Annotated in this window: 42 protein-coding genes; 30 read left to right on the top strand and 12 right to left on the bottom strand. The window is 38.2% G+C overall.

Translation table 11 applies throughout. The features are described from left to right. Positions 1 to 145 precede the first annotated feature (145 nt). Positions 146 to 499, bottom strand: a complete 354-nt coding sequence (locus HQN83_RS24805) for a DUF6249 domain-containing protein (protein WP_173094390.1) — start codon at positions 497 to 499, stop codon at positions 146 to 148. A 212-nt stretch (positions 500 to 711) separates the two neighbouring features. Between HQN83_RS24805 and HQN83_RS24800 the strand changes: the two genes are divergently transcribed. The 3 genes from HQN83_RS24800 (at position 712) to HQN83_RS24790 (ending at position 2,133) form a co-directional block, all read left to right on the top strand. After that, positions 712 to 1,035: a DMT family transporter gene (locus HQN83_RS24800; protein WP_173094388.1), complete on the top strand. Its 324-nt coding sequence runs from the start codon at positions 712 to 714 to the stop codon at positions 1,033 to 1,035. A 145-nt stretch (positions 1,036 to 1,180) separates the two neighbouring features. Next, positions 1,181 to 1,765, top strand: a complete 585-nt coding sequence (locus HQN83_RS24795) for an RNA polymerase sigma factor (protein ID WP_173094386.1) — start codon at positions 1,181 to 1,183, stop codon at positions 1,763 to 1,765. After that, entirely contained in the window at positions 1,756 to 2,133 is a 378-nt protein-coding gene (locus tag HQN83_RS24790; RefSeq protein WP_173094384.1) for a hypothetical protein, read from the top strand. Before HQN83_RS24795 ends, HQN83_RS24790 begins: the two co-directional genes overlap by 10 nt. A gap of 4 nt (positions 2,134 to 2,137) precedes the next feature. On the opposite strand, the gene HQN83_RS24785 is transcribed toward HQN83_RS24790, so the two are convergent. The 5 genes from HQN83_RS24785 to HQN83_RS24765 all read right to left on the bottom strand — a co-directional run bounded on the left by HQN83_RS24785 (position 2,138) and on the right by HQN83_RS24765 (position 5,100). Next, positions 2,138 to 2,689, bottom strand: a complete 552-nt coding sequence (locus HQN83_RS24785) for a DUF2911 domain-containing protein (RefSeq protein ID WP_173094382.1) — start codon at positions 2,687 to 2,689, stop codon at positions 2,138 to 2,140. A 31-nt stretch (positions 2,690 to 2,720) separates the two neighbouring features. Next, a complete protein-coding gene (locus HQN83_RS24780) occupies positions 2,721 to 2,903 on the bottom strand; it encodes a hypothetical protein (RefSeq protein ID WP_173094381.1) in 183 nt (60 codons plus the stop codon). Positions 2,904 to 2,979: 76 nt separating this feature from the next. Continuing rightward, the gene (locus tag HQN83_RS24775) at positions 2,980 to 3,402 is read right to left on the bottom strand and encodes a hotdog fold thioesterase (protein ID WP_173094380.1); all 423 of its coding nucleotides are present in this window, start codon (positions 3,400 to 3,402) and stop codon (positions 2,980 to 2,982) included. Then, positions 3,399 to 3,902 carry a DinB family protein gene (locus HQN83_RS24770; RefSeq protein WP_173094379.1) on the bottom strand — a complete coding sequence of 168 codons (504 nt, stop codon included), beginning with the start codon at positions 3,900 to 3,902 and terminating at the stop codon, positions 3,399 to 3,401. The genes HQN83_RS24775 and HQN83_RS24770 overlap by 4 nt, the downstream gene beginning before the upstream one ends. Then, complete coding sequence (locus HQN83_RS24765) at positions 3,880 to 5,100, bottom strand: sensor histidine kinase (RefSeq protein WP_173094378.1); 1,221 nt, start codon at positions 5,098 to 5,100, stop codon at positions 3,880 to 3,882. Before HQN83_RS24765 ends, HQN83_RS24770 begins: the two co-directional genes overlap by 23 nt. A 48-nt stretch (positions 5,101 to 5,148) precedes the next feature. Here HQN83_RS24765 and gltX point away from each other — a divergent pair, with 48 nt between their 5' ends. From gltX to HQN83_RS24725, 8 genes are all read left to right on the top strand, one after another. Further along, complete coding sequence (gene gltX, locus HQN83_RS24760) at positions 5,149 to 6,657, top strand: glutamate--tRNA ligase (RefSeq protein ID WP_173094377.1); 1,509 nt, start codon at positions 5,149 to 5,151, stop codon at positions 6,655 to 6,657. A gap of 64 nt (positions 6,658 to 6,721) precedes the next feature. Continuing rightward, on the top strand, positions 6,722 to 7,558 hold the full coding sequence (ypfJ, locus tag HQN83_RS24755) for a KPN_02809 family neutral zinc metallopeptidase (protein WP_173094392.1): 837 nt from the start codon (positions 6,722 to 6,724) through the stop codon (positions 7,556 to 7,558). A gap of 140 nt (positions 7,559 to 7,698) precedes the next feature. Further along, a complete protein-coding gene (locus HQN83_RS24750; RefSeq protein WP_173094376.1) occupies positions 7,699 to 8,823 on the top strand; it encodes a hybrid sensor histidine kinase/response regulator in 1,125 nt (374 codons plus the stop codon). A gap of 28 nt (positions 8,824 to 8,851) precedes the next feature. Continuing rightward, positions 8,852 to 12,439: a response regulator gene (locus HQN83_RS24745; RefSeq protein ID WP_173094374.1), complete on the top strand. Its 3,588-nt coding sequence runs from the start codon at positions 8,852 to 8,854 to the stop codon at positions 12,437 to 12,439. A gap of 4 nt (positions 12,440 to 12,443) precedes the next feature. After that, entirely contained in the window at positions 12,444 to 12,809 is a 366-nt protein-coding gene (locus HQN83_RS24740) for a response regulator (protein ID WP_173094372.1), read from the top strand. A 5-nt stretch (positions 12,810 to 12,814) separates the two neighbouring features. Continuing rightward, a complete protein-coding gene (locus tag HQN83_RS24735; protein ID WP_173094370.1) occupies positions 12,815 to 13,639 on the top strand; it encodes a CheR family methyltransferase in 825 nt (274 codons plus the stop codon). After that, positions 13,636 to 14,199 carry a chemotaxis protein CheB gene (locus tag HQN83_RS24730; protein WP_173094368.1) on the top strand — a complete coding sequence of 188 codons (564 nt, stop codon included), beginning with the start codon at positions 13,636 to 13,638 and terminating at the stop codon, positions 14,197 to 14,199. Before HQN83_RS24735 ends, HQN83_RS24730 begins: the two co-directional genes overlap by 4 nt. Positions 14,200 to 14,225: 26 nt before the next feature. Beyond that, positions 14,226 to 14,594, top strand: coding sequence for a response regulator (locus HQN83_RS24725; RefSeq protein WP_173094367.1), 369 nt, complete (start codon positions 14,226 to 14,228; stop codon positions 14,592 to 14,594). Between the two features lie 68 nt (positions 14,595 to 14,662). Here HQN83_RS24725 and HQN83_RS24720 read toward each other — a convergent pair whose 3' ends face one another. Next, complete coding sequence (locus tag HQN83_RS24720; protein WP_173094366.1) at positions 14,663 to 16,345, bottom strand: dipeptidyl-peptidase 3 family protein; 1,683 nt, start codon at positions 16,343 to 16,345, stop codon at positions 14,663 to 14,665. A gap of 205 nt (positions 16,346 to 16,550) precedes the next feature. Between HQN83_RS24720 and HQN83_RS24715 the strand changes: the two genes are divergently transcribed. Then, positions 16,551 to 17,384 carry an N-acetylmuramoyl-L-alanine amidase gene (locus HQN83_RS24715; protein ID WP_173094365.1) on the top strand — a complete coding sequence of 278 codons (834 nt, stop codon included), beginning with the start codon at positions 16,551 to 16,553 and terminating at the stop codon, positions 17,382 to 17,384. A gap of 64 nt (positions 17,385 to 17,448) precedes the next feature. On the opposite strand, the gene HQN83_RS24710 is transcribed toward HQN83_RS24715, so the two are convergent. Continuing rightward, complete coding sequence (locus HQN83_RS24710; protein WP_173094364.1) at positions 17,449 to 19,110, bottom strand: glutamine--tRNA ligase/YqeY domain fusion protein; 1,662 nt, start codon at positions 19,108 to 19,110, stop codon at positions 17,449 to 17,451. 79 nt (positions 19,111 to 19,189) lie between these two features. Here HQN83_RS24710 and HQN83_RS24705 point away from each other — a divergent pair, with 79 nt between their 5' ends. The 8 genes from HQN83_RS24705 to HQN83_RS24670 all read left to right on the top strand — a co-directional run bounded on the left by HQN83_RS24705 (position 19,190) and on the right by HQN83_RS24670 (position 26,447). Further along, a complete protein-coding gene (locus tag HQN83_RS24705; RefSeq protein WP_173094363.1) occupies positions 19,190 to 19,609 on the top strand; it encodes a cobalamin B12-binding domain-containing protein in 420 nt (139 codons plus the stop codon). Positions 19,610 to 19,612: 3 nt separating this feature from the next. Next, the gene (locus HQN83_RS24700) at positions 19,613 to 20,395 is read left to right on the top strand and encodes an enoyl-CoA hydratase/isomerase family protein (protein ID WP_173094362.1); all 783 of its coding nucleotides are present in this window, start codon (positions 19,613 to 19,615) and stop codon (positions 20,393 to 20,395) included. Between the two features lie 171 nt (positions 20,396 to 20,566). Then, positions 20,567 to 21,967 (top strand): sigma-54-dependent transcriptional regulator, encoded by a 1,401-nt coding sequence (locus tag HQN83_RS24695; RefSeq protein WP_173094360.1) that lies wholly within the window; start codon positions 20,567 to 20,569, stop codon positions 21,965 to 21,967. A gap of 7 nt (positions 21,968 to 21,974) precedes the next feature. Beyond that, a complete protein-coding gene (locus tag HQN83_RS24690) occupies positions 21,975 to 23,606 on the top strand; it encodes a sensor histidine kinase (protein WP_173094358.1) in 1,632 nt (543 codons plus the stop codon). Between the two features lie 13 nt (positions 23,607 to 23,619). After that, the gene (locus tag HQN83_RS24685; protein ID WP_173094356.1) at positions 23,620 to 25,077 is read left to right on the top strand and encodes an ATP-binding response regulator; all 1,458 of its coding nucleotides are present in this window, start codon (positions 23,620 to 23,622) and stop codon (positions 25,075 to 25,077) included. A 263-nt stretch (positions 25,078 to 25,340) separates the two neighbouring features. After that, on the top strand, positions 25,341 to 25,607 hold the full coding sequence (locus HQN83_RS24680; protein WP_173094354.1) for a YtxH domain-containing protein: 267 nt from the start codon (positions 25,341 to 25,343) through the stop codon (positions 25,605 to 25,607). A gap of 23 nt (positions 25,608 to 25,630) precedes the next feature. Beyond that, positions 25,631 to 26,020, top strand: a complete 390-nt coding sequence (locus tag HQN83_RS24675; RefSeq protein WP_173094352.1) for a phage holin family protein — start codon at positions 25,631 to 25,633, stop codon at positions 26,018 to 26,020. Then, entirely contained in the window at positions 25,998 to 26,447 is a 450-nt protein-coding gene (locus tag HQN83_RS24670; RefSeq protein WP_173094350.1) for a hypothetical protein, read from the top strand. Before HQN83_RS24675 ends, HQN83_RS24670 begins: the two co-directional genes overlap by 23 nt. 177 nt (positions 26,448 to 26,624) lie before the next feature. On the opposite strand, the gene aspS is transcribed toward HQN83_RS24670, so the two are convergent. Next, a complete protein-coding gene (gene aspS / locus HQN83_RS24665) occupies positions 26,625 to 28,370 on the bottom strand; it encodes an aspartate--tRNA ligase (protein ID WP_173094348.1) in 1,746 nt (581 codons plus the stop codon). Positions 28,371 to 28,559: 189 nt separating this feature from the next. Here aspS and HQN83_RS24660 point away from each other — a divergent pair, with 189 nt between their 5' ends. The 7 genes from HQN83_RS24660 (at position 28,560) to HQN83_RS24630 (ending at position 34,759) form a co-directional block, all read left to right on the top strand. Next, positions 28,560 to 29,105 carry an RNA polymerase sigma factor gene (locus HQN83_RS24660; RefSeq protein ID WP_173094347.1) on the top strand — a complete coding sequence of 182 codons (546 nt, stop codon included), beginning with the start codon at positions 28,560 to 28,562 and terminating at the stop codon, positions 29,103 to 29,105. Between the two features lies 1 nt (position 29,106). Further along, positions 29,107 to 29,634: a hypothetical protein gene (locus HQN83_RS24655; protein ID WP_173094346.1), complete on the top strand. Its 528-nt coding sequence runs from the start codon at positions 29,107 to 29,109 to the stop codon at positions 29,632 to 29,634. Beyond that, positions 29,631 to 30,932 (top strand): hypothetical protein, encoded by a 1,302-nt coding sequence (locus HQN83_RS24650; RefSeq protein ID WP_173094345.1) that lies wholly within the window; start codon positions 29,631 to 29,633, stop codon positions 30,930 to 30,932. Before HQN83_RS24655 ends, HQN83_RS24650 begins: the two co-directional genes overlap by 4 nt. An 86-nt stretch (positions 30,933 to 31,018) precedes the next feature. Next, complete coding sequence (locus tag HQN83_RS24645) at positions 31,019 to 31,810, top strand: TerC family protein (protein ID WP_173094344.1); 792 nt, start codon at positions 31,019 to 31,021, stop codon at positions 31,808 to 31,810. Between the two features lie 8 nt (positions 31,811 to 31,818). Then, positions 31,819 to 32,874, top strand: a complete 1,056-nt coding sequence (locus HQN83_RS24640; RefSeq protein ID WP_108204592.1) for a nucleoid-associated protein — start codon at positions 31,819 to 31,821, stop codon at positions 32,872 to 32,874. A gap of 86 nt (positions 32,875 to 32,960) precedes the next feature. After that, the gene (locus HQN83_RS24635; RefSeq protein WP_173094343.1) at positions 32,961 to 34,496 is read left to right on the top strand and encodes an MFS transporter; all 1,536 of its coding nucleotides are present in this window, start codon (positions 32,961 to 32,963) and stop codon (positions 34,494 to 34,496) included. Between the two features lie 23 nt (positions 34,497 to 34,519). Continuing rightward, complete coding sequence (locus HQN83_RS24630; RefSeq protein WP_108204590.1) at positions 34,520 to 34,759, top strand: DUF6814 family protein; 240 nt, start codon at positions 34,520 to 34,522, stop codon at positions 34,757 to 34,759. Between the two features lie 308 nt (positions 34,760 to 35,067). Here the strand turns inward: HQN83_RS24630 and HQN83_RS24625 are convergent, their stop codons facing one another. Beyond that, entirely contained in the window at positions 35,068 to 36,252 is a 1,185-nt protein-coding gene (locus HQN83_RS24625; RefSeq protein WP_173094342.1) for a class I SAM-dependent rRNA methyltransferase, read from the bottom strand. A gap of 274 nt (positions 36,253 to 36,526) precedes the next feature. Between HQN83_RS24625 and HQN83_RS24620 the strand changes: the two genes are divergently transcribed. From HQN83_RS24620 to HQN83_RS24610, 3 genes are all read left to right on the top strand, one after another. After that, complete coding sequence (locus HQN83_RS24620; protein ID WP_173094341.1) at positions 36,527 to 36,862, top strand: tRNA-binding protein; 336 nt, start codon at positions 36,527 to 36,529, stop codon at positions 36,860 to 36,862. Continuing rightward, positions 36,863 to 37,336 carry a nucleoside deaminase gene (locus HQN83_RS24615; RefSeq protein ID WP_173094340.1) on the top strand — a complete coding sequence of 158 codons (474 nt, stop codon included), beginning with the start codon at positions 36,863 to 36,865 and terminating at the stop codon, positions 37,334 to 37,336. 156 nt (positions 37,337 to 37,492) lie between these two features. Further along, a complete protein-coding gene (locus HQN83_RS24610) occupies positions 37,493 to 38,098 on the top strand; it encodes a superoxide dismutase (RefSeq protein WP_173094338.1) in 606 nt (201 codons plus the stop codon). Positions 38,099 to 38,192: 94 nt separating this feature from the next. On the opposite strand, the gene HQN83_RS24605 is transcribed toward HQN83_RS24610, so the two are convergent. Together HQN83_RS24605 and fcl are read right to left on the bottom strand one after the other, a co-directional pair. Next, entirely contained in the window at positions 38,193 to 39,125 is a 933-nt protein-coding gene (locus HQN83_RS24605; protein WP_173094336.1) for a hydrogen peroxide-inducible genes activator, read from the bottom strand. Positions 39,126 to 39,163: 38 nt separating this feature from the next. Further along, positions 39,164 to 40,093, bottom strand: coding sequence for a GDP-L-fucose synthase (gene fcl / locus HQN83_RS24600; protein ID WP_317172536.1), 930 nt, complete (start codon positions 40,091 to 40,093; stop codon positions 39,164 to 39,166). Between the last annotated feature and the right edge of the window lie 583 nt (positions 40,094 to 40,676).

Raw genomic sequence — 40,676 nt, 5'->3', positions numbered from 1 at the left:
AAAATCAATAAGTTAAATCAAATTTAAAACGAAAAAAAACAACTTAAATTGTTAATAATCAAGACTATAGGAATACAGGTAGACGCAAAAGAGCCCGTATCACGATTTATGATACAGGCTCTTTTCAAACGAATGCCTTGCAAACCTATCCATTCTGCTGATCAAGCCATTTCTTCTCTACAACATAAGAGATGATCAATCCCAAACCTCCAAAAATGAAGATCAATCCGAAAAATAGTGCTGCTGCTTGTTCATCTTCTATACTTGTTTGCATCACAATGAATAATGCAGTAAGTAAGCCTAACCCTAGGCCAACCATCAATAATCCAAATTTTAAGCTTAAAAAAGGAGTCGGGGCACTTTGTCTGGCTTTTGCTATTCCCGGATCTATTCCTCGTTCTATCATTGCCATTTTTTCTTTGTTCGACATGTATCTTATGCCAAATACCATCGCTGTTGCGCAAACAAAAAGGCTTATAAATACTAATTCTGGTCCCATATTATTCTATTTTAGTGTTCTATTATGTTTTGTTATTCCGAATTCGAATTCGTGTTCTGTGTACTATGACTACATCAAAATTTATCAGGTTACACAGATTTCAAAAAAATGTTTCTCGCAGATATTTTATCTTTATTTAAGCAGCAGCTCATTTTTTATCCTATGTAAAGTGATCGGCAGCTCAATCACCCTAATTTTGCAGAAAAAAAATTATGAACTGGATCATTTTAATTATAGCCGGATTGTTTGAAGTTGGATTTACCACCTGTTTAAAGCTGTCCAATAACTTTACTAACCTTAAATGGAGTGTTGCCTTTGCAGCATGTATTATGTTAAGCTTTTACTTCTTAAATAAGGCAACTCAAACCTTACCAATGGGAACTGCATACGCTGTGTGGACGGGTATAGGTGCTGTAGGTACCGTAATAGTCGGGATTGTATACTTTCAGGAGCCAGCTAATTTCTGGCGTATATTCTTTATTGTAACGCTAATTGGATCGATATTAGGGTTGAAGTTCTTTGCAGGAAGCCATTAGTTTTACGCGTTCGTCATCCTGAATTTATTTCAGGACCTCTCAAGCGCTATTCCGCCTTGCAAGTGCGAGGTCCTCCTGAAATAAATTCAGGGTGACGACATAATTCCTGTAACCTACAGGCATGCACTAGCGTCATAGCTTGTATATGCAACAGCAAACAGACCAAGACTTAATTACTGAAGTCCTGATGGGTAATACCGCTTCCTACTCGGAGTTGGTAAAGCGCCATCAGCGCTTTGTATTTACCCTTGCCGTTCGCTTTGCTAAAAACAGAGAAGATGCAGAAGAAATAGCCCAGGACTGCTTTGTGAAAGCATACCGGGCACTTGGTACATTTAAGCAAACTTCTAAGTTCTCTACATGGCTATATACCATAACTTACACAACAGCGATGTCTTTTTTGCGCAAAAAACGGATTGAAACGCAATCCATACATGGCGAAGAAAACGAACTGCAATTAGAAGGGCATAAATCTGATTTAAGTGGTAATTTAGCAGAAAGCAGGTCGACCAACAAGTACCTGGATGAGGCAATCGCTACGCTTCAGCCCGATGATGTAATGATTGTTACCCTATTTTATAAAGGAGAACAAAGCTTAGAAGAGATTGCTCAGGCATTGAATATGCCGGCAAATACAGTCAAAATCAGGCTGCACAGAGCAAGAGCGAAGCTTAAAGAGCGATTAGAATTTTTATTAAAAGATGAGGTAAAGGAATTGTTATGGAACTAAACGACGAAGAATTAACCAGATTATTGAAAGACATGGAGCTAGAACAGCCGTCTATGTCGTTCACTCGTAATGTAATGGAGCAGGCTAAGCTAGAAAGGGCTCCGATATCATTAAAAACACGCGTCGATAACCGAATTATCTATGGTATCGCTGCTATTTTTGTGGCCTTTATTGTTGGTGTTTTTGTATATGCAATAGCCAATACCAGCGTTACCTATAAATTGCCGGAGGTAAAAATAGACCTTGGCGGAGCAGTTGATAAGACTTTAACCCCAGGGTTTTTAGCTGTCTTCCTGTTTATAGATGTTATTATCGCATTGATATACTTTGATAGCATCCTAAGAAGAAAAAGGGCTAAAACCCTTTAAAAAACTATTTTATCTCTATAGGAAGCTCAACGAAAGTCTTATCCCAGGCAATAATTAAATTTGCCCCTTTGTCCTGCGCTGTAAAGGTAATGCATAACGATTCAACAGTACTGGTTAAAGCTTTTACCGGAACATCAACTCTTACCAGATCTTTGTCCTGATTGTAGAATAAACCCCATTTATCAGTCTGTTTATTGATGATCAGCGTCCAGATGTCTTTATTTGGAATAGCAAATAAGCTATAAGAACCGGTTTTTATCTTTTTGCCACCAATAACTACCGGTTTAAAGAATTTAATCTCTGTTGATTCATTTGCACCAACACGCCATACTTTGCCAAATTGCTCAAGCACACCAAAAATTTCGCGTCCTTTTTTAGCGGGACGAGAGTAGACTACCTTGATTAGAGGAGCCGAATCGTCTTTTGCTTTCGCAACATTAGTAGGGAAATAAGCAATATCAGCAGGGCTAGAGTCAACCGCAGGGAATTTTACATCCTGAGCCATTGTTTTGCCGGCAAACATTGCAAATAACGCAAAAACCAATAATTTCTTCATAGGGAGAAGGTGTGGTTAAGAAAACCGAGGTTTAGTATTCGCGTCCTTTTACGATTCCATTTAAGAAAATGGCGCCAAAAATAAAGCCGACGATGCCTCCTAAAATAGCAGCTCCGAAACTTCCGGTTGTAATAACAGCTGTTAAAATTCCAAAGAACATACCTAAAATGTAATAAACCCAGTCAAAACTGTTGTTGTTTTCTTGTTCAGTCATTATAATAAATACTTAGGCCGCAAAGATATTGATTTATTTTATCTGTGTATAATTTAATCTCTAATTGCTATAAAAATTAAGGCTTATTAATAACCGCTACAGTAAGTCTACTCACACAATTCATTTTGCCTTTATCGCTATAAATCTTGATTTCCCAGACATGAGTTTTCGCGCCAATATGCAGCGCCTTGCAAATACCCGTTACAAGCCCGCTCTTTACAGGGCGTAAATGATTTGCGTTTACTTCCAAACCAACAGCTACATACTTTTCAGGGTCGATACACATATAAGAAGCAACACTACCAAGGGTTTCGGCCAATACAACCGAAGCACCGCCATGTAATATTCCGGCCGGTTGATGGGTGCGTTCATCAACCGGCATGGTTGCAGTTAAAAAGTCTTCGCCCACCTCAGTGAATTGTATGTCTAAAAAGCCGCCCATGTGGTTTTTAGGACGGTTATTTAATTTTGCCGGAGAAAATTCAGTAAACCAGATCATAGATATCGTTCTTTAATGATTCCTAAATGATGCATAATATGGCCCGCCATAACGAACAGGATTGCCCTAACAGTAATCTGTCTTTCGGAAGCAGTTCCGCTTCGGTTAAGCTCCTTTTCTGTTAGAGACTTGAATAAATACAGATTCGACTTTCGTAAAAGGGCAAACTCTTCTGATAGACTTAACAAACTTCTGTCCGAAAAGTGTGCATTGGCTACATAATCATCCTCTTCAAAACCGGGTAGCGCATGTTGTTCACCACGGGCAAAGCACATTAGGCGGTACACGAATACACGCTCGGAATCGATAATATGACCAATCAATTCTTTGATGGTCCATTTTCCGGGAGCATAGGCGTAATCTGCCTTTTCTATTAGGGAATTAATAAAATCTGGAAATTCTGTGGACTGTTTTTCAAGTTGTTCCATTACATCGTCGCCAACTAGCTTAATGTATGTTTCAGCCCATACGGGGTACTCATGCGTTTGAGGTCGGTTCATAAGTTATGCTGCTTTTTAAAACTATACGAAATGTTGTGCCTTTACCAAGTTCTGATTCTTTGACGAATATTTGTCCGCTGTGGTAGTTCTCGATAATACGTTTGGTAAGGGATAAACCTAAGCCCCATCCGCGTTTTCGGGTGGTATAACCGGGTTGGAAAACGGCATCAAATTTAGATCTGGCAATACCTTTTCCGGTGTCGGTTACATCAATAAGAACTTCCTCTTTGGCTAAGTTTTCAATGATGTTTATGGTAATGGTACCCTCGTTTTCGATGGCATTGGCCGCGTTTTTAAGGAGATTCTCGATTACCCAGTCGAAAAGAGGGACGTTTAATAATGCACGCACCTGTTCATCGCCACTGATGGTGAAAATGATCTTGTCGGAGGTGCGTAATTTAAAGTACTCCACAAAATTGTAGATCACTGTGTAAACCACATGATCTTCTACGATTGGTTTGGAGCCTATTTTTGAAAAGCGATCGGTAATTACTTCTAAACGCTTAATGTCGTTCTCCATTTCGGCTATTAGCGGATCATCTTCGGCATCAAATCGTGACTTCATCAGTTCAACCCAAGCCATGAGGGATGAAATTGGTGTGCCCAACTGATGTGCGGTTTCTTTGGCCATACCCACCCATACCTGATCTTGCTCTGCCTTACGCGCGGAACTGAATGCCACATATGCTGTAAGTAGAAACAGGGCTATTACCGCTAATTGTATGTAAGGGAAGTAACGGAGCTGCGTTAAAGTGGTAGAGTCTTTATAGAAAATCCACCACCGTGTGCCATCCAAGCCGGTAATTGGGGTTGGAGAGTGCTGCTCTTTCATCTTTCTTAATTCGCGGGCGAAATAGGCAGGATCGTAGGTTACATTTACCTTTTTTTCAAGATCGTAATTGGTTTTGGTTGAATCTAAGCCCAGAAAACTAAGGATTTCCATCTTGGAGGAGTCCGTTATGATAATAGGCAGCTTAGTATTGGCTCTAATGAGCTCTATTAAGCTGGTATAGCGGTCGTCATCGTACATAATAAGCGACTGTTCTGTTACTTTTACATAAAGCTGAAGCTTTAATTGCTCTTCGCGCTCCACCTTTTTAACAAAGAAGTCACTATAAAAAACAGATGCTGTTCCAATAATAATGGCAAAGAACAGCAAAAAGAACTTCCATCGTCGTTTTTTCTCGTAAGGATTCATAGATTATGAAAAAGGCAAATTACAAAAATATATCTTTGCAGTGTTATTATGGAAAAGAAAGTAAGAGTAAGATTTGCCCCTAGTCCGACAGGAGGGCTGCATTTAGGTGGTGTACGTACCGCTTTGTTTAATTATCTGTTTGCTAAAAAGCACAACGGAACATTCGTTTTACGTGTTGAAGATACTGATCAGACGCGTTTTGTAGAAGGAGCAGAAGAATACATTGTTTCTTGTTTAGAATGGTGTGGAATGGCTCCGGATGAGAGTCCTCAGAAAGGTGGAGAATTTGGCCCTTATCGTCAAAGTGAGCGTAAAGCGACCTATAAACAATATGCAGATCAGTTAATTGCTGATGGTTACGCTTACTATGCTTTTGATACCCCGGAAGAGTTGGATGCTAAACGTAAGGAGATTCCTAATTTCACTTACGGATTGGCGACTCGCGAAGGAATGCGCAATTCACTTACTTTGAGCGAAGGTGAAGTAGCTGAACTTTTGGCCAATAACACGCCGCATGTTGTGCGTATTAAAATGCCTAAAGACGAATTGGTTTCCTTTACAGATCTGATTAGAGGACATGTAAGTTTTGATACCAACCTTGTTGACGATAAAGTTTTATTAAAGGCTGACGGCATGCCAACCTATCACTTAGCTGTTGTGGCTGATGATAAGGCAATGGAAATCAGTCATATTTTTAGAGGTGAAGAGTGGCTTCCATCTGCACCAATACATATTTTATTGTGGCGTTACCTTGGATGGGAAGACATCATGCCCCAGTGGGTTCATTTGCCTCTGATATTAAAACCAGATGGAAATGGAAAGCTAAGCAAGCGTGATGGCGACAGATTAGGTTTCCCGGTTTATGCACAAAACTGGACTGATCCTAAAACTGGAGATGTAACCAAAGGATTTAAAGAGCTTGGCTTTATGCCGGAGGCTTTTGTGAATTTATTAGCCATGCTTGGTTGGAACGATGGTACAGATCAGGAATTGTTCTCTTTAGCAGAGCTAATTGAGAAATTCTCTGTTGAGCGTATCAGTAAAGCGGGTGCTAAGTTTGATTTCGAAAAGGCCAAATGGTATAACCACGAGTGGATTAAAAATGCGGATGCTGAAAAATTATTACCAACTGTAAAAGCTGCATTTGCTGAGCAAAGCATCGAAATTAAAGATGACGCTGCTTTATTGAATGTAATCAATTTGGTTAAGGATAGATGTAACCTGTTGGGCGATTTTGTTGCACAGGGCGCTTACTTTTTTGTGGCTCCAGTTGAGTATGACTTGGCTGCGGTAAAACCAAAATGGACAGCCGAGAAAGCTGCATTTTTTGATGCTTATACCTCCATGATAACTGATAACGCTACTGCTGCGGAGTTAGAGGAGAAATTTAAGGAACTGGCGGGAACACATCAATTTAAACCAGGTGAGTTAATGTTGCCACTTAGAATAATGCTTGTTGGTGGTAAATTTGGTCCTGGAATATTTGATATTGCAGTTGCTTTAGGCGCTGCGGAAACTGTACAAAGAATAAAAAACGCGGTAACTGCTTTTAACTAATTATTCGTAAATTGGTATGACAATTGCCTCAGGTTCTTGTCATACCAAATTAAAGAATAATTATATGCAATGGTTCGGAAAAGGAAGCGGTAATATCGACGATAGAAGGGGAATGAGTGGTGGCACCATAGGTGGCGGTGTTGGTATTATCATTGTAGTTTTAGGTCTTCTTTTTGGGAAAGATCTAACAGGGTTGGTTAGTCAACTTCCCGTAAATAATGTTACACAAGCTGAAGGTAAAAAAGGAGACCCGACTGATGCAGAGGGTAAATTTGTTGATGGAGTTCTGGAATCAACAAACCAGGTTTGGGAGCAGCAGTTCCAAAGCTTAGGTAAGGAATACGAGAAACCGAGGATGGTATTGTTTACCAATATGGTGCAATCAGCCTGCGGAAACGCAAGTTCTGCTGTAGGGCCATTCTACTGCCCGGGAGATCATCAGGTATATATCGATTTGTCCTTTTATCAGGACTTAAAAAATAGATTCGGTGCAGCCGGCGACTTTGCTCAGGCTTATGTAATTGCTCATGAGGTTGGTCACCATGTACAGAATTTATTAGGCATTTCTGATAAAATGCAGAGAGCCAGAGGGCAGTTAAGTGAGGTTGAGTACAATCGCTTATCTGTTAAATTAGAATTACAGGCAGATTTCTTTGCCGGTCTTTGGGCGCATCATGCTCAAAACCTAAAAGACTTTAGATTAGATGAAGGGGATATAGAGGAAGCTTTAAATGCGGCCAATGCTATTGGTGATGATAAATTGCAAAAGCAGGCGCAGGGAGAGGTTGTTCCTGATGCTTTTACCCATGGAACATCTGCACAAAGAATGTATTGGTTTAAAAAGGGTTTTGAGACCGGAGACATTAATCAAGGGGATACTTTTAGTTCAAATCAATTATAAATAAGCCTATTAGTTTGTTATTCCTTTAAGATATATATAGGTTTAAACGTTCAATATTCTCTGGAGTTGTTTAACTTTAGATCAAAACTACTATACAAATTATTTGCTAATGCTAATTAGAAGCTTATTCCTCTTTACTAATGATATTAATTGTAGATGATACTCCAGAGAACCTGATTTCTTTAAAAAGGGTTCTTGAAAGGCATAATTTTGAAGTTGATACCGCATCCTCAGGTGAAGAAGCTTTAAAAAAAGTTCTTAAGAATGAATACGTCCTGATTATTCTGGATGTACAGATGCCGGGAATGGACGGTTTTGAAGTTGCAGAGGCCATCTCGGGGTATAGCAAAGCTAAAGAAACAGCCATCATCTTTTTATCAGCAGTAAATAAAGAGCTTAAGTTTATTACGAAAGGGTATTCATCGGGAGGCTTGGATTATATTACCAAGCCGGTTGATATGGATATTTTGCTTTTGAAAGTAAAAACGTTTTACCGGATTTATGAGCAGAGCAGAAAGCTAATTGAAATTCAGAAGGCATTGCTGGATGAAATTGAATACAGAAAGCAGGCAGAACGTAAAAAGGATGAATTTATCAGTATTGCCAGTCATGAATTAAAGACTCCGCTAACCAGCGTTAAGGGCTATATGCAATTGTTGGGAAGAAGCGTTGAAAAAGGCGACATCCCAACCGTAAAGAAACATCTGGAGAAAGCACAGATCCAGTTAGAGAAGCTAAATGAGCTGATTGCAGATTTACTGGATATCTCAAAAATTGAGAGCGGGAAGCTTAAGTTTAATAAGAAGTGTTTCTCGATTGATGAACTGTTGGATAGCGTAATTGACATTATTCGCCAGACTAATCCTGAATTCAATATCCTTAGAAAAGAAAAAATAGGCCTGGAAGTTTATGCCGATGAAATGCGGATTGAACAGGTAATTATTAACTTTTTGACGAATGCCATTAAGTATTCGCCGGGCACCAGCGAAATACAGATCAATGTGAATGTGATTGGTGAAAAGGTTTATGTGGGGGTTCGCGATTTTGGAATTGGGATTGCACCAGATCAGCAAAAATCAGTATTCGATAAGTTTTATAGGGTAGAAGAAACAGCGATACATTTTCAGGGCCTAGGCATTGGATTGTTTATTTCTGCCGAAATCATAAAAAGGCACGGGGGAGAGGTTGGCGTGAAAAGTACGCCCGGTGAGGGATCTGAGTTTTATTTCATTTTACCTATAAATTCTGGTGCTGAGACAGACTAGCTGAAACAGATTAAAAGACATTAATTTTATGAAAGAAGAATCTTTAAGAAATAATCTCCGATTTGGCTTAGGGCTATCGTTATTGATACTTTTTATCTCCTCGATGGCATCTTTTGTAAGCATAAAGAACCTTATTCAGAATGCAGAAATGGTTTCGCATAGCAATGTGGTTATGACTGATCTGGATGGCGTAATATCGACACTAAAAGATGCGGAAACAGGTCAGAGGGGCTATTTGCTAACTGGTGACAAGGTTTTTCTGGAACCATATAGAGGCGCAAGGGAAACTGCGATTAACCTATTAAACAAAATTAGCGCTGATACAAGAGACAATCCGTTTCAGCAGAAAGGCGCTAAAGAGTTGCAGGATATTATTGAAGGCAGGCTAGATATTATTGACAATACCATTGATTTAAAGGGCAAAGGAGGGAGCGTTAGCACAAGCCAGTTGTTGGATGGAAAGGTGTATATGGATAAAGCCAGAGCCACCATAAAGAAAATGCAGGCCGAGGAAAAGCGATTGCTTGACAACAGGACTGCTAGTATGAATAAATTGGCAGGATATACTCCGATTTTGATTCTTATTGCCGCGTTTTTTGCCATTTTAATTACTGTATTTTTTTATAGAAGGGTTTCATCAGACTTTAATACCCGAAGGAGATTGCAGAAAGAATTGCAGCAAAAGAAGGATGAGATGGACAATAGGATTGAGGTTATTCAGGAGATTGCAGCTCAGGTTTCTAGTGGAAACTACCAGATCAGGATGAATGATGAGCAGAAGGATGGCTTGGGTAGTTTATCCGGCTCATTGAATTCAATGGCTGAATCGCTTCAGTATTCTTTTGCGCTTTTAGCAGATAAGGAATGGCTCCAATCGAGTATTGCTTCTCTTAATGATAAAATGGTGGGTGAAAAGAGTGTTGAGGAGCTAACAAACGACATCATTGAGGACATTATAGCACACACAAATAGTACGGTAGGTGCTTGCTATTTATTAGAGGATGATGAACGATTGCATCTTGCAGGAAGTTATTCGTTGGCAACAAATGGGGCAAAAGAAAGATTAGAAGTTGGAGATGGCCTTGTTGGGCAGGTGTTTAAATCGGGAAAGCAGATACTAATCAATGACATCCCCGAAGGGGAGATGACGATTAGCTTTACTGCCGGGACTACCAAACCCCGTAATATTGTTGCATTCCCTATAATAAGGCATAATGAGGTAATTGGAGTAATGGAATTGGGCTCTTTGGGTGCATATAGTCCATTGCAATTGGAATTCTTTAATAGTACTTCTAGCAATATTGGCGTTGCAATACATGTAGCGCAGAACCGTAAAAAGCTGCAGGAGCTTTTAGAAGAAACTCAGGCACAGGCAGAAGAATTGCAGGCTCAGCATAGTGAATTAGAGGGGTTAAATGCCGAACTGGAAGCTCAAACACAAAAAATACAGACTTCAGAAGAAGAGTTAAGGGTACAGCAGGAGGAATTGTTGCAGAGTAACCAGGAGCTTGAAGAAAGGACCAGTTTGCTTGAAGAAAAGAACCAACTGATACAGGAGAGAAACTTAGATATACAGCAGAAAGCAGAGCAATTGGAGCAGAGCACTAAGTATAAATCGGAGTTTCTGGCCAATATGTCGCACGAGCTGCGTACCCCTTTAAACTCGATACTCTTGTTGTCTAAATTGATGTCGGAGAATAAAGAACTTGACAAAGAATACGTAGAGTATGCGGATGTAATTCAGAGCTCTGGACAGGGATTACTGGGGCTGATTGATGAGATACTCGACTTGTCTAAAATAGAGGCAGGTAAAATGAAACTTGAGTTCGATGACATCAGTATTAGTGAGGTTGTAACGGATATGCGCTCATTATTTGATCCATTGGCTAAGAGTAAGGGGTTAAATCTGGTTATTGATGTAGACCAAAATATAAATACCATTAATACCGATAAAATGCGGTTAGAACAGATCTTAAAGAACCTGCTTTCTAACGCAATTAAATTTACAAGTCATGGTAAGGTTTCGTTAACAGTTTCCCGAGATGAAGCGAATAAGTACACCCTGTTTAAAGTTACTGATACAGGCATCGGTATTCCTGGTGATAAACTTGGGCTGATATTCGAAGCCTTTCAGCAGGCTGACGGTTCGACCAGAAGGAAGTTTGGGGGTACAGGACTTGGTCTTTCTATAAGTAGAGAGTTGGCTAAGCTTTTAGGCGGCGAAATTGAGTTGACCAGTAAGGAAAATGTAGGTAGTGAGTTTACTTTTTCTTTGCCCGTGGATCGATTAGCTGTAGTTAAGCAGGAAGAATTACATGCGGAAGAGACTTTAGCTCAGGTAGAAAAACAAAAAGAGGTTGTTCTGGAACGATTTACTGTTGATCGCATTCCGCAAGAAGTGGAGGACGACAGAGACAATATTAATGAAGATGATAAGGTAATCTTAATTGTAGAAGATGATACTGCATTTGCTAAGACCCTTTTGAATTTTACGCGTAAAAGGAATTATAAAGGCATTGTAGCGGTAAGAGGAGATGTAGGGATAGAATTGGCCAATCATTATAAACCGCTGGCTATCTTATTGGATATTCAACTTCCGGTTAAAGATGGTTGGCAGGTAATGGAAGAGTTAAAGTCTAATCCTAAAACCAAGCATATTCCTGTTCACATCATGTCGTCGCTTGAGGTTAAAAAGGAAAGCTTATTGAAAGGAGCGGTAGATTTTATTAATAAACCGGTTGCTCTTGAGCATATGGCTCAGATTTTCCAAAAGCTTGAGCATGCATTAACCAAAGGGCCTAAAAAAGTACTTATTGTAGAGGAAAATAAGCAGCACGCACAGGCTTTAAGTTATTTCTTAAGTAACTATAATATCAATACTCAGGTAGCTAATAATGTTACCGAAGGGATTGGTGCTTTACAGGAAAAAGAAGTGGATTGCGTGATTCTGGACATGGGAATCCCTGATAAAAATGCCTACGAGACGCTAGAAACCATAAAGAAAAGTGAGGGATTGGAAAACTTGCCGATCATCATCTTTACCGGGAAAAACTTATCTAAAGGAGAAGAAAGCAGAATTAGGCAATACGCAGACTCAATTGTGGTTAAAACAGCTCATTCTTATCAGCGGATATTAGATGAGGCCGGTCTGTTTTTGCATCTTATAGAAGAAAAAGAACAGGATGGCAAGCATAAAAAGCAGGCTTCTGAAAAGCTTGGAGGTTTGTATGAAGTGCTGAATAACAAAACAGTTCTGATTGCTGATGACGATGTAAGAAATATATTCTCATTAACAAAAGCACTGGAACAGCATAAAATGAAAGTTTTAGCAGCTACCGACGGAAAAGAAGCGCTACAAATGCTTAAAGAGAATCCATTGATAGATATTGTGCTAATGGATATGATGATGCCTGAGATGGACGGATATGAAAGCACAAAGGAAATCAGAAAGATTCCTGCATATAAATATTTACCAGTTTTGGCTGTTACTGCCAAGGCAATGATGGGCGACAGGGAGAAATGCATTGCAGCAGGTGCATCAGATTACATCTCGAAACCTGTTGACATTGATCAGCTGATCTCATTATTGCGTGTTTGGCTTTACAATAAAGTGTAACTATATGGCGAAGAAAGTTTTAATAATTGATGATGATAATAGGAACATTTTTGCCTTGTCAGCTGTTTTAAAAGCAAAGGGCTATCAATGTTTAACGGCAACTGGCGGCGAAGAGGGGATAGACCTGCTTAAAGAGAATAAAGAGATTGCTGTGGTGTTGATGGATATGATGATGCCTGGGATGGACGGATACGAAGCTATTGCCAAAATAGATGAAAGTCCGGAGATTAAGCATATCCCTGTAATAGCGGTTACTGCACAGGCTATGGTCGGTGATAGGGAACGTTGTATTAATGCTGGTGCGGTTGGTTATGTTTCTAAGCCCATTAATGTTGAAGAGTTAACAAGTTTGCTCATAAAGTATATTTAACTGAATTGGAACTCTCTGTAATTAACGACGATCATGTTGAGGTTTTACTCTCAGACCTACTGGAGCAGTATGGATATGATTTTACAGGGTATTCAAAAGCGTCTTTAAAGAGAAGAATTGCACGGTTGTACAGCCTGGATAGGGCGGTAAGTTTTGCAGAGTTCAGATATAAGATAAATAATGATAGTTTATACTTTAAGCGGTTTGTAGAGCAGATTACAGTTAATGTAACAGAAATGTTTAGAGACCCCTCTTTTTTTAAAACATTAAGAGATGTAGTATTGCCAAAGCTCGGAACATACCCATTTATCCGGATTTGGCTTGCAGGCTGTTCAACAGGAGAGGAAGCATATTCGATCTCTATTATTTTGAAAGAGCTAAACCTGCTTCATAAGTCTTTAATCTACGCTACAGATTTAAATCCGATCGTATTGGAGAAGGCTGCGCAAGGTATGTTTGGGATGAATAGCATGAAGCAGTATTCTGAGAATTACATCTTATCTGGTGGTTTAAAAGACTTTTCGAGCTATTATACTGCTAATTATTCGTTGGCAAAGTTTGATGACGAACTGAAAAGCAAGATTATATTTTCTACGCATAATCTGGTTTCTGATTACTCATTTAATGAGTTTCAACTCATTTTATGTAGAAATGTGCTGATCTATTTTGATAGGGAGCTGCAGCAGAAAGTATTAAATCTGTTTGATGAGAGTCTCGAAGAATTAGGTTATTTGGCTCTCGGAAGTAAGGAAACAATTAACTTCTCAGGAATTACTGACAAGTATAAACGATTGGATTCAGAGAAAATCTGGAGGAAAATGGAACGATGAAAAAGTGTGAAGCATTTATTATTGGAGGATCTGCGGGGAGTTTGGATGTGCTTTTAAAAGTACTGCCAATAATTAATGCTGCAATAAAGTTCCCAATTGTTATTGTTATCCACCGTAAGCACGGAACAGATTCTTTATTGCCTGATTTATTGTCGAGCCGTACTAAACTTAAAGTTAAAGAGGTAGATGAAAAGGAGCCTCTGATTGCAGGTACTATTTATATCGCTCCTTCAGATTATCACTTACTAATAGAACAGGATAGAACATTTTCATTAGATTATTCAGAGAAAATCAACTACTCGAGGCCTGCAATTGACGTTACGTTTCAAACTGCGGCAGAGGTTTATAAAGAAAAATTGGCCTGTCTTCTGTTATCGGGATCGAACTCTGATGGGGTAAATGGATTGAAAACCGTTAAACTTTGGGGTGGTACAGCTTTAATTCAGGATCCAAAGACTGCTCAGGTAGCTTACATGCCGGCACAAGCGCAAGCTAATGTGAAAATAGATAGCGTTTTAAGTATAGAAGATATTGCAGAATTTATAAATTTGTTATCTTAAACTTTATAGTTAACCATAGCCTCAAAATGGAGAAGAATAAAAGAGTGTTCTTGTTTGATGATAATGCAGAAATTTTAGAATTGTGCACAATTATTCTGGAAGACGCAGGTTATGACATTAAGACGTCGTCGACGTCTAATAATATTATAGACCAGGTGTTATCCTATGTGCCGGACATTATTTTTATGGACAATTGGCTTCCTGATGTAGGTGGTATAGATGCCACCAAAGAGCTTAAGGGGCATGAGACACTGAAAAGCATTCCGGTAATCTATTTCTCTGCTAATAACGACGTAAAAGCCTTAGCTGCGGAAGCAGGAGCTGATGGTTATCTGTCTAAGCCATTTGATATTCAGGAACTGGAAGATATTATTAGCAAGCACCTAGCTGTTTAAAAAAGAAATAATAAAAATGCCCTGCATCATAATTGATGCAGGGCATTTTAGTACATATTCCGCTTAGGTTATTTCACACCTAATACATCAACACCTTGTTCAAAGATGATGTCAACAGGGATTCCCTTTTTAGTTAATTTATCTAAATCTGTTTGAAGTTCTGGAGAAATAACCGCGTTTTCTTTTTGCGTTTTCTCTACAGCAGCTTTGTCTCCATTTCCTTGAAGGGTTATAATTAAGTTACTTAGCTTATTCATTGCAGTTTCAAACTTAGCAAAATCGACTTTGTAGGTGCCGTTTTCGTTTCTAATGAAAGCGCCATTCTCTTTAAAGAAATTGAAACATTGCATATTGGCTTTACCATGTGCACTTGCTGCTCCAAACCTTACTGAACGAAGGATACCAGCCATATAAGTAGTATAAAACTGTTTTATATCGCCTTCCAGTTCTCCTTTTTTAAGCAATCCGGTAACCATGTAAAGACCTAAAACATCGGCTTTGCCTTCTTCAAGCCATGAATATTGTTCCTGTAAAGCTTCCTTAACAAATCCTTTGCCTGTAATGGTTTTTTTAATACCTAAACCATGAGCAACTTCATGGAACATTACATTCGCAAAGAAAGCATCAAAATTGATGTATTGCTGCTGATCTTTATCAATAAGCTCTTTTGCAATCGGGATAAGAATTTTGTCAAATTTGGCTTTCATTGCGTTTTTCAACTGCGAGCGCCTTGTGCCTTTCTTTTGCTGAATGATCTCGTCATTTGGAAGGTTTACAGCTATTGTTTTTGACCCTGCATTGCAATCACCGGCATAATAAACTACATCATACGCATTCAATTCAGAGTCTGTGCCTGGTTTTTCTTTCTTGTATTTAGCATCAACAGGCAACCCTTGTTGTAGTTGCGGAAGCATACTTACATATTTGGCTAATCGTTTACTCCATACTTTATCTTTTATCAATACATAAGCTTCGTAAGACGCACGTGCATTGAATAATTTGTCTTCATAATTCTCGATAGGGCCAATTATAATATCAAGATTATTGGTTTTCATATCTAACCATGCGTAATCACTGGCAGTATAGTTGTCGGTTACCAGGGCATCTGCACGTAGTGTTAAGTATTTCTTAAGTCCTGCGTCTTCAGCAAGTAATGCAGCTTGTTTTAAGAGGTTCGAGGCTTTTTGAAGCTCGGTGGCAAAAAGTACATGGTAAGGAATTGAAGTTAATTTGCCTGTGCTATCCTTTTTTACAACAGAGTATTGTCCGTATTTATCCTTCACATCAGAGTTTTTAAGCTCTTCTTTGGTCATGCCCGCAGGATAGAAGCTGGCTGCGTCTGGCTTAGGGCCAATGCCTGCTACAAACGGTTTATCGCCATTAAGTCTATCCCAGGGACCATAGTTAATCCAGATAAAAGACTTTGTTTTTTCATCCTTTATCGTGTTTAATAAACTATCTCTTTGAGGGTAGGCTTGCCTCCAAAACAACTCATCCATTATTTGAGCAGATTGTATTAATAGAGGGAGTATTTTGCGCTCATTAATGGTTAGGTCATTTAGATTGCTGGTTAGCTTTACCTTTTCATAGATATCAAGACGGTCATTTACATAATTCTGTAAGCTATCGTTTGATGAAGTTATTTTTTCTTTACCGTTTGTGTTTTTGTCTTGGGGACCGCCACATGAAGCGATTCCTGCAATTATTGAGCATCCAGCAATAAAAAGACTTGCTTTGCTAATGTTTTTCATATATGATTTTTTTTGCACCTGTGAAGCTATCATAAGCAATTATACGTTAGTTATATAAGCAAATAAGGCTTATAATAGTTTCATGTTTTAGTTAGTGTTTTTATGACTACATGGCCTGCATTAGGCAAAGCAGGTTTGGTAGCACAGATTTAATTGCGACTAAAGTAGTAAAAAATAGTAATTTCACACCCTCTATCTTTTCATTATGATACATCAGATCAAATTTAAAAAAAACTACCTCTATATTTTTGCTATTCTTATACTTTCGTCCTGTTCTACAGGTAAATATGCTGCTACAAACAAGGTGTATAAGAAAAAGGCGGGGGAGTTTGCAGAGACTATAAAATCAATGCCTCCCACAGATCAGGGGGCTTCGCTTCCTGATCCGGCGCTTCAGTCGTGGGTTGGGTCAGTTAATTTTGGAATACGCAGGCCTAATTTTGTAATTCTTCATCATACTGCTCAGAAATCTTCTGACCAGACTATAAAAACTTTTACAATTGCCAAAACAGAGGTGAGCGCACATTATGTGGTTGGAAGAGATGGTAAGGTAATTCAGATGGTAAATGATTATTTAAGAGCTAATCATGCCGGTGTTGGCAAGTGGGGTAACGATACGGATTTAAACTCTTCTTCTATTGGGATTGAGATTGATAATTCAGGTACTGAGCCTTATTCTGAGGTTCAGCTACAAAGCTTAATGACTTTGCTTTCTACATTAAAAACCAGATATAAAATCCCAACGGCAAACTTTATCGGCCATTCAGATGTGGCGCCGAGGAGAAAGGTTGATCCGGCTAATTTTCCATGGAAAAGATTCGCAGAAAAGGGGTATGGGTTGTGGTATGATAGCGTTCTTGTAATGCCGCCAGATAATTTTGATACTACGTTGGCGTTGAAGATTATTGGATATGACGTTAGTAATGTTCCAGCTGCAATTGTAGCATTCAAGATTCACTTTGTGCAAACAGATGTAACACCGGAATTGACGCCGGCGGTTAAGCTGATTCTGTTTAATTTGTATAAAAAGTATATGTAAAAAAAACGGTCTGATCATTCGAATGATCAGACCGTTTTTTTAGTCGTTAGGATAATAATCCTGCCTATTTATTGGCTTTCGCCCAGGCATCTTTAAGGGAAACGGTACGGTTAAATACCAGGTTTTCCGGAGTAGAATCTTTATCTAAGCAGTAGTATCCTTTTCTGATAAACTGATAACGAGCATCCTTATCTGCATTTGCTAAGTAAGGCTCTATATACGCTTGTTTTATGATTTCAATGCTGTCTGGGTTCAAATAGTCTTTGAAATCGCCTTCTTCAGCATCTGGAGATTCCGAAGTAAATAGACGATCGTACATTCTTATCTCAGCGCTTTTAGCGTGTTTGCTGCTAACCCAATGAATAGTGCCTTTAACGTTGATGCCACTTGTATCTTCTCCACTCTTAGATTCAGGAATATAAGTACAGTATATTTCAGTTACATTACCATCAGCATCTTTCTTAAAGTCTTCGCATTTCACAATGTAAGCATGTTTAAGTCTTACCATTGCTCCCGGAGCTAGTCTGAACCATTTTTTTGCAGGCTCTTCCATGAAGTCTTCGCGCTCAATCCATAGTTCATTGCTGAAAGGGATTTCTCTTGTTCCGCCTTTATCTTCTGCTTCAGGATTGTTTTCACCAATAAGGATGTCGTTTTGTCCTTCAGGATAATTGGTAATGATCATTTTGATAGGATCTAATACCGCCATAACCCTGTTTGCAGTTTTATTTAAGTGCTCACGAACACAGAACTCCAAAAGACTAAGTTCAATAAGGTTCTCTCTTTTAGCAATTCCGATTCTTTCGCAAAACTCTCTGATACTTTCCGGAGTGTAACCACGACGTCTTAATCCGCTTATTGTAGGCATACGAGGGTCATCCCATCCGCTTACCACACCTTCGTTTACCAATTGAAGTAGCTTACGCTTACTCATAACCGTATAAGAAAGGTTTAAACGGGCAAATTCGTATTGTTTAGAAGGGAATATTTCAAGTTTCTCAATTAACCAATCGTACAATTCGCGATGCGCCACGTACTCAAGAGTACAGATAGAATGTGTAATGCTTTCAATGCTATCACTTTGTCCATGTGCAAAATCGTACATTGGGTAAATGCACCATTTGTTGCCTGTTCTGTGATGTTCTGCATGTTTAATACGATAGATAACTGGATCCCTCATGATCATGTTAGGGCTAGCCATATCTATTTTCGCACGCAGGGTGCAAGTTCCGTCAGGAAGCTCTCCACTTTTCATTCTGCTGAAAAGATCAAGATTTTCCTCAACGCTGCGGTTTCTGTATGGACTGTCTTTACCTGCTTCAGTAGGTGTTCCTTTTAATTCGGCAATTTCTTCAGCAGTGCTATCGTCTACGTATGCCAAACCTTTTTTAATAAGGGTTACGGCAAATTCATATAGTGAATCGAAATAATCAGAAGTATATAATTCGTTTTTCCATTCAAAGCCAAGCCACTTAATATCTGCCTGTTGACTGTCTACGTATTCGGTTTTTTCAGTAACCGGATTGGTGTCGTCAAACCTAAGGTTTGTGTAGCCGCCGTATTTTTTTGTTAGTCCAAAGTTTAGGCATATGGCTTTTGCGTGGCCTATATGCAAATATCCATTCGGTTCTGGTGGGAAACGGGTGATTAGTGTTTCGTATCTTCCGCTATTTAAATCGTTCTCAATGATTTCTTCAATGAAGTTCAATGATCTTTCTTCACTCATAAAAACTGTAAATTTAGTGCCAAAGTTAACATAAAAGCGCTAATTTACTTACATTTACCACCTACTATTAGTATAAATTATGAGCAAAACGTTAAACAGGCCGATACGGGTTTTAGTGGCAAAGGTTGGGTTGGATGGTCATGACAGAGGCGCAAAAGTTATTGCAACATCCTTACGGGATGCCGGTATGGAAGTAATTTATACAGGATTGAGACAAACTCCTGAGATGGTTGTAAATACCGCCTTGCAGGAAGATGTTGATGCCATTGGGATTTCTATCCTGTCGGGTGCTCACATGACTGTTTTCCCTAAAATTGTAGAGATCATGAAGCAAAAACAATTGACCGATGTTTTGCTTACAGGCGGAGGGATTATCCCCGAAAGTGACATGAAAAAGCTTAAGGAGATTGGTGTTGGGGAGTTATTTGCGCCCGGGACTACAATGGTGACAATAGTAGATTATATTAAAAATTGGGTTGCTGAAAACAGAAATTTCTAGATTATGGCTAATCAAAATATCTTATCGGAAATAAGGGACAATGTTCTTTATGTTACCATAAACCGTGAACATAAGTTAAATGCTTTAAATAAAGATACCTTGACTGAATTGGCGGAAGCAATTGAGCTTGCAGCGAATAATGACGAGGTGCGTGGAGTTTTGCTTACCGGAGCAGGAGAGAAAGCTTTTGTTGCCGGAGCTGATATTTCGGAGTTTTCTAATTATAGTATTGAAGAGGGTGAGGAGCTTGCGCGAGCTGGACATAAAAACGTATTTGATGCTATTGAAAGCTGTCCTAAGCCTGTGATTGCCGCTATAAACGGATTTGCTTTGGGTGGCGGACTTGAGTTGGCAATGGCTTGCCATATTCGTATTGCCTCAGATAATGCAAAGCTGGGCTTGCCGGAGGTTAGTCTGGGATTAATTCCAGGATACGGAGGTACGCAAAGATTAACTCAGTTAGTTGGTAAAGGCAAGGCGATTGAGATGATTACAACTGCTGATATGATTACCGCTGCTCAGGCAGAAAAAATAGGATTGGTGAATTATACTGTTCCACAAGCAGAGCTCATTGCTAAAGCGGAAGAAATTTTAAATAAAATAAAGCTAAGGGCGCCATTGGCCGTCGCTAGTGCTATAAAATCTATAAATGCATCATTGCAATATGATGTTGATGGCTTCGAAACTGAGATCAAAGAATTTGGTAAATGCTTTGATACTTTGGATTTTAAGGAAGGAACTACGGCTTTTCTTGAAAAGAGAAAACCGGTGTTTATCGGGAAATAAAGTCCTCAAATAGTAAAGCCCCATTGATTCTTTTTTGAGAATCAATGGGGCTTTGTCGTGATGTGTGAAAAAAACTGTATACTTTTTCTATAAAACTGTAGAAAATATTTCCCAGGTAAAAAAAACTAGTTATATTTATTTCATAATAATGCGCTCTAATTTTTAGGTGATATGAGAAAAATATTAATTGTTGACGATGAGGTAAACATCGGAGTGCTGTTATCCAAATTTTTAACCAGGAATTCATTTAGTGTGTCAACAGCTACAAGTGGAGTTGCAGCAATGGATTACCTGGCTAAGGAAGCTTATGATCTTGTTTTATGTGATTATAGGCTAGAGGATACAGACGGGAGAGAGATGTTGATTAAAATAAAGGAAAGTTATCCTAGTACAGGTGTAATCATTATTACCGGCTATTCAGATATTAAACTGGCTGTTGAGTTGATTAAGCTGGGAGCATATGACTATATCACCAAGCCTTTATATCCGGATGAAATTTTAAACACGATAAATAAAGCGATAGAAACGCAGATTGCATTAAATACCAATCAATCTGAAACTTCATCTGAAACGCCTAAACAAAAAGCAGCCAAGCAAGCATATAAGCAAGTAGATAACTTCGTAGCTGGACAAAGTCCTGCTTCAAAAGAACTCTTAAAGCAAATTCAGTTGGTTGCGCCAACATCATATAGTGTGATTTTAACTGGAGAAAGTGGTACAGGGAAAGAATCTGTTGCCAAGGCAATCCATTTAAATAGCCCAAGGAAAGACCGCCCTTTTGTTGCAATGGACTGTGGTTCGTTAACAAAGGAATTGGCCGGTAGTGAGTTTTTTGGTCATGAGAAAGGATCGTTTACAGGTGCGCTTTATACTAAAATAGGTCATTTTGAAATGGCTAATGGCGGTACGTTATTTTTAGATGAGGTTGGAAATCTTTCTTATGATATTCAAGCTGCTTTACTAAGAACTGTACAGGAGCGTAAAATCAAAAGAATTGGAAGTACAAAAGAGATTGATTTGGATGTAAGGATTATCGTTGCAACGAATGAAAATCTTTCGAATGCTATTCAGAAAGGAAAGTTTAGAGAAGATCTTTACCATAGGTTTAATGAGTTTTCTATTGGCTTACCGCCTTTAAGTCAGCGTGGTGATGATATCATGGTTTTCGCATACACATTTTTAGATGTAGCAAACCAAGAGCTTTCAAGGAATGTTCAGGGCTTTTCTGAAGAAGTTGTAGACTGTTTCTTAACCTATAACTGGCCAGGCAATGTAAGGGAGCTTAAAAATGTAGTGAGAAGAGCTACTTTGCTTACTGAAAGTCAGGAAATACAATTGAAAGCCCTTCCGCTTGAAATTTCTACTTATGCTAAGGCATCGGCCATTGAAAGCTCAATTTCACGTATCGAAAAGCCAAGGGATTTAAAAAATGCAGCCCTGGAAGCAGAGTATGATGCCATCTTGAAAGTTTTAAGAGAAGTAAACTTTAATAAAACCAAGGCGGCTAAAATTCTAAACATCGATAGAAAAACATTGTACAATAAAATGAGAGCGATTAATTTGGATACATAAAGTGTTATTGGTAGCTACTGTCATCTTTATTGGACTATTGGTACTGGCATATTTCCTTTTTAGGAGTATGTCGGTAGTTAATGGACTAAAGGCTGAGGCAGCAATGCTACAAAAGCAGAACAAGTATCTAAATGAACGGGTTGAAGTGCTTAACCTTGCCGAACGTATTACTCACCTTGGTAGCTGGGAGGTTTTTGTAGAAAGCAGACAAGTTAAATGGTCCGAAGAGTTATACAGGGTGTATGGCTTTAAGAATGATGATTTTTTGCCGGACGCCTCGATCAATGAGCAGGTTATTGCTCCGGAGTATAGAGAAAAGGTAGCTAAAGAGTTAAAATCTGCTGTTGAAAACAAAACCTCTTTTGCTGTAGAATACCAAATTATACAGCCATCAGGTGCAAGAAAGTATGTGCTGGGGCAAGGGTTTTACATCGAAGGGGAGGCCAAGCTTGTTGGTACTATACAGGATGTTACAGAGCTTAAAGAAGCGGTTTTAAAGCTTAAAATAAACGAATCTCTGTTAAGAGAAGCGGAAATGGTATCACACAGTGGAAGCTGGGAATGGGTTGATGGGAAAGAGTTTATTCTCTGGTCCGATGAGATGTATAACATACATGGGTTTCTACCCCATTCGGTCTTTGTTAATTTCGCGTTTTATAAAGCACTTGTTCATGAAGATGATATTCAGTTCTTTATGGATAATTTTTATAAAGCCAAGCAGGACAAAACACTATTTAAGATAAATTACAGGATTGTACTGCCTTCCGGAGAGATCAGGCATGTACTTACAACTGCCGAATATAAAAGAATTGGCCTTAATAATAACTATGCTTATATTGGTAACACACAGGATGTAACACAGTTAAGAGAGGCGCAGGTGCAGCTTGAAGAAAAGGTAGTTGAACTGAATCGGTCCAATCAGGATTTGGAGCAGTTTGCTTATGTAGCATCGCATGATTTACAAGAGCCTTTAAGAAAAATACAGGCTTTTGGTGATCGCTTAAAGGATAAATATGCAGGGCAGATGAATGAAGAAGCCCAGGATTATATTGGTAGAATGAGAGGTGCATCAGAGAGAATGCGTGCTTTGATTGATGACCTCTTAACCTTTTCCAAGCTTACAAGAGGCAATAAAAGTTTTACTAAACTTAGATTGACTGACATTGTAAGTAAAACATTAAGTGATCTTGATTTTATAATAGAGGCAAAGAAGGCAACGGTAAAGATTGACCTTGAAGATGATGAAATAGAAGGTGTTGAAAGTCAATTGATGCAGCTTTTTCAAAATCTAATTGGAAATTCTCTGAAATTCACCAATCAAAATGAGTCACCTTGTATAGAAATGTCATGCAGTATGAAATACGGTTATGATTTGAATATACCAGAGGCTAATAGAAATCACATCTACTGTGTGGTTGAAGTTAAGGACAATGGAATCGGCTTTGAAACTGAGGACGCTTTGAAAATATTTGATATTTTTCATCGTTTGCACTCGCGTGCTGATTATGAAGGTACAGGTATTGGGTTGGCAATATGTAAGAGGATAGCCGATAACCATTCAGGATTTATTTCTGCAGAAAGCAGGCCTGGAAATGGGGCGGCTTTTGTGGTTATTCTGCCAAAGAAACAAAACAAATGAAAAGAGTGTAATAATGAGACAGGTAAAAGTTTTATTAATTGATGATGATGAAGATGATTACATCCTTACTAAGGGTGTGTTTGATCAGATTTCGTCGTCGTATGAGTTATCGTGGGTTAATAGTTATGAGAAAGGGATTGGCTCTATTTTAAAGAAACAATTTGATGTTTACCTGGTAGATTATAGATTGGGAAAGGGTACTGGCATTGATTTGCTTAATGAAGCAATTAACTCGGGGTGTGAGCAACCTATAATCATACTTACAGGTAAGGGTGATTTAGCTATTGACGAGCAAGCCATGAACATAGGAGCGGCAGATTACCTGATAAAGGACGAAATAGAGCCTTCTTCGTTGGATCGCAGCATTCGCTATTCTATTAAGGAGGCGAGTGTGACAAAGGCGCTGAAAGATAGCGAACGGAAGTATAGGGCTATTTTTGAGCAGGCAAAGGATCCTATTCTAGTGTCAGACTATTTTGGGAAAATTTATGACATTAATAGCGCAGGATTAAAATTTCTTGGCTATGAGCGTTCGGAAATACTCCAATTAAATACAAGTGCTATTTTTAAAAATGCTGAAGATGGCGAAAAATTTAGGGAGCTAATGGAGCGTAGCGGCTCTCTTAGTGACTTTGAATGTGAATTGATTTCGGGTAGAGTCGAGGCTTGCTACTGTAGTCTATCCTCATTTATTCAAACCGATATGGTTAATGTAAAGGAGGTTTATCATACTATAATCCATGATCTTAGTTATAGAAAAAATATAGAAGAGCGATCAGTTAGCTTGGGTAAAATGTCTATTTCTGAACATATTGCAAAAGGGCTAGGAGAGGAAATCAGAGATCCTTTAAGCACCATAAACCTGGCGTTAGATGAGTTAGCTGCAGAGCCTGCAATTGTTTATAATGAAACGGTTCAATCGTGCCTGGAGATTATAAAGAGTAATTGCGATAGGGTAAATCAGCTGATGCAAAACTTTATCTCCAGTACGGAAACAAAGACGCTTAATCTTCAGCGACACAATATTTTAACGGTAATTGAAGAGGCTATTTCTGATGTTGAGGATTTGATAGTAGGGCACAATATAAAGTTGACCACCCAGTTTCATCAATCGGAACAAAAAGTGTTACTTGATAAGCCTAAAATCAAAAATGCACTGATTAGTGTGATTAACAATGCGGTGGAGTCTATGCAGAGTTACCCTAAGATGATTCATATAACAAGTACAGCTGATAGGGGTATGTATGAGATTGGAGTTGAAGATAATGGGGTAGGTGTGGATCCTAAAAATCAAGAGAAGATCTTTGAGCCATTCTTTACAACGAAGAAGAGGGCTGGTGGTTTAGGGCTTACACATGCACAACGTGTATTAACAACTCATAATGGCTCCATCAAGCTTAAAAGACTGGCTCAAGGAAGTTTATTCCTGATTAGGATTCCAATATATCACGAGGGAACACTCTGGTTTTAAAAACTAAAGAACAAGGTCGAATTTATTCATCCCGTTGTTACTGTAATTGGCGTAGTTATTGGTGTGCCTTTGTTTGGGAAATTGGGGTTGGTATTTGGACCATTATTGATATCTTATTTTGTATTATTGATAAAAATATATGAAACTAGCGCTATGGCATCTGAAAGATTGGAGAGAATTAAAACAATTTTAAAGCATAGCGAGTTATAATAATACAGATCCTGGAAATAAAACATAAATGTTAAACATAAAATTAAAATGTCATGAGTGATAATTCAAAAGTATTAGTAGGGCTTTTAGCCGGTTTGGCTGCAGGTGCAGCATTAGGATTGTTATTAGCGCCTGAAAAAGGAAGTGATACCAGAGATAAGTTAAGTCAATCATTAAAAGATCTTGCAGATTCTATTAGAGATAAAGCGGCTGATGAAATAAATAACCTCACCAGTTTAAAAGATAAGGTTTTAGATTCTGTTAAAACTAAACTACGTCAATCTGAAGAGGAATTTGTTGACGATGTAGAACACGCTTAATAATCAAGTTTTAAACGAACAGCATGGAGGAGAATCACGAAAATAAAGAAAAGGGTATTGAGGACTTATATGAAGATGCGAAAAGTTATTTAGATACCAGAGTTGAGTATACGCGACTATATCTTGTAGAGAAAATATCGAAGATATTTGCAGATTTAGTAACCAATGCTGTTGTGGCTATATGCTTTATTCTGGCTTTTTTGTTTGGTACTTTTACATTAGCCCTATTCTTGTCAGATCTCCTTGGAAGCTATGCAAGAGGTTTTGGTTGCGTGGCGTTAATCTATGTCTTTTTGGCACTGATCGTTTATTACACGAAAGACAAATACATCGAGAAGGCAATAATTAACTTTACTATCAGAAATTACTTTAACAAATTGGCGGATAAGGATGAAGAAGATAAGAAAATATAATATTCGCAACCTTGAAGACTTACATGCTGAGGTAGCTAGCCTAAAGGCTGAGTATATGATGCAGGAAGGAGTATTATTCAGCGACACCAAAGTATATTTGAAACAATTTACTTTAGGGGGCTTTATTAAAAAATATGCAACTCCGTCTGCCTTTCTTAAGATAGATGATAAACTGAATCTTAGTAGTAGTGTAATGTCTTTTGTATTGCCTTTTATTATGAATACTACATTGTTTAGAGGGTCTGGATTTCTTACGAAAACGCTAATTGGATTAGCATCAAATAAGGTAGGTAAAACCTTAGATGCAGAACATTTGTCAGCTATTTTTAACGCTGTTAAATCTTGGTTTTCAGGTTCTAGGAAAAAGAAGACAAAAGAAGGTGCGGATGTTGACTATGGCATTCCACCAGATAGTGAAACGTATTAATTAACACGATCGCGTCATCCTGAATTTATTTCAGGACCTCGCAAAAGTTATTCAAAACCTGCTTAAACGAGACCTTGAAATAAATTCAGAGTAACGATTTGATAAGGCGGTTTTCAAAAAAAATGCCTGCACCATAAATCATGATGCAGGCATTTTATATTAAATCTGTTCCTTGTATTAAACAGTTGTTTTTATTTTCAATTCATTCAATTGCTTGTCGTCAATTGTAGATGGACTATCAATCATAACGTCTCTGCCAGAGTTATTTTTAGGGAATGCAATTACATCACGAATTGTGTCAAGACCGGCAAAGATAGAGCATAACCTGTCAAAACCGAATGCGATACCGCCATGTGGAGGAGCACCGAACTCAAATGCATCCATTAGGAAACCAAATTGTTTTTGTGCTTCTTCAGCTGAAAAACCTAAGTGTTTAAACATTAGGGCCTGTAAAGCTCTGTCGTGGATACGTATTGAACCACCACCAATTTCAGTTCCGTTTACTACCATATCATAAGCATTTGCTCTTACCTCACCTGGTTTAGAGTCAAGAAGCGCAATGTCTTCAGGCTTAGGAGAGGTGAAAGGATGGTGCATCGCATGGTATCTTTCAGATTCTTCATCCCATTCTAATAGAGGGAAGTCAAGTACCCAAAGTGCACTGAATTTATTTTTATCGCGTAATCCTAAACGATTACCCATTTCTAAACGTAGTTCGCTTAATTGTTTACGCACTTTGTCTTGAAGACCAGCCATAACCAATACTAAGTCGCCTGGCTCAGTATTAAATGCTGCTGACCATTTTTTTAGCTCATCTTCGTTATAGAATTTATCTACAGATGATTTTAAAGAACCATCTTCATTGTGTCTTAGGTAAATTAAGCCTGTTGCACCAATCTGTGGACGTTTAATGAAGTCTGTAAGCTCATCAACCTGTTTACGGGTATAACTTGCACAAGCTTTCGCGTTAATACCAACAACCAGTTCTGCGTTATCAAATACAGGGAAATCTTTTCCTTTAACCAGGTCTGTGATTTCAACAAACTGCATTTCAAAGCGCGTATCTGGCTTGTCTGAACCATAAAAGCGCATTGCATCTGCATATTGCATCCTTGGTACCTCAGGTAAATCGAAGTTCTTAATGTCTTTAAACAAGGTGCGGATCAAGCCTTCAAAGGTGTTTAATATATCTTCTTGCTCGATGAAAGACATCTCACAGTCTATCTGAGTAAATTCAGGTTGTCTGTCAGCACGTAAATCCTCATCTCTAAAGCACTTTACAATTTGGAAGTATCTGTCGAAGCCAGATACCATTAGCAATTGTTTAAAGGTTTGCGGAGATTGTGGAAGTGCATAAAATTCACCTGCATTCATACGACTTGGAACAACAAAATCCCTTGCGCCTTCAGGTGTAGATTTAATAAGAACAGGAGTTTCAACTTCAATAAAGTCTAACCCATCTAAATATCGGCGTACAGCCTGAGCCATTTTATGGCGTAAAATCATGTTGTTACGAACCGGATTTCTACGTAAATCCAGATAGCGATATTTCATGCGTAAATCATCACCGCCGTCAGTTTCGTCGTCTATTAAGAAAGGAGGAAGTTTAGCTGCATTTAATATTTCAAGTGCAGTAATTTTAATTTCAACCTCGCCTGTTGGCATTTTAAGGTTCTTGTTAGAACGTTCTACGACCAATCCACTGGCTTTAATTACAAACTCTCTTCCTAGACCCCGGGCAGCTTCACATAATTCACGATTATCATCCATATTGAAAACCAACTGGGTAATCCCGTATCTGTCACGGATATCTATAAAGGTCATGCCTCCTAAATCTCTTGATTTCTGTACCCAACCACAAAGGATTACATCTTCTCCTAAGTTCTGAATGGTTAAAGCGCCGCAAGTAGTTGTTCTTAACATTCTTAAAATAATTAAGCGGCAAAAATATTCATTTTGAACCACATATTTTAAAGCCTGGCGATTTTACTTGTTATATTTAATTTATTATCTCTTTAAGTTTTTAATAAACTAAAGAAAATGAAAAGTTTTTTAAGCATGCATGCAACGTTTTAAAAAAGCAGTTGTCATATTAAACGAATCAGAAAAACATTGGAAACAGTATACATAGATAAGCACGTGGAGCTAGTTGAAGATTGCCGGAAAGGCCATCGGAAAGCGCAATTTGAAATTTACAAATTGTATGCAAAAGCTATGTATAACGTGGCTCTGAGGATAGTTAACCACGAAGCTGAGGCAGAAGATGTTTTACAGGAGGGTTTTTTAGATGCCTTTACAAGAATAGAAACCTTTAGAGGTGAAACAACTTTTGGATTATGGCTAAAGCAGATCATCATTAATAAATCCATTAATCAGCTAAGAAAGCGGAAAGCAGAATTTATAAATATTGATGACATAGACATCCCAGAAAATGGGGCTGAGGATGAAGAAGATTTAGAATTAAAGGTAAATGAAATCAGAGCGGCAGTGGCCAGCCTTCCTGATGGTTATAGAGTCGTGTTAACACTGTATTTGTTTGAAGGATATGATCACGAAGAGATATCTCATATTCTAAAAATATCAGAAAATACATCACGTACACAATACATGAGAGCCAAAATGAAGTTGAATGGCTTATTAGAAAAGAGAGGAGTATAAGATGAGCAAAAAGTTAGAAGAGTATATCAGAGAGCATAAAAAATCTTTTGATGTTGGAACACCTTCAGATGAGTTGTGGAGTAAAATTGAAACAGCATTAGACAAAGAAAAAGTAAAAAAGCCTTTGAGGGTGCCGTTGTGGTTCGCTATAGCTGCATCCCTGACCGTGGTGATGACGATTACTTTTATATATACTTATCGTAGTAAACAAACAGGGATTGATATAGCGGACGTAAATCCAATATATGCGAAGAAAGAAATGAAATTTGCCAGTCTTATTGAACAGAAAAAGGATAGCCTGATGGTTTATGCACAGGAAAATCCAAAGCTGTACAGTGAGTTCAGCTCGGATTTACAAAAGTTAGGTGCTGACTATGAAAACTTAAAGAAACAATTGCAAAACAGTCCGAATCAAAAATTGGTGGTAAGGGCAATGGTAAAAAACTTAGAGCTGCAGCTACAGGTAATCAACCAGCAATTATCTATTATTAATGAGGTTAGTCAATATAAAAAGGAGAATAAAATATGAAAAATTTAACAGGAGGTATTCTATCTCTGATGCTTTTAGCAAGCATCGCCAATGCACAATCTGTAAGTATTGAAAACGCAATAAATACGGAGGTGGCAGTTAATGTTTCGAGTAAAACAAATATTGAAGCAATTGAGCCTGTCAGTTTTACTCTGAATGGAAGTGAGGGAGACGATGATCCAATGCGATCAAAAACGTTTAGCAAAACCTTTGCTATAGATAATTCTGAAAAAATTGTACTTGGTAATCAATACGGGTCTATACAAGTTAAAATATGGGATAGAAAGGAAGTGAAAGTAGATGTAGACATTAAAGCTTATAGTAATAATGATGCTGACGTTCAGAAACTATTGGATAACATTACCATTGAGGCTGGTAAATCTGGAGATCAGGTTATTTTTAAAACCAAAATGGAGCAAAAGAATGGTAACTGGGGGAATGGAAGTCGAAACGGTAGAAGATGGAGAAGAGAAGTGAAGGTAAATTATGTTGTTTATATGCCAGCATCCAATTCATTAACCGTATCGCAAAATTACGGTGATGTAAATATGGGAGATTTAAATGGACCGCTTTATGTAAAAGTTCAATACGGTAATTTTACTGCGCAGAGTTTAAGCAATACAAATAATTATATTTCAGTGCAGTACGGGCAAACTAATATCCAGGCTGTAAATAAGGCTGTGGTTAAGCAGCAATATGGATCAGGGTTAACCATAGGGACGGCTAATTCACTTGATATTGATGCTCAATATACTGGAGTTAATGTGACTAACATTAAAGGGAATGCCGTTGTCAAACAGCAATATGGCTCAGGACTTACTATAGGCTCCGTTGAGAATCTGGATCTGGATGTTCAGTATGCTAATGTTAACATCAATACCATTAAAGGCAATGCTAAAATCAACCAGCAATACAACAACATAGCGATTTCCACGGTTGGTAATTTAGATCTGGATGCTCAATATGTAAGTGCAAGTATAGGTACTTTAAGAGGAGATGGAAAGTTTGATATGCAATACAATAAATTAAGTATTGATGAGGTAGGCAATGGTTGTAAATCACTAACTGTTGATGGAGCGTATCTTGGAATAGGTATTAATTTTAATAATTCCTTTAACGCAGATTTTGATGTTCACACCAGTTATGCTTCATTTAATTATGGCAACAGGGTTTCTGCGAAAATTATCGACGGAGGAGACAGAGACTCTACAACAAAAAATTACACGGGTAAAATAGGTAACGGGGGTGGAGCCAAAGTGAAGATCAGTTCCGATTACGGTTCAGTATCATTTAAATAAAACGATAAACCAAACACAACTAAAGCTTGTTGATAAATTCAGCAAGCTTTTTTTATATCTTAGCTCCAAAATAAATTTTACATAATATGGAATTATTGAGTAGCCCGGAAGCTTGGATATCACTACTGACTCTGACAGTTTTAGAGATCGTTTTAGGGATAGATAACATTATCTTTATTTCTATTTTGTCAGGTAAATTACCTGCAGATCAGCAAAAAAAAGGTAGACAGATAGGCTTGGCTCTTGCAATGATTACCCGTGTTCTTTTATTATTGTCGCTTACCTGGGTGATGACCTTAACGTCAGAATTGTTTAATCTGGGAGATTTAATTGGCGTTTCTAATGCCGAATGGTTGAATAAATTATCAATATCCGGTCGTGATTTAATTCTTATTATAGGAGGGCTATTTTTAATCTATAAGAGTACTCACGAAATACACGATAAGTTAGAAAGTGAAGAGGAAAAAGAACTGAAAGGAAAGGTGTACTCCTTTACCGGTGTAATAATTCAGATTCTGCTTTTAGATATTGTGTTCTCTTTAGACTCCGTAATTACTGCCGTAGGTATGGCGGAACATGTTGAAATAATGATTGCAGCAGTTGTTATTGCGGTAATAATCATGATGTTCTCGGCAAGTGCAATAAGCAATTTCGTAAACAATCACCCTACCGTAAAAATGCTTGCATTATCATTCCTGTTACTAATTGGCGTCTCGCTATTAGCTGAAGGGTTTGATCAGCATATTCCTAAGGGATATATTTATTTTGCAATGGCTTTTTCAATTTTGGTAGAGATGCTGAATTTGAAAATGAAGAAAAATGCGAAAAAACCTATTGAGTTGAGAAATACCCCTCGCGAAGAGGAAACTAAAAACTAATACCATTAATGATTTCTTTTTTTGAAGCTTCCCTTGCCGAGCTTTCCATTCATAGAATTGGAAACAAATCGCAAGATGAATTTTACGTGTTGTCTGAGCAGTCGGTAGCAATACAAGACAATATGTTGAGTAACCTGTTGCAGCAATATTTTCTTAGCCCGTACGAAAAGGTAAACGAGATTTACCGTTTTTTTCATCCCAATTCAGATCTGAATTTAAATGAAGTATATCATTTTGCATCAGAGATATTTGAAAAGGGAGAGACCTTTCATGAAAATAGTAAGGAGCTTGCCAAATATCTATATGATGTATCAGGGCATCCGAAAATAAAATCTGGAGAACTTTACCTGGCTTATTTTGAAAATGTGCAGATTGAAGGCGAGCTTCATGATGCCATTGGTATCTTTAAATCAGAGACCAAGGAAACCTATTTGAAGGTGTATCCCGAGAATAGTGGTTTTGGATTAAGTTATGAGCAGGAAGCGATCAACATCAACAAGCTTGATAAAGGCTGCCTTATCTTTAATACCGACAAAGAAGAAGGCTACAGAGTGGCTGTAATTGATCAAACCAATCGTAGCGCAGAGGCTGTTTATTGGAAGGATGAGTTTTTGAAATTGAAAACCAGAAACGATAATTTCAATCAGACAAACAACGTGTTGGGGGTATACAAAAACTTTGTTACAGAGAAATTAGATCAGGATTTTGATATCTCTAAGGCAGATAAAATAGATTTGTTAAACAAGTCTATGAAATACTTCAAAGAGAAAGAAAGCTTTGATATTGATGAGTTCTCGAATGAGGTTATTGGTAATTCAGAAGGTATAGAAGCATTTAAAAACTATAAGAAAAGCTATGAAGAGGAGTTTGATGCTCCTATTCCTGATAGCTTTGATATTTCGGGTGCTGCTGTAAAGAAACAAGCCCGTGTTTTTAAAAGCGTACTTAAGCTGGATAAAAACTTTCATATTTATATCCATGGCGATAAAGAGCTGATAGAAAAGGGGTTTGATGATGATAAATCTATGAATTACTATAAGGTTTATTTCAGGGAGGAAGAGTAATTACTTTTAGCATTATAGTTAAAATGTTTGGCTGGTAATTAATAATAGTTGTAGTTTAGTAGAAAGCCAAATATTCTAAACTATATATGAACGTTGAACCGCAAAAGAACAGCATTTTTAAAGTGATTGGGGCGTCGTCCCTGGGTACACTAATTGAGTGGTATGATTTCTACATTTTTGGGAGTCTTGCCACTATTATAGGATCACAACTTTTCCCTGCCGATGCAGGAGCCTCAGCATTAATAAATACCCTTGCAATATTTGCAGCAGGGTTTATTGTTCGCCCTTTTGGCGCCTTGGTATTTGGCCGTTTGGGCGATCTTATCGGTAGAAAATATACTTTTCTTTTGACTTTAGTGCTTATGGGTGGGTCCACCTTTCTTATCGGTCTTATTCCATCTTATTCGAGTATCGGTTATGCAGCTCCAATTTTAGTGTTGATTTTGCGCCTGATACAAGGCCTTGCACTAGGAGGTGAGTATGGTGGGGCTGCAACTTATGTGGCAGAACATGCGCCTGCAAATAAACGAGGTTTCTTTACCAGTTGGATTCAAACTACGGCAACAGGAGGATTATTCCTTTCATTAGGGATAATTGTATTGACTAAAAATATACTTGGTGCAGAAGATTTTGCTGCCTGGGGTTGGAGAGTTCCATTTTTGCTATCTATTTTATTGGTAGGCGTTTCCATTTACATCAGAATGAAAATGCATGAGTCGCCAATGTTTACTAAGTTAAAAACAGAGGGCAATGTCTCTAAAAATCCGCTGAAGGAAAGTTTTAGTAACAAAGCAAATTTTAAAATGGTTTTGCTGGCTCTTTTTGGTGCTACAATGGGTCAGGGTGTTATTTGGTATACAGGTCAGTTTTATGCTCAATCATTTATTGAAAATACTTGTAAAGTCGATTTTAACGACTCAAGATACATTCTTTTGTGGGGTATAGCCTTTGCGACTCCCTTCTTTGTGATATTCGGCTCATGGAGTGATAAGGTAGGTAGAAAGTGGATTATGCTAACAGGAATGTTGCTGGGGATTATTTTTTACCGACCGATATATCAGATATTCCTTGATGACACTGATGTAAGTCAGGTTACACAAAGTGATATTAAAGAGGTGTCCAATCCTGTTGTTACGAGAACTTTGATTGAAAATACCTCAGACAGTTTGATTACTACCACTTCTCAGGTTACTTTGCTAAACGGCGCTTCATTTACAAAGATTCAGGCGCATACCAAATATGCTGATTTGAGCAAGCCGGCCAGTATTGCTCCGGATGCTTTTAAGGATAAAAAGCTTTCTACTCCGGTTTTCTGGAAATTCGTGTTCCTGATTTTCTTCCAGATTTTACTGGTAACTATGGTTTACGGACCAATTGCAGCATTTTTGGTAGAGCTTTTCCCTACAAAAATAAGGTATACTTCTATGTCGCTACCATATCATGTAGGTAATGGAGTGTTTGGAGGTCTAGTGCCTTTTATTGCAACGCTGATAGCTAGTTTCTCGGGTTCTACGCCATTATCTGGTTTGTGGTATCCAATTGGGATAGCGGCATTAAGTTTTGTAATAGGAGCAATTTATTTATCGAACAAAAAGCCGGATCACGGCGAGGCTGATCATTAAAGTCAAATAAAAGAGAAATTACGATGAACGGATTAAAAAAAGCATTAGGAATATTCTGGATCATACTTGGTCCGGCATCCATCATATTTATGTTTATGCAGGCTATTGAAAAAGTAGGTCTTGCACCAGAAGGAGTGGCAAAAACAAACACTGCGTTGCAGTGGGGGATTATCTTATTTATTTTTATCCCTATTAGTGCAGGCCTGGTCGTTTTTGGCTATTACGCTTTAAAAGGGGAGTATGATAAATTGCCGGAAGATTAGGTTGGCTAGCCAGTTTAATTTCGAAACTTTCCGTCCTGCTGAATTTATTTCAGCATCCCTCACTTGCTAGAGTATCCTTCTCTTGAGAGATGCTGAAATAAATTACCAATGACAAAGAGGTTATTCTGCTCGTTGTATATAGCGGTCGTCATGCCGCTGAAGAGCGGTATCTCGCATTTGCCAGAACTTACTTTCTCTTGCGGGATCCTGAAATGAATTCAGGAGGACGACCGAGTATACAAAATTGTCATTACCACTTTTTTGTATTCTTTCTAATGCTAGGCTCTCAGCATGACGATAGTTAAATATTACAATACCCTTAAAAGCAATCCCTTTAAGTACTCACCTTCAGGGAAAGAAATACGTACAGGGTGATCTTCAGGTTGGCTAAATTGTTTAATGATTTGTACTTCTCTGCCCGCATCTAATGCAGCCCACGCGATGATTTGCTTGAATGTCTCAAGATCTACTGCACCTGAACAGGAGAACGTAGCAAGTATGCCACCACTTTCCAAAAGAAGCATTCCAAGTCTGTTTAAGTCTTTGTAGGCACGAGCAGCTCTGTCTAATGCAGAACGTGATGGCGCATATTTTGGTGGATCAAGGACTAAAACATCAAATTTCTTACCTTCTTCTTTAAACACACGAAGTTGTTTGTTTACATCTGATTGTATGCTCGTTTGTTTATCCTGATCGAGTCCGTTGAGGCTAAGGTTATGCTGTAAAGTCTCTATAGCAAGAGCAGAACTATCTACACTTGTTACATGAGAAGCGCCTTGCTTTAAGCTGTTTAATGAAAAACCGCCACTATAGCAGAAGCAATCCAGTACGGTTTTGTCTTTGGTATATTCAGCAAGAATTAATCTGTTGTCGCGTTGATCGCAATAGAAGCCTGATTTTTGCCCATCTGCGATATTGATGTGGTAAACGACTCCGTTCTCTTTTACTTCAATAAACTCTGGTGGGGTTTCTCCCCATAGTAATCCTTGGGTAGCTTCCAGGTTTTCGTGCTTACGTGCTCCGGCATCGCTTTTATCAAATATTCCGGTAGGATTTAACTCTTCCCTTAAAATATCGATGATATCTTCTTTAACTGTTTCTATACCCGCACTTAAAATTTGCAGAGATAGAAAATCAGCATATTTATCTACAATTAATCCTGGTAAAAAGTCGGCCTCACTAAATACAAGCCTGCAAGTGTTGGTGTTTTTGCTTAATACATGCTTGCGTGATGCAATTGCACTTCTAAGCTTTTGCTGGTACCATGCCTTGTTCACTTCAGTATTTTGATCCCATTCTAACAAGCGTAAGGCTACTCTTGATTGGCCATTGTAATATGCATAGGCAAGAAATTCTTTCTCTGCCGACCATACTGATACTATTTCGCCATTTAAAGGCTTACCTTTAACTTTATCGAGTGCACCAGAGAAAATCCATGGGTGGCGAAGTACGGCAGCTTTTTCTTTACCTTTTTTGAGTATTACATCAATCATGGTGCAAAAGTAATAGAAAAAATTAGTAATCTCTTCACAGGCTGCGCCAGCTAGGTGCCCGAAGTGGGCACAACCTGAGAACGTCTGTTCTGTGATGCTAATTTTTTTGGAAAGCAGGGAGGTAATTAAGGGGGGAGAGGAGATTGACCATGGTGAGGAAAGTTGCGGAGTGGTTGAGAGGTGAGTAGTGGAAGGAAAGCGAAGAGGTTAGTAGATTGCGAAGTAATTTAATAAATTTACGGCTTTTGTAAATGATGGTGCAGAATTGTATTTTATGGAAGAAATAACCTGGAATGATTTTGAAAAAGTAGAACTTCGGGCGGGAACTATTCTTGAAGTTTTAGATTTCCCGGAGGCGAGGAAACCAGCCTATAAAGTAAAGGTAGATTTTGGAGACCTTGGGGTTAGGATGAGCAGTGCGCAGATTACTGCACATTATACTAAAGAAGAGTTAGTCGGCAAACAAATAGTAGGAGTGGTTAACTTTCCTAAAAAACAGATCGGAAAATTTATGTCCGAGTTTTTAGTGACTGGTTTTGCCGACGAAAATGGAGATATTGTGTTAACGGCCTTAAATGGCAAAGTGCCTAACGGCAGTAAATTGTGCTAAATGAGTTATTATAATTTTTCAGAAGAAGAAAATCCTGGAGCAGAAGACGAGCATTTTATGCTTTTAGCACTTCAGGAAGCTCAAAAAGCATTTGATGCAGATGAGATTCCAATTGGAGCGATAGTGGTTTGTAAGGGCAGGATAATTGGTCGCGGACATAATTTAACCGAGCAGTTAAATGACGTAACTGCACATGCAGAAATGCAGGCGTTTACAGCAGCTTCGCAAACCTTAGGAGGTAAGTATTTAAAAGATTGCACACTTTATGTAACTGTTGAGCCTTGTGTAATGTGCGCTGGTGCAAGTTATTGGACGCAGATTGGTCGCATCGTTTACGGTGCGCCAGAACCCAAAAGAGGATTTACAACTAAAGGGGCACCTTTATTACATCCCAAAACAATTTTAAAAGGAAATGTTTTGGCTCCTCAGTGCGGAGATTTGATGAAACGGTTTTTTATAAATAAAAGGGGTTAATATTGACAAATAATTGAACAAAACTTAACCTCCGAATGTTATATTTGCTCAGTTGAATTGTTTTTTAGTTATTCTCAGCATTTAATCCTGAACTTTTGAAATACAATTTGGCCGAGATTGTCCGAAAATATTTTTTAAACTTAAATCATAAATAATATGGCTTTTGAATTACCTGCGTTACCATACGCAACAGATGCATTAGAACCGCATATCGATAAACAAACTATGGAAATTCACCATGGTAAACATCACCAAGCTTACGTTACAAACTTAAATAAAGCTTTAGAAGGCAAGCCAGAAGCTAGCCAAAGCATCGAAGAAATCGTTAAAAATATCTCTAAATTTCCAGCTCCGGTAAGAAACAATGGCGGTGGTCATTACAATCACTCTTTGTTCTGGGAAGTTATTGGTCCAAATAAAGGTGGCGAGCCTAAAGGTGAATTAGCTGAAGCAATCAATGCGGCTTTTGGATCTTTTGCTGATTTCAAAACTAAATTTGCTGAAGCTGGTGCAACTCGTTTCGGTTCAGGTTGGGCTTGGTTAAGCGTTGGTGCTGATAAAAAATTAGTAGTTTCTTCTACTCCAAATCAAGATAATCCATTAATGGATATCGCTGAAGTAAAAGGCACTCCAATTTTAGGTATGGATGTTTGGGAACATGCATATTACTTGAAGTATCAAAACAGACGTCCTGATTATATTTCAGCATTCTGGAATGTAGTTAACTGGGATGCAGTTGCAGAACGTTTCAAAAAAGCATAATTAGTTTTTTAAAAAACTGATAAAGCAAGAGGCCGGTGATATTGATCACCGGCCTCTTCTGTTTAAAAGCCTAACTAGGAGTAGTAAGATATTTTTATATCCCTACCACATCCTTTTTCTTTTTCTGGCGCATTGTTTTAGGGATAACAGCTAAGATTTCTTCCTTAAGCGCGTTGAGCATTCTCTTTTTAATAAAGTTTTTGTGGGTAACCAAACTGATCTCGCGAACAGGTTCAGGAGATTTGAAATGCCTTACTTTGCTTAGTTGTTTGTTGCTTAACTCTTCTAATGCAAGCTCTGGTAGCAGAGTAGCTCCGTTATTCATGTCAACCATACGGATAAGTGTTTCAACACTTCCTGTATTGTAAGTTAGTCCCTGAAGACGATTTTGCTTAGTAGATCTGCAAATATTTAGCACCTGAGATCGCATGCAATGCCCTTCATTTAATAGCCAGATATTTTCATCTTCCAGGTCGTCGGCATCTATCGTTTTCTTTTTATATAGCTTACTGTTCTTGCTGATGTAAGTAACAAAGTTTTCATAATACATCGGGGTTTCTTCTACTGAATTGTCTCCCAGTGGAGTAGCTAATATTCCGCAGTCCAGTATTCCGGTTTTTAAATGATGAATGATGTCTTCGGTGGTATATTCCCAAATCAGGAGTTTAAGCTCGGGGTATTTTTCCATCATTGAGGCAATTACCCTTGGTAAAAGGTAAGGCGCTACGGTGGGGATGATACCTACCTTAAGCTCGCCAACAACATCTTGCTGCTGACTACTAATTATCTCTTTAATTTTATGACTTTCCTGAAGCACTAAGCGTGCCTGTTCGATAATCTGAGCCCCTATTTCTGTCGGAATGATGGGTTGTTTGCTGCGATCAAAGATTTTTACATTTAGCATTTCCTCAAGTTTTTGTACCTGCATACTGAGTGTAGGCTGGGTAACAAAGCACTTTTCGGCGGCGCCTACAAAACTTCTGTAAGTATCTACCGCTACTATGTATTCTAGTTGAACTAAGGTCATATAGCTAAAGTTTATTTTCTTTAGCAAATATATCAATTTTAACTATGCTTCTCTAAAAAATCCTGATAAGCTAGTTTAATGCCTTCTTCAAGCTCTATTTCATGCTTCCAACCTAATGAATGTAATTTAGAAACATCCATTAATTTGCGAGGTGTGCCGTCTGGTTTACTACTGTCAAAGGTTAGCTCTCCTTCAAATCCAACAATGCGTTTAATTAATAGCGCAAGGTCTTTTATTGTGAGGTCTTTTCCAGTTCCAATATTTACAAAGCCAGGCTCGTTGTATTCCTGCATTAAAAAGTAACAAGCATTGGCCAGGTCATCAGCAAACAAAAATTCGCGCATTGGAGATCCAGAACCCCAGATGTTAACTTCCGGAGCGTTATTGACTTTTGCTTCATGAAATTTGCGGATTAAAGCAGGCAGTACGTGAGAGTTTTGTGGATGATAGTTGTCGTTATAACCATATAAGTTAGTTGGCATTACGGAAATAAAGTCGCAGCCATACTGTGAACGATAAGCATCGGCCATTTTTATACCGGCTATTTTAGCAATAGCATAAGGCTCATTGGTCTCTTCCAATAATCCTGTAAGCAGATAATCTTCTTTTAAAGGCTGGGGTGCAAGTTTTGGATAAATGCAGCTTGAGCCTAAAAACATCAGCTTTTTTACACCGGTTTTATATGATTGGTGAATTACATTGTTTTGGATGCAAAGATTCTCGTAAAGGAAATCAGCTCTGTAAGTATTGTTGGCAATAATGCCGCCTACTTTAGCAGCCGCCAGGAATACATACTCAGGTTTTTCTGATTCAAAAAAATCAGTTACTGCCTGTTGATTGCGCAAGTCTAATTCTGCCGAAGTTCTGGTGATCAGAGTTGTAAAACCTTCCTTAATCAATTTACGATAAATGGCTGAGCCTACCATACCTCGGTGACCAGCTACATATATTTTTGCGTTCTTTTCCAATGTGTTTTTAATGATTGTTGCAAAAGTACGAAATCCCGCTGTCATCTTGATGGCTTGAAATTGGAAATGCTAAGAGGAGGAAATGACATTTTTTTTGGGTCCTAAAACTGAGTCGTTTTTTGTACATATCTCATTCGGCACTTGTTCGACACTGGTCGAACGAGGTCCGAACGAAGTGAGTTTAAAGGTGGTAACAGGGACGACTATAATATTGGTTCCCGATTGGGCCTTTTTACGGCCCAATATTTAGTGAATAGGAACTTGGGGAAGTAGCAATTCCTATTTAATTTTTCCTATCACCGATCAATTGGATTCTATTGACATGAAAAATTAAATATAAGAAAAATAAGTGGTAATGATAATTTTGTTTAATTGGTCATTGTCCTGAATTTATTTCAGGACCTCCAAGAAAAAGGAAGCCTTGCTTGTATGTGATGCTGACCTCGAAGAAGCTGCGAAGCAAAATAAATTACCAATGACAAGTCAGAAAGTTTTTTCAATAAGAATCTGAAAATAAGTATTTTAGTATTTAAATTCTTTGTGCAGCGTGCCCGATATGAAATTAGTGCTAATTGCCTGTTGC

This window comes from Pedobacter foliorum, from assembly GCF_013266735.1.
GTDB lineage: Bacteria > Bacteroidota > Bacteroidia > Sphingobacteriales > Sphingobacteriaceae > Pedobacter > Pedobacter foliorum.
The sequence above is the reverse complement of the archived record's forward strand: the minus strand, read 5'-3'. Positions and strand labels throughout refer to the sequence as shown.

Excerpts from the sequence above, each read along its gene's own strand:
- HQN83_RS24805 (WP_173094390.1), bottom strand. The coding sequence starts at position 499 with ATGGGACCAGAATTAGTATTTATAAGCCTTTTTGTTTGCGCAACAGCG.
- HQN83_RS24800 (WP_173094388.1), top strand. The coding sequence starts at position 712 with ATGAACTGGATCATTTTAATTATAGCCGGATTGTTTGAAGTTGGATTT.
- HQN83_RS24795 (WP_173094386.1), top strand. The coding sequence starts at position 1,181 with ATGCAACAGCAAACAGACCAAGACTTAATTACTGAAGTCCTGATGGGT.
- HQN83_RS24790 (WP_173094384.1), top strand. The coding sequence starts at position 1,756 with ATGGAACTAAACGACGAAGAATTAACCAGATTATTGAAAGACATGGAG.
- HQN83_RS24785 (WP_173094382.1), bottom strand. The coding sequence starts at position 2,689 with ATGAAGAAATTATTGGTTTTTGCGTTATTTGCAATGTTTGCCGGCAAA.
- HQN83_RS24780 (WP_173094381.1), bottom strand. The coding sequence starts at position 2,903 with ATGACTGAACAAGAAAACAACAACAGTTTTGACTGGGTTTATTACATT.
- HQN83_RS24775 (WP_173094380.1), bottom strand. The coding sequence starts at position 3,402 with ATGATCTGGTTTACTGAATTTTCTCCGGCAAAATTAAATAACCGTCCT.
- HQN83_RS24770 (WP_173094379.1), bottom strand. The coding sequence starts at position 3,902 with ATGAACCGACCTCAAACGCATGAGTACCCCGTATGGGCTGAAACATAC.
- HQN83_RS24765 (WP_173094378.1), bottom strand. The coding sequence starts at position 5,100 with ATGAATCCTTACGAGAAAAAACGACGATGGAAGTTCTTTTTGCTGTTC.
- gltX (WP_173094377.1), top strand. The coding sequence starts at position 5,149 with ATGGAAAAGAAAGTAAGAGTAAGATTTGCCCCTAGTCCGACAGGAGGG.
- ypfJ (WP_173094392.1), top strand. The coding sequence starts at position 6,722 with ATGCAATGGTTCGGAAAAGGAAGCGGTAATATCGACGATAGAAGGGGA.
- HQN83_RS24750 (WP_173094376.1), top strand. The coding sequence starts at position 7,699 with ATGATATTAATTGTAGATGATACTCCAGAGAACCTGATTTCTTTAAAA.
- HQN83_RS24745 (WP_173094374.1), top strand. The coding sequence starts at position 8,852 with ATGAAAGAAGAATCTTTAAGAAATAATCTCCGATTTGGCTTAGGGCTA.
- HQN83_RS24740 (WP_173094372.1), top strand. The coding sequence starts at position 12,444 with ATGGCGAAGAAAGTTTTAATAATTGATGATGATAATAGGAACATTTTT.
- HQN83_RS24730 (WP_173094368.1), top strand. The coding sequence starts at position 13,636 with ATGAAAAAGTGTGAAGCATTTATTATTGGAGGATCTGCGGGGAGTTTG.
- HQN83_RS24725 (WP_173094367.1), top strand. The coding sequence starts at position 14,226 with ATGGAGAAGAATAAAAGAGTGTTCTTGTTTGATGATAATGCAGAAATT.
- HQN83_RS24720 (WP_173094366.1), bottom strand. The coding sequence starts at position 16,345 with ATGAAAAACATTAGCAAAGCAAGTCTTTTTATTGCTGGATGCTCAATA.
- HQN83_RS24715 (WP_173094365.1), top strand. The coding sequence starts at position 16,551 with ATGATACATCAGATCAAATTTAAAAAAAACTACCTCTATATTTTTGCT.
- HQN83_RS24710 (WP_173094364.1), bottom strand. The coding sequence starts at position 19,110 with ATGAGTGAAGAAAGATCATTGAACTTCATTGAAGAAATCATTGAGAAC.
- HQN83_RS24705 (WP_173094363.1), top strand. The coding sequence starts at position 19,190 with ATGAGCAAAACGTTAAACAGGCCGATACGGGTTTTAGTGGCAAAGGTT.
- HQN83_RS24700 (WP_173094362.1), top strand. The coding sequence starts at position 19,613 with ATGGCTAATCAAAATATCTTATCGGAAATAAGGGACAATGTTCTTTAT.
- HQN83_RS24695 (WP_173094360.1), top strand. The coding sequence starts at position 20,567 with ATGAGAAAAATATTAATTGTTGACGATGAGGTAAACATCGGAGTGCTG.
- HQN83_RS24685 (WP_173094356.1), top strand. The coding sequence starts at position 23,620 with ATGAGACAGGTAAAAGTTTTATTAATTGATGATGATGAAGATGATTAC.
- HQN83_RS24680 (WP_173094354.1), top strand. The coding sequence starts at position 25,341 with ATGAGTGATAATTCAAAAGTATTAGTAGGGCTTTTAGCCGGTTTGGCT.
- HQN83_RS24675 (WP_173094352.1), top strand. The coding sequence starts at position 25,631 with ATGGAGGAGAATCACGAAAATAAAGAAAAGGGTATTGAGGACTTATAT.
- HQN83_RS24670 (WP_173094350.1), top strand. The coding sequence starts at position 25,998 with ATGAAGAAGATAAGAAAATATAATATTCGCAACCTTGAAGACTTACAT.
- aspS (WP_173094348.1), bottom strand. The coding sequence starts at position 28,370 with ATGTTAAGAACAACTACTTGCGGCGCTTTAACCATTCAGAACTTAGGA.
- HQN83_RS24655 (WP_173094346.1), top strand. The coding sequence starts at position 29,107 with ATGAGCAAAAAGTTAGAAGAGTATATCAGAGAGCATAAAAAATCTTTT.
- HQN83_RS24650 (WP_173094345.1), top strand. The coding sequence starts at position 29,631 with ATGAAAAATTTAACAGGAGGTATTCTATCTCTGATGCTTTTAGCAAGC.
- HQN83_RS24645 (WP_173094344.1), top strand. The coding sequence starts at position 31,019 with ATGGAATTATTGAGTAGCCCGGAAGCTTGGATATCACTACTGACTCTG.
- HQN83_RS24640 (WP_108204592.1), top strand. The coding sequence starts at position 31,819 with ATGATTTCTTTTTTTGAAGCTTCCCTTGCCGAGCTTTCCATTCATAGA.
- HQN83_RS24635 (WP_173094343.1), top strand. The coding sequence starts at position 32,961 with ATGAACGTTGAACCGCAAAAGAACAGCATTTTTAAAGTGATTGGGGCG.
- HQN83_RS24630 (WP_108204590.1), top strand. The coding sequence starts at position 34,520 with ATGAACGGATTAAAAAAAGCATTAGGAATATTCTGGATCATACTTGGT.
- HQN83_RS24625 (WP_173094342.1), bottom strand. The coding sequence starts at position 36,252 with ATGATTGATGTAATACTCAAAAAAGGTAAAGAAAAAGCTGCCGTACTT.
- HQN83_RS24620 (WP_173094341.1), top strand. The coding sequence starts at position 36,527 with ATGGAAGAAATAACCTGGAATGATTTTGAAAAAGTAGAACTTCGGGCG.
- HQN83_RS24615 (WP_173094340.1), top strand. The coding sequence starts at position 36,863 with ATGAGTTATTATAATTTTTCAGAAGAAGAAAATCCTGGAGCAGAAGAC.
- HQN83_RS24610 (WP_173094338.1), top strand. The coding sequence starts at position 37,493 with ATGGCTTTTGAATTACCTGCGTTACCATACGCAACAGATGCATTAGAA.
- HQN83_RS24605 (WP_173094336.1), bottom strand. The coding sequence starts at position 39,125 with ATGACCTTAGTTCAACTAGAATACATAGTAGCGGTAGATACTTACAGA.